General features: G+C 32.3%; 63 protein-coding genes (2 of these 63 cut by a window edge). 52 read left to right on the top strand and 11 right to left on the bottom strand.

Annotation, left to right across the window (positions count from 1 at the left end; genetic code table 11):
• From AB1J10_RS04670 to AB1J10_RS04650, 5 genes are all read left to right on the top strand, one after another.
• Nucleotides 1-212: the final stretch of an ABC transporter permease gene (locus AB1J10_RS04670; protein ID WP_046207409.1), read on the top strand. Its footprint begins 757 nt before the window's first position; the window shows 212 of its 969 coding nt (coding positions 758-969); its start codon lies beyond the left edge, outside the window; the stop codon is at nucleotides 210-212.
• Nucleotides 202-1,161, top strand: coding sequence for an iron chelate uptake ABC transporter family permease subunit (locus AB1J10_RS04665; protein ID WP_046207410.1), 960 nt, complete (start codon nucleotides 202-204; stop codon nucleotides 1,159-1,161). Before AB1J10_RS04670 ends, AB1J10_RS04665 begins: the two co-directional genes overlap by 11 nt.
• Nucleotides 1,158-1,958, top strand: a complete 801-nt coding sequence (locus AB1J10_RS04660) for an iron ABC transporter ATP-binding protein (protein ID WP_070039076.1) — start codon at nucleotides 1,158-1,160, stop codon at nucleotides 1,956-1,958. Before AB1J10_RS04665 ends, AB1J10_RS04660 begins: the two co-directional genes overlap by 4 nt.
• Nucleotides 1,959-2,064: 106 nt before the next feature.
• On the top strand, nucleotides 2,065-3,114 hold the full coding sequence (locus AB1J10_RS04655; RefSeq protein ID WP_070039079.1) for a ferrated catecholamine ABC transporter substrate-binding lipoprotein SstD: 1,050 nt from the start codon (nucleotides 2,065-2,067) through the stop codon (nucleotides 3,112-3,114).
• Between the two features lie 256 nt (nucleotides 3,115-3,370).
• Nucleotides 3,371-3,700 carry a PH domain-containing protein gene (locus tag AB1J10_RS04650; RefSeq protein ID WP_070039082.1) on the top strand — a complete coding sequence of 110 codons (330 nt, stop codon included), beginning with the start codon at nucleotides 3,371-3,373 and terminating at the stop codon, nucleotides 3,698-3,700.
• 128 nt (nucleotides 3,701-3,828) lie between these two features.
• Here AB1J10_RS04650 and AB1J10_RS04645 read toward each other — a convergent pair whose 3' ends face one another.
• From AB1J10_RS04645 to AB1J10_RS04635, 3 genes are all read right to left on the bottom strand, one after another.
• Nucleotides 3,829-4,143: a CHY zinc finger protein gene (locus AB1J10_RS04645; RefSeq protein WP_070039090.1), complete on the bottom strand. Its 315-nt coding sequence runs from the start codon at nucleotides 4,141-4,143 to the stop codon at nucleotides 3,829-3,831.
• A 12-nt stretch (nucleotides 4,144-4,155) separates the two neighbouring features.
• Nucleotides 4,156-5,079 (bottom strand): UDP-N-acetylmuramate dehydrogenase, encoded by a 924-nt coding sequence (murB, locus tag AB1J10_RS04640; protein ID WP_064209514.1) that lies wholly within the window; start codon nucleotides 5,077-5,079, stop codon nucleotides 4,156-4,158.
• A gap of 124 nt (nucleotides 5,080-5,203) precedes the next feature.
• Entirely contained in the window at nucleotides 5,204-5,746 is a 543-nt protein-coding gene (locus AB1J10_RS04635) for a GrpB family protein (RefSeq protein ID WP_070039093.1), read from the bottom strand.
• 127 nt (nucleotides 5,747-5,873) lie between these two features.
• Between AB1J10_RS04635 and AB1J10_RS04630 the strand changes: the two genes are divergently transcribed.
• From AB1J10_RS04630 to AB1J10_RS04615, 4 genes are all read left to right on the top strand, one after another.
• Complete coding sequence (locus AB1J10_RS04630) at nucleotides 5,874-6,761, top strand: EMYY motif lipoprotein (RefSeq protein ID WP_046207417.1); 888 nt, start codon at nucleotides 5,874-5,876, stop codon at nucleotides 6,759-6,761.
• Nucleotides 6,762-6,914: 153 nt separating this feature from the next.
• Nucleotides 6,915-7,235 carry a bacillithiol system redox-active protein YtxJ gene (gene ytxJ, locus AB1J10_RS04625; protein ID WP_019469507.1) on the top strand — a complete coding sequence of 107 codons (321 nt, stop codon included), beginning with the start codon at nucleotides 6,915-6,917 and terminating at the stop codon, nucleotides 7,233-7,235.
• A 234-nt stretch (nucleotides 7,236-7,469) separates the two neighbouring features.
• Nucleotides 7,470-8,594 carry a glycerate kinase gene (locus tag AB1J10_RS04620; protein WP_070039095.1) on the top strand — a complete coding sequence of 375 codons (1,125 nt, stop codon included), beginning with the start codon at nucleotides 7,470-7,472 and terminating at the stop codon, nucleotides 8,592-8,594.
• Nucleotides 8,595-8,751: 157 nt separating this feature from the next.
• Complete coding sequence (locus AB1J10_RS04615; RefSeq protein WP_157948050.1) at nucleotides 8,752-8,907, top strand: hypothetical protein; 156 nt, start codon at nucleotides 8,752-8,754, stop codon at nucleotides 8,905-8,907.
• Between the two features lie 143 nt (nucleotides 8,908-9,050).
• Here the strand turns inward: AB1J10_RS04615 and pepT are convergent, their stop codons facing one another.
• From pepT to gdpS, 4 genes are all read right to left on the bottom strand, one after another.
• Nucleotides 9,051-10,289: a peptidase T gene (gene pepT / locus AB1J10_RS04610; protein WP_070039102.1), complete on the bottom strand. Its 1,239-nt coding sequence runs from the start codon at nucleotides 10,287-10,289 to the stop codon at nucleotides 9,051-9,053.
• Nucleotides 10,290-10,300: 11 nt separating this feature from the next.
• Nucleotides 10,301-10,801, bottom strand: coding sequence for a threonine/serine exporter family protein (locus AB1J10_RS04605; RefSeq protein ID WP_046207420.1), 501 nt, complete (start codon nucleotides 10,799-10,801; stop codon nucleotides 10,301-10,303).
• Between the two features lie 14 nt (nucleotides 10,802-10,815).
• The gene (locus tag AB1J10_RS04600; protein WP_046207421.1) at nucleotides 10,816-11,577 is read right to left on the bottom strand and encodes a threonine/serine exporter family protein; all 762 of its coding nucleotides are present in this window, start codon (nucleotides 11,575-11,577) and stop codon (nucleotides 10,816-10,818) included.
• Between the two features lie 367 nt (nucleotides 11,578-11,944).
• Nucleotides 11,945-13,015, bottom strand: a complete 1,071-nt coding sequence (gdpS, locus tag AB1J10_RS04595) for a GGDEF domain-containing protein GdpS (RefSeq protein ID WP_046207422.1) — start codon at nucleotides 13,013-13,015, stop codon at nucleotides 11,945-11,947.
• Nucleotides 13,016-13,423: 408 nt separating this feature from the next.
• On the opposite strand from gdpS, the gene AB1J10_RS04590 reads away from it, so the two are divergent.
• Nucleotides 13,424-14,482: a glycosyltransferase family 4 protein gene (locus AB1J10_RS04590; protein ID WP_070039105.1), complete on the top strand. Its 1,059-nt coding sequence runs from the start codon at nucleotides 13,424-13,426 to the stop codon at nucleotides 14,480-14,482.
• Nucleotides 14,483-14,695: 213 nt separating this feature from the next.
• On the opposite strand, the gene AB1J10_RS04585 is transcribed toward AB1J10_RS04590, so the two are convergent.
• Nucleotides 14,696-15,337 carry a YigZ family protein gene (locus tag AB1J10_RS04585; RefSeq protein ID WP_070039107.1) on the bottom strand — a complete coding sequence of 214 codons (642 nt, stop codon included), beginning with the start codon at nucleotides 15,335-15,337 and terminating at the stop codon, nucleotides 14,696-14,698.
• A gap of 138 nt (nucleotides 15,338-15,475) precedes the next feature.
• On the opposite strand from AB1J10_RS04585, the gene fakB1 reads away from it, so the two are divergent.
• The 20 genes from fakB1 to AB1J10_RS04485 all read left to right on the top strand — a co-directional run bounded on the left by fakB1 (nucleotide 15,476) and on the right by AB1J10_RS04485 (nucleotide 40,679).
• Entirely contained in the window at nucleotides 15,476-16,339 is an 864-nt protein-coding gene (gene fakB1 / locus AB1J10_RS04580; RefSeq protein WP_046207425.1) for a fatty acid kinase binding subunit FakB1, read from the top strand.
• A 255-nt stretch (nucleotides 16,340-16,594) separates the two neighbouring features.
• Nucleotides 16,595-17,863 (top strand): DEAD/DEAH box helicase family protein, encoded by a 1,269-nt coding sequence (locus AB1J10_RS04575; RefSeq protein ID WP_070039110.1) that lies wholly within the window; start codon nucleotides 16,595-16,597, stop codon nucleotides 17,861-17,863.
• A gap of 110 nt (nucleotides 17,864-17,973) precedes the next feature.
• Entirely contained in the window at nucleotides 17,974-18,534 is a 561-nt protein-coding gene (locus tag AB1J10_RS04570; RefSeq protein ID WP_225309934.1) for a ComF family protein, read from the top strand.
• Between the two features lie 66 nt (nucleotides 18,535-18,600).
• Nucleotides 18,601-19,167, top strand: a complete 567-nt coding sequence (gene hpf / locus AB1J10_RS04565; protein ID WP_070039115.1) for a ribosome hibernation-promoting factor, HPF/YfiA family — start codon at nucleotides 18,601-18,603, stop codon at nucleotides 19,165-19,167.
• Between the two features lie 274 nt (nucleotides 19,168-19,441).
• Nucleotides 19,442-21,973 carry a preprotein translocase subunit SecA gene (gene secA / locus AB1J10_RS04560; RefSeq protein ID WP_046207429.1) on the top strand — a complete coding sequence of 844 codons (2,532 nt, stop codon included), beginning with the start codon at nucleotides 19,442-19,444 and terminating at the stop codon, nucleotides 21,971-21,973.
• Nucleotides 21,974-22,216: 243 nt separating this feature from the next.
• A protein-coding gene (prfB, locus tag AB1J10_RS04555) for a peptide chain release factor 2 (protein WP_107360125.1) occupies nucleotides 22,217-23,342 on the top strand; the annotation gives its coding sequence in 2 pieces (ribosomal slippage) (nucleotides 22,217-22,288 and nucleotides 22,290-23,342; 1,125 coding nt in all).
• Nucleotides 23,343-23,754: 412 nt separating this feature from the next.
• Nucleotides 23,755-24,675: a COG3942 and LysM peptidoglycan-binding domain-containing protein gene (locus AB1J10_RS04550; RefSeq protein ID WP_064209502.1), complete on the top strand. Its 921-nt coding sequence runs from the start codon at nucleotides 23,755-23,757 to the stop codon at nucleotides 24,673-24,675.
• A 353-nt stretch (nucleotides 24,676-25,028) separates the two neighbouring features.
• Nucleotides 25,029-25,670 (top strand): YfbR-like 5'-deoxynucleotidase, encoded by a 642-nt coding sequence (locus AB1J10_RS04545; RefSeq protein ID WP_019469491.1) that lies wholly within the window; start codon nucleotides 25,029-25,031, stop codon nucleotides 25,668-25,670.
• 5 nt (nucleotides 25,671-25,675) lie between these two features.
• Nucleotides 25,676-25,906, top strand: coding sequence for a CsbA family protein (locus AB1J10_RS04540; protein WP_019469490.1), 231 nt, complete (start codon nucleotides 25,676-25,678; stop codon nucleotides 25,904-25,906).
• 308 nt (nucleotides 25,907-26,214) lie between these two features.
• The gene (gene uvrB / locus AB1J10_RS04535) at nucleotides 26,215-28,200 is read left to right on the top strand and encodes an excinuclease ABC subunit UvrB (RefSeq protein ID WP_176745312.1); all 1,986 of its coding nucleotides are present in this window, start codon (nucleotides 26,215-26,217) and stop codon (nucleotides 28,198-28,200) included.
• Nucleotides 28,201-28,205: 5 nt separating this feature from the next.
• On the top strand, nucleotides 28,206-31,043 hold the full coding sequence (gene uvrA / locus AB1J10_RS04530) for an excinuclease ABC subunit UvrA (RefSeq protein WP_070039117.1): 2,838 nt from the start codon (nucleotides 28,206-28,208) through the stop codon (nucleotides 31,041-31,043).
• Nucleotides 31,044-31,379: 336 nt separating this feature from the next.
• Complete coding sequence (gene hprK, locus AB1J10_RS04525; RefSeq protein WP_046207434.1) at nucleotides 31,380-32,318, top strand: HPr(Ser) kinase/phosphatase; 939 nt, start codon at nucleotides 31,380-31,382, stop codon at nucleotides 32,316-32,318.
• Entirely contained in the window at nucleotides 32,315-33,151 is an 837-nt protein-coding gene (lgt, locus tag AB1J10_RS04520; RefSeq protein WP_070039120.1) for a prolipoprotein diacylglyceryl transferase, read from the top strand. Before hprK ends, lgt begins: the two co-directional genes overlap by 4 nt.
• Nucleotides 33,152-33,160: 9 nt before the next feature.
• Nucleotides 33,161-33,637: an acyltransferase gene (locus tag AB1J10_RS04515; protein ID WP_046207436.1), complete on the top strand. Its 477-nt coding sequence runs from the start codon at nucleotides 33,161-33,163 to the stop codon at nucleotides 33,635-33,637.
• Between the two features lie 23 nt (nucleotides 33,638-33,660).
• Entirely contained in the window at nucleotides 33,661-35,109 is a 1,449-nt protein-coding gene (locus AB1J10_RS04510) for a tetratricopeptide repeat protein (RefSeq protein WP_046207437.1), read from the top strand.
• 65 nt (nucleotides 35,110-35,174) lie between these two features.
• A complete protein-coding gene (gene trxB / locus AB1J10_RS04505; protein WP_046207438.1) occupies nucleotides 35,175-36,119 on the top strand; it encodes a thioredoxin-disulfide reductase in 945 nt (314 codons plus the stop codon).
• A 476-nt stretch (nucleotides 36,120-36,595) separates the two neighbouring features.
• A complete protein-coding gene (rapZ, locus tag AB1J10_RS04500) occupies nucleotides 36,596-37,522 on the top strand; it encodes an RNase adapter RapZ (RefSeq protein ID WP_046207439.1) in 927 nt (308 codons plus the stop codon).
• On the top strand, nucleotides 37,509-38,495 hold the full coding sequence (locus tag AB1J10_RS04495) for a gluconeogenesis factor YvcK family protein (protein ID WP_070039122.1): 987 nt from the start codon (nucleotides 37,509-37,511) through the stop codon (nucleotides 38,493-38,495). Before rapZ ends, AB1J10_RS04495 begins: the two co-directional genes overlap by 14 nt.
• Before the next feature lie 51 nt (nucleotides 38,496-38,546).
• Nucleotides 38,547-39,491 carry a DNA-binding protein WhiA gene (gene whiA / locus AB1J10_RS04490; RefSeq protein WP_046207441.1) on the top strand — a complete coding sequence of 315 codons (945 nt, stop codon included), beginning with the start codon at nucleotides 38,547-38,549 and terminating at the stop codon, nucleotides 39,489-39,491.
• Nucleotides 39,492-39,833: 342 nt separating this feature from the next.
• Nucleotides 39,834-40,679, top strand: a complete 846-nt coding sequence (locus AB1J10_RS04485) for a YitT family protein (protein ID WP_046207442.1) — start codon at nucleotides 39,834-39,836, stop codon at nucleotides 40,677-40,679.
• 374 nt (nucleotides 40,680-41,053) lie between these two features.
• Here the strand turns inward: AB1J10_RS04485 and AB1J10_RS04480 are convergent, their stop codons facing one another.
• Both AB1J10_RS04480 and AB1J10_RS04475 read right to left on the bottom strand, forming a co-directional pair.
• The gene (locus AB1J10_RS04480; RefSeq protein WP_151362593.1) at nucleotides 41,054-42,103 is read right to left on the bottom strand and encodes a tyrosine-type recombinase/integrase; all 1,050 of its coding nucleotides are present in this window, start codon (nucleotides 42,101-42,103) and stop codon (nucleotides 41,054-41,056) included.
• A gap of 9 nt (nucleotides 42,104-42,112) precedes the next feature.
• The gene (locus AB1J10_RS04475) at nucleotides 42,113-42,937 is read right to left on the bottom strand and encodes a helix-turn-helix domain-containing protein (protein WP_011303616.1); all 825 of its coding nucleotides are present in this window, start codon (nucleotides 42,935-42,937) and stop codon (nucleotides 42,113-42,115) included.
• Nucleotides 42,938-43,098: 161 nt separating this feature from the next.
• Here AB1J10_RS04475 and AB1J10_RS04470 point away from each other — a divergent pair, with 161 nt between their 5' ends.
• The 18 genes from AB1J10_RS04470 (at nucleotide 43,099) to AB1J10_RS04385 (ending at nucleotide 54,360) form a co-directional block, all read left to right on the top strand.
• Nucleotides 43,099-43,320 carry a helix-turn-helix domain-containing protein gene (locus AB1J10_RS04470; RefSeq protein WP_011303615.1) on the top strand — a complete coding sequence of 74 codons (222 nt, stop codon included), beginning with the start codon at nucleotides 43,099-43,101 and terminating at the stop codon, nucleotides 43,318-43,320.
• A complete protein-coding gene (locus tag AB1J10_RS04465) occupies nucleotides 43,317-43,940 on the top strand; it encodes a BRO-N domain-containing protein (protein WP_369003024.1) in 624 nt (207 codons plus the stop codon). The genes AB1J10_RS04470 and AB1J10_RS04465 overlap by 4 nt, the downstream gene beginning before the upstream one ends.
• Before the next feature lie 16 nt (nucleotides 43,941-43,956).
• Nucleotides 43,957-44,217 carry a DUF771 domain-containing protein gene (locus AB1J10_RS04460; protein WP_064263808.1) on the top strand — a complete coding sequence of 87 codons (261 nt, stop codon included), beginning with the start codon at nucleotides 43,957-43,959 and terminating at the stop codon, nucleotides 44,215-44,217.
• Nucleotides 44,218-44,228: 11 nt separating this feature from the next.
• Nucleotides 44,229-44,375, top strand: coding sequence for a hypothetical protein (locus AB1J10_RS04455; protein ID WP_155730243.1), 147 nt, complete (start codon nucleotides 44,229-44,231; stop codon nucleotides 44,373-44,375).
• Nucleotides 44,372-44,731: a hypothetical protein gene (locus AB1J10_RS04450; RefSeq protein ID WP_064263811.1), complete on the top strand. Its 360-nt coding sequence runs from the start codon at nucleotides 44,372-44,374 to the stop codon at nucleotides 44,729-44,731. Before AB1J10_RS04455 ends, AB1J10_RS04450 begins: the two co-directional genes overlap by 4 nt.
• Nucleotides 44,732-44,788: 57 nt before the next feature.
• The gene (locus AB1J10_RS04445; RefSeq protein ID WP_145372914.1) at nucleotides 44,789-45,139 is read left to right on the top strand and encodes a hypothetical protein; all 351 of its coding nucleotides are present in this window, start codon (nucleotides 44,789-44,791) and stop codon (nucleotides 45,137-45,139) included.
• Between the two features lies 1 nt (nucleotide 45,140).
• A complete protein-coding gene (gene tscT, locus AB1J10_RS04440) occupies nucleotides 45,141-45,443 on the top strand; it encodes a type II toxin-antitoxin system toxin TscT (protein WP_369003022.1) in 303 nt (100 codons plus the stop codon).
• A 100-nt stretch (nucleotides 45,444-45,543) separates the two neighbouring features.
• Nucleotides 45,544-46,428 carry a primase alpha helix C-terminal domain-containing protein gene (locus AB1J10_RS04435; protein ID WP_369003020.1) on the top strand — a complete coding sequence of 295 codons (885 nt, stop codon included), beginning with the start codon at nucleotides 45,544-45,546 and terminating at the stop codon, nucleotides 46,426-46,428.
• Between the two features lie 12 nt (nucleotides 46,429-46,440).
• Nucleotides 46,441-47,961 carry a phage/plasmid primase, P4 family gene (locus tag AB1J10_RS04430; RefSeq protein ID WP_439959281.1) on the top strand — a complete coding sequence of 507 codons (1,521 nt, stop codon included), beginning with the start codon at nucleotides 46,441-46,443 and terminating at the stop codon, nucleotides 47,959-47,961.
• Nucleotides 47,962-48,480: 519 nt separating this feature from the next.
• Complete coding sequence (locus tag AB1J10_RS04425) at nucleotides 48,481-48,939, top strand: hypothetical protein (RefSeq protein WP_369003040.1); 459 nt, start codon at nucleotides 48,481-48,483, stop codon at nucleotides 48,937-48,939.
• Nucleotides 48,940-48,951: 12 nt separating this feature from the next.
• Nucleotides 48,952-49,161 carry a hypothetical protein gene (locus tag AB1J10_RS04420; RefSeq protein WP_019469467.1) on the top strand — a complete coding sequence of 70 codons (210 nt, stop codon included), beginning with the start codon at nucleotides 48,952-48,954 and terminating at the stop codon, nucleotides 49,159-49,161.
• Nucleotides 49,121-49,759: a hypothetical protein gene (locus tag AB1J10_RS04415; protein WP_369003019.1), complete on the top strand. Its 639-nt coding sequence runs from the start codon at nucleotides 49,121-49,123 to the stop codon at nucleotides 49,757-49,759. The genes AB1J10_RS04420 and AB1J10_RS04415 overlap by 41 nt, the downstream gene beginning before the upstream one ends.
• A 12-nt stretch (nucleotides 49,760-49,771) precedes the next feature.
• Nucleotides 49,772-50,227, top strand: coding sequence for a hypothetical protein (locus AB1J10_RS04410; protein ID WP_040030199.1), 456 nt, complete (start codon nucleotides 49,772-49,774; stop codon nucleotides 50,225-50,227).
• Between the two features lie 1,507 nt (nucleotides 50,228-51,734).
• On the top strand, nucleotides 51,735-52,241 hold the full coding sequence (locus AB1J10_RS04405; RefSeq protein WP_071560459.1) for a phage terminase small subunit P27 family: 507 nt from the start codon (nucleotides 51,735-51,737) through the stop codon (nucleotides 52,239-52,241).
• 130 nt (nucleotides 52,242-52,371) lie between these two features.
• On the top strand, nucleotides 52,372-52,908 hold the full coding sequence (locus AB1J10_RS04400) for a spore coat protein (RefSeq protein WP_071560460.1): 537 nt from the start codon (nucleotides 52,372-52,374) through the stop codon (nucleotides 52,906-52,908).
• Nucleotides 52,905-53,231 carry a hypothetical protein gene (locus AB1J10_RS04395; RefSeq protein ID WP_192947515.1) on the top strand — a complete coding sequence of 109 codons (327 nt, stop codon included), beginning with the start codon at nucleotides 52,905-52,907 and terminating at the stop codon, nucleotides 53,229-53,231. Before AB1J10_RS04400 ends, AB1J10_RS04395 begins: the two co-directional genes overlap by 4 nt.
• Nucleotides 53,224-53,571 (top strand): hypothetical protein, encoded by a 348-nt coding sequence (locus AB1J10_RS04390; RefSeq protein ID WP_150822751.1) that lies wholly within the window; start codon nucleotides 53,224-53,226, stop codon nucleotides 53,569-53,571. The genes AB1J10_RS04395 and AB1J10_RS04390 overlap by 8 nt, the downstream gene beginning before the upstream one ends.
• 396 nt (nucleotides 53,572-53,967) lie before the next feature.
• Complete coding sequence (locus tag AB1J10_RS04385) at nucleotides 53,968-54,360, top strand: YolD-like family protein (RefSeq protein ID WP_150822750.1); 393 nt, start codon at nucleotides 53,968-53,970, stop codon at nucleotides 54,358-54,360.
• 188 nt (nucleotides 54,361-54,548) lie between these two features.
• Here the strand turns inward: AB1J10_RS04385 and AB1J10_RS04380 are convergent, their stop codons facing one another.
• Nucleotides 54,549-55,019, bottom strand: a complete 471-nt coding sequence (locus AB1J10_RS04380) for a hypothetical protein (protein WP_150822749.1) — start codon at nucleotides 55,017-55,019, stop codon at nucleotides 54,549-54,551.
• Between the two features lie 237 nt (nucleotides 55,020-55,256).
• On the opposite strand from AB1J10_RS04380, the gene fosB reads away from it, so the two are divergent.
• The 4 genes from fosB to AB1J10_RS04360 form a co-directional block, all read left to right on the top strand.
• Nucleotides 55,257-55,676, top strand: a complete 420-nt coding sequence (gene fosB / locus AB1J10_RS04375) for a FosB/FosD family fosfomycin resistance bacillithiol transferase (protein WP_369003017.1) — start codon at nucleotides 55,257-55,259, stop codon at nucleotides 55,674-55,676.
• Nucleotides 55,677-55,688: 12 nt separating this feature from the next.
• Nucleotides 55,689-56,135, top strand: a complete 447-nt coding sequence (locus AB1J10_RS04370) for a GNAT family N-acetyltransferase (RefSeq protein WP_369003016.1) — start codon at nucleotides 55,689-55,691, stop codon at nucleotides 56,133-56,135.
• Between the two features lie 49 nt (nucleotides 56,136-56,184).
• The gene (locus tag AB1J10_RS04365) at nucleotides 56,185-56,694 is read left to right on the top strand and encodes a DNA topology modulation protein (RefSeq protein WP_369003015.1); all 510 of its coding nucleotides are present in this window, start codon (nucleotides 56,185-56,187) and stop codon (nucleotides 56,692-56,694) included.
• 278 nt (nucleotides 56,695-56,972) lie between these two features.
• Nucleotides 56,973-57,671, top strand: partial view of an aminoglycoside 6-adenylyltransferase gene (locus tag AB1J10_RS04360; RefSeq protein WP_069803760.1) — the 5' portion only. The gene runs 141 nt beyond the window's last position; only the first 699 of its 840 coding nucleotides appear in the window; the start codon lies at nucleotides 56,973-56,975; its stop codon lies off the right edge, out of view.

Here is a 57,671-nt window from a genome sequence, read left to right as displayed (position 1 = left end):
CGAATATTGTGTCAATTTTTAGAGGTGATCATTTAAAACAAGCATTGCCTCATACAGCAATGTTAGGGGCAGTATTTGTTATGTTTTCTGACATAATTGGTAGGATTATTGTCTATCCATATGAAATAAATATTGGTTTAACAATTGGTGTCTTTGGCACGATTATTTTCTTAATCTTATTGATGAAAGGAAGACATAATTATGCAGATTAGTGCTAAATCAAAGTTAATGATATTAATCGCTATCACTTTATGTGTTGCTTTAATTTATCTTTTCATCGGTATTGATTTCGAAATTTTTAGATACCAGTTTATCAGCCGTTTTAGAAAATTAGTGCTTATGCTATTGGTAGGTGGAGCAATTGCAGCTTCAGTAGTCATTTTTCAGGCAATTACAACGAATCGTTTGTTAACACCGTCGATTATGGGGCTTGATGCTGTATATATGTTTGTGAAAGTATTGCTAGTATTTGTATTTGGTGTACAGTCTGCATTTGTTACTAATATATATTTAAGTTTTGCTACTTCACTGTTAGTAATGGTTATATTTTCACTATTACTATTTCAAGGTATCTTTAGAATTGGTGATGTGTCAATATACTTTATTTTACTCATAGGAGTTATTTTAGGCACTTTCTTCAGAAGTATCACTGGATTTTTAGAACTGATTATTAACCCTGAAGACTTTTTGGCAGTTCAGAGTTCAATGTTTGCCAATTTTGATGCTTCCAATAGTAAATTGGTGATGCTGTGCGGAGTTATATTAATGATATTAATCCTTATTACAGTGATTGCGATACCGTATTTAGATGTACTTTTATTAGGCAAAGACCAAGCAATTAATTTAGGTTTGTCTTATAAAATGGTTACAAGATTATTACTTATACTTGTTGCGATATTAGTATCCATCTCTACTTCATTGGTAGGTCCAATTACATTTTTAGGATTGTTAACAGTTAACCTAGCACACGAATTGATGAAAACCTATGAACATAAATATATATTACCGGCAACGATTTGTTTAAGTTGGTTGAGTTTATTTATTGCACAGAGTGTAGTGGAAAATTTATTTGAAGCGACGACGCAAGTGAGTATCATTATAGACTTAGTAGGTGGAACGTACTTTATCTATCTATTAATTAAAAGGAGACATGCGAATTGATACGTGTTCAAGGATTGACTAAAACGATTCAGGATAAAACGATTTTAAATAACATTAATGTAGAAATCAGTAAAGGGCGTTTAACTTCAATGATAGGTCCAAACGGCGCTGGTAAGAGTACCTTATTATCAGCAATCACACGCTTGATTGATTTCGATAAAGGAACTATTGAGATTGAGGGGAAAGCTATATCTGAATATAAAAGTAATGACTTATCTAAAAAATTATCTATTTTGAAACAGGCCAATCATACTGAGTTAAATATTACTGTGGAGCAACTTGTTAATTTTGGAAGATTTCCATATTCAAAAGGACGCTTAAATGAGGCGGATCGAGCGCAAGTTGAGTATGCACTTGAGTTATTGAATCTTAAAGAAATTAGACACCGTTACTTAAAAACATTGTCAGGTGGTCAACGACAACGTGCATACGTAGCTATGACGATAGCACAGGACACAGAGTATATTTTGCTTGATGAACCATTAAATAATTTAGACATGAAACATTCAGTTCAAATTATGAAAACATTACGTCAACTCGCTAAATCCCTCAATAAAACTATTGTTGTTGTCATTCATGATATTAATTTTGCTTCGTGCTATTCAGATGACATCATTGCATTGAAAGATGGAGAAATGGTCAAAGCAAGTACTAAAGATGAAGTTATACAAGAAGATACGCTTAAGACACTATATGATATGGACGTTAAAATTGAAGACATTCGCGGACAACGTATTTGTGTATATTTTGATGAAGAAACAGCAGAGTATGAACTATCGATATTACAATCAGTCTAAAATGAAATGGTTGTTAATGAAGGGAGTGATGCAACTGCAACGTTGTTCATTTTAAAAGGCATATTGAAATGGTGATTAACTTTATTATTCCAGGAGGATTAAACATATGAAGAAATTTGCTTTATTTATGGTTATAGGTTTAATGTTTTTATTAGTAGCATGTAATAATGGAGGTTCAGACGACAAAAAGTCATCTGACACAAAATCAGATAATAATGAATCAAATAAAACAGTTAAGATAGAAAATAATTATAAAGCTAATGGCGAAAAGCGTGATGGCAGTGACGCAAAATCTGTAAAAGAATCAGTTGATGTTCCAGTAAATCCTAAAAATGCAGTTGTCTTTGATTATGGTGCATTAGATACATTAAAAGAGTTAGGACTTGAAGATAAAGTTAAAGCACTTCCTAAAGGTGAAGATGCTAAATCATTACCAGATTTCTTAAGTGAATTTAAAAGTGATAAATATTTAAATACTGGTAGTTTGAAAGAAGTGAATTTTGACAAAGTTGCAGAAGCAAAACCTGAGGTAATATTCATATCTGGACGTACAGCTAACCAAAAAAACTTGGATGAATTTAAAAAAGCAGCACCAGATGCTAAAGTTGTTTACATAGGCGTAGATAATAAAGATGAAGTTAAGTCGCTTAAAGCAAACGCTGAAAAAATAGGTAAAATTTATCAAAAAGAAGATGAAGTTAAGTCTCTTAATAAAAAATTAGACGATAAAATCGCAGGTATAAAAGAAAAAACAAAAGATTTAAAAGATCAAAAAGCGTTATATTTATTAGTAAATGAAGGTGAATTATCAACATTTGGTCCAGGTGAACGTTTTGGTTCTATGATATTTAATACAATGGGCTTTACACCAGCAGATAAAGAAATTAAAGAAAGTAATCATGGACAAAATATTACAAATGAATATGTTGCAGAAAAAAATCCTGGTATTATTTTTGCGATGGACCGCGGACAAGCTGTAGCAGGTAAATCTACTGCTAAAAAAGCATTGAGCAATGATGTCATCAAAGATGTTGATGCGATTAAACATAATAAAGTATATGAATTGGATCCAAAACTTTGGTACTTCTCAAGTGGTTCAACAACAACTGCAATTAAACAAATTGAAGAAGTTGAGAAAGCAATAGATAAAAAATAGTAATAGGCATAAGTGGGGATTGTCTTAATAACGTATACTAAAAGCAGTGAAAATCACTTTAAACGTGAATTCACTGCTTTTTTAATATGGTATAGTCTTGCTTACCGGTTGTTAATAAATGTGACAGGGATGCGCTTGATTAGTCTCAATTGTTTTTTGTTTGGCTCAGTACTAAAATGACATTGAGCACTTAAGTAATAAATTGAGTTGAAAACTTGTATAATGAATAAAAATAGTAAAAGAAGGTGACATAAAAATGATTTTAGATAATGTGAACCCAAATGATTTATTTCCAACAGAAAAGAAAGGTCCCAGTGTATTGGGTACGATAGAGTATTCTGTACAAGGTTCTACAGAATTTGAAGGTGCGTTTATTGCTACAAACGAACGCATTATTTTAAATGTAGATATGAATGGGGAATTCTATTATAGAAGTATAGGTTATGATGAAATAGAGAAAATTACATACGAAGACGGTCGCATTCATTTCACATTTAATATTGGACCAATGCCGATGAAAGATATACAAAAAGGTGATGCAGAAGCGTTTGTACAATTTGTAAAGGGCAAAATAAACATTCAATAAAAAGATAGTGTTTGAGAGAACGTGCCTTTACCATGTTTAGGATGGATTTACGATATTTGAATATATCAAAGAGCGAGACAGAAATTAGAAAAATAAATTTCTGTCTCGCTCTTATTGTTAAACGCCAATTATATAGAAAAGTACGTGCTGTAATGATATTTACAGCGATTATTAAAATGGGCATCACAGTTTGGACAAGCTTCAATCAACATATATGCATTGATTGTCATTTCATGTTTACATACACCACATAAAATTGCTTTTGTATTAAACGCTTCAGTTTCCCATCTCTGTATTGGATGAGAGGAGTCTTCATTATGACATTTATAACATGGATAATATTTATTACAGCATTTGAATTTAATTGCTATTACATCTAATGGTGTATGGTAGTGTGTACAACGTGTCTCGCTATCTACAGTTGCACCATATATTTTTGGCATCTTATAACACTCCTAACGTTCAATAGGATGCTCACCGATGATTCTAACTTCTGGATGAAGTTCAACATCAAATTTAGCTTTAACTGTTTTTTGTACGTGATGTATTAAATCTTCGTAATCAGTTGCAGTACCTTTATCTACGTTTACCATAAAACCTGCATGTTTCTTTGATACTTCTACGCCACCTATACGATAGCCTTGTAGATTTGAATCTTGTATTAATTTACCAGCAAAATGGCCTGGTGGTCGTTGAAAGACGCTGCCACAAGATGGATATTCTAGTGGCTGTTTTGTTTCCCTTCTTTCAGTCAAATCATCCATTTTCTCTTGGATATCTTGTAGATTGCCAGGCGTTAATGTAAATGCAGCTTCTAATACAACTAAGTGTTCTTTTTGAACGATACTATTACGATAATCTAACTCAAGCTCTTTGTTTGTCAGTGTGATTAAGTCTCCTTTTTCATTAACGCAAAGGGCATAATCGATACAATCTTTGACTTCACCACCATAAGCCCCCGCATTCATAAATACAGCACCGCCAATTGACCCTGGGATACCACAGGCAAACTCTAATCCAGTTAGTGCATTGTCTCGTGCAGTACGTGATACATCAATAATTGCAGCACCACTTCCTGAGATGATTGCATCATCTGAAACATCAATATAATCTAACTGAAGTAAACTGATGACAATGCCTCTAATTCCACCTTCTCGGATAATAATGTTTGAACCATTCCCTAAATACGTGACGGGGATATCGTTTGTGTAAGCAAAATGGACGATAGCTTGTACATGCTCATTTTGCGTTGGAGATAAGTAATAATCTGCTTGACCACCCGTTTCAGTGTATGTATAGCGTTTTAGTGGTTCGTCAACTTTTATAATATCTTTTGGAACTATTGCTTCTAATTCTTTTAAGATGTCATCTTTATGCAATTATAGAACATCCTTTCCTGTTGAATTCATTTATATATTATACCAATGATTTAACTTGTTTGCTAAACAGTATATCGCTTTATTGAAAACGATTCAGTTTATTTATTCTTTTAATGATTAAACGTTAGTGATGTGTGTTCGATAAATCTTTATTAATTTCACGGAGTAGTTGTTTAAAAAGTAATTGTTTCTGATTTTCGTATTCACGAATTGGCGCTGTATCAGTTGCTAAATTGTACTTTTGTTTTCCGAAGTGAGTTGCTGAAGATGCATTGATTGTTAAATAATAATTTGTCTTCAGATAATCATTATAAAGTTGTGAGTCTATTTGAACAATATGTAATCGAGCAATTTGTTTTAAATCAATGAGATTATTAAATTGAGCCATAACTACTTTTTTGTGATATGGATGATGAAGTCTATAAAAACCTTGATAATTTAGTCTTTTTTCATCTAAAGCAGTGATATCATGTAAATCATCGACCTCTACTAATACATCTAAAATAGGTTCAGTAGGGTAGTTGAAGTGGCTAGTCCCTCCAATATGATGTGTTGTTTTTACTGGTGTATCTAAAAGGGTCAATAATTTATGACGTAGCATCTTATATTGTTTAATAAAAGTTTGCTGAACATCTTCTTTGATAAAAGGTTGAACATCCGAATACATTGAAATAAATCACTCCTTTAAATGATCAAAATAAATTGTTAAACTATAAATTCTGGAATAATATATCATATATTATTTTCAAGTTAAATAAGTTTCTGTATAATACGTTATGATAAGGAGTGCAGAAATGAAAAAATTAATGTGCTTTGTTTTATTAGTTTGTTTTGCTGTCGTAATTGTTGCTTGCGGACATGAAGGTGCCAACGAATTTAAAGATTTCGATAGCACTTTAAATGATGTAAAGCAAAAAGAAAAGGCGTTCAATAAAGAAATGGATTCTATTGATTTAGAAAACATTAATGATTTAAGTAAAACAGATATGACTGATAAAAACAAAAAAGAATTTAATCAATTGCAAAACAATTTGAATAGCAGGTTAACACCTAAATTTGAAGCATATGAGAAAGCTACAAAAAATCTGCCAGCACAGTCCGAAGAAACCAAGGAATTAAAATCTAAATATTTGACATCAATCAAAAAGAAAAAAGCTGCGATTGATGAACTTAAAACATTTGTTGATTTATACAATCAGTCAGTTAAAGCAAATGAAGATATTTTAGATTATACAAAACTTTTTGAAAAAAATAGATCACAAGTAGAAGAAAATATGAAAAAAGCTAATAATGCAGGTGAAAGTGTTAAAGGCTTTAAAGAGAAATTAGAACAAAATAATAAAGATTTAAAAAATACAGCGGAAAAAGAATCAAATGCTAGAAGTGCTAAATCAGAGCAACAAGCCATTGAAAATCAAATTATGCCATTAATAAAAAAACAAATTAAAGACTTAAACAAGGCAGAAATTACAGATGGTTATGTGAATGATGCGCGTAAAAATACGATTGAGATGTACTACAGCTTACAAAATTACTATGAAACAAGAGAAGAGACAATTGAAATTGGTGAAGCAATAGCTAAAATAGACATCAATCAATTACCGAAAGAAAGTAAAGATTTAAAACAATATGATAAGGATTTTAATAAAAAGTATGCCGAAATAAAAGGTAAATATCAATAATAAATTATTCAATTAAGTTATGAGATTTGTAATAAACTGTTAACAATAAAAAGGTAATTGTGTATAATTGGAAACAATGATATGTGAATATCATTGGAATTTCACACTTTTAGATACAATGTGGTGTGTTAAATATTTTTAGAGGTGAATAGAATGGCTATAAAGCTGAGTTCGATTGACCAGTTTGAGCAAGTTTTAGAAGAAAATAAATATGTATTTGTGCTGAAGCATAGTGAAACATGTCCTATTTCAGCCAATGCTATTGATCAATTTAACAAATTTTTATATGAAAGAGATATGGATGGTTATTATTTAATCGTACAACAAGAAAGAGCTTTATCAGATTATATAGAAGAAAAAACGAATGTAAAACATGAATCGCCACAAGCATTTTATTTTGTGAAGGGACAAGCGATTTGGAATGCAAGTCACGATCATATTAATGTGAAATCTTTGGCAGGCGCTGAAGAGTAAAAAAATAAATATTTAAAAAAGAAACGCTTGTTAAGCTTTAAGTTATATTAAAAGGTTTAGCAAGCGTTTCTTATAATGTGAAAAATTGTGTTTTGGCATGTATAATATAAAGTTGAATTAGTCATAAATCCACGGTAATTGAATATTGATAATTTTATCAGGCGTGGTATTCGCGTCAATTTAAAAATAAAGCTATGAAAAATGTAAGGTAATATGAATATTAGAGGTGACATAATGAAAGTATTAGTAGCGATGGATGAATTTAATGGTATTATATCTAGCTATCAAGCCAATAGGTATGTAGAAGAAGCGGTTGCTAGCCAAATAGAGAAAGCGGATATCGTACAAGTACCGTTGTTTAATGGTCGGCATGAATTGATGGATTCTGTCTTTTTATGGCAATCAGGTACCAAATACAGAGTGGTTGCCCATGATGCAGATATGAATGAAGTAGAAGCAGTTTATGGTATTACAGATAATGGCATGACAATTATTGAAGGCAATCTATTTTTAAAAGGACAACGACCAATTATAGAAAGAACAAGTTATGGTTTAGGTGAAATTATACTTGATGCAATAGAAAATGGTGCTGAACATTTAATTATTTCGTTAGGTGCTATTGGTAGTTTTGACGGTGGTGCTGGTATGCTTCAAGCACTCGGAGCTAAATTTTATGATGACGAAGCGCAAGAAATCGATGTTACGCAAGGCAGTCGTGTACTAAAATATATTAGACGTATAGATGTTTCTCAAGTTAATCCAAAATTGAAAGATATGAGAATTCAACTTATGTCAGATTTTGATAGTAAATTATATGGTAAAAATAGTGAAATTATGCAAACATATGAAAATTACCAAATTTTGCATCAAGAAGCGGCTGAGATAGATAATTTAATTTGGTATTTAAGTGAGATGTTTAAAGCTGAATTGAAAATTGCACTAGGGCCTATTCAAAGAGGTGGCGCTGGTGGAGGTATAGCTGCAGTGTTAAACGGCTTATATGATGCTGAGATTATGACAAGTCATGAACTAGTGGATCAGATTACACATTTAGAATCATTAATTCAACAAGCAGATTTAATAATATTTGGTGAAGGTGTGAACGAACAAGATCAAATTTTAGAAACGACGACCGTTCGCTTAGCTGAGTTAGCTACAAAATATAATAAACCGTCGATTGCCATTTGTGCTACTGATGATAAATTTGATTTGTTTGAATCGATGGGTGTAACAGCAATGTTTAATACATTTATCGAAATGCCGCAATCCTTTACAGATTTTAAAATGGGCATTCAAATTAGACATTATACGGTTCAAGCGATTAAGTTATTGAAAACACAATTTGATGTTAATCAATAAAACAAGCATGCATCGTTGTCTATTGATGTGCTAGAACGATAAAATTACTAATTAAACATCGGCAAAAGTGCCCTGAACATCTTGTACCAAGTAAAACCGCCAATTTCTGTAGATTTACAATAGAAATTGACGGTTTTTTTAATAGCGTTTGGAGATGATGAAAAATAGCACCATTATAACGATGACACCTGAAGGCATTGTAGGTTTAAGCAAGCATAACATTGCAAAAGGTATGGGAACGTGGACTAGAAATGTATGCATAACCAAAATGATAAAACATAAATTTAAAAAAGAGGATGGAACAGAAATCTGATTATATTAAAAAGATTTCGTCGTTCCACCCTGGCAAGTAAAAAGTGATTACATAAGCTAGCCCAAGCATAAGCCTTAATAACGCAATAAATTGAGCGGCAATATTAAGGATTACCTGAGCTAGCGCTCTATATGGTACCGATATTACTTATTATTTTGATAAGTTACTACTACTTCTTGGGCGATACCAACTATAACCTCAATCGCTTTTTCCATGACATCAATAGATGCATATTCGAAAGGACCATGGAAATTATCACAGCCAGTAAAAATGTTAGGGGTTGGCATTCCCATAAATGAAAGTTGTGAACCATCTGTACCACCACGGATTGGTTCAGTATTAGCTGGGATATCTAATTTGTCAAAGACACGTTTAGGAATATCTATAACATGTGGCATAGGCTTGATTTTTTCTCCCATATTGTAATACTGATCGTTTATTTCAACTTCAATGGGTTCATCTTCAAAATGACTATTGATATCATTTTTAATTTCTACTAAACGTTTTTTACGTAAATCAAACTCATGTTTATCATGATCACGAATAATATAGTAAAGCTTTGCTTTCTCAACATCACCATCAAATTTCATTAAATGATAAAAACCTTCATGACCTTCTGTACGTTCAGGCACCTCATTTTGTGGTAAAAGTGCATTGAATTGCTGGCCTAAAAGTACAGCGTTGACCATCGCATCTTTTGCGGAACCTGGATGAACATTCACACCATGACAAGTTACAGTTGCTTCTGCAGCGTTAAAACTTTCGTATTGTAACTCACCAAATTGACTACCATCCATTGTATATGCAAAGTCAGCATTAAAACGTTCGACATCAAATGCATGTGGCCCTTTACCGATTTCTTCATCCGGTGTAAAAGCTACTCTGATACGACCATGTTTGATTTCTGGATGCGATGTCAAATGTTTTAAAGCTTCCATAATTTCAACGACGCCAGCTTTGTCATCTGCTCCTAATAGCGAAGTACCATCTGTGATCATTAAAGTATGTCCTTCTACTTGTTTCATTGCAGGAAAGACATCTTGGCTTAAAACTCGATTTGTATCACCAAGCTGAATTGGTTTCCCATCATAACGCTCAATGATTTGTGGATTGACATTTGTGGCATTGAAATCAGGTGAAGTATCAACATGTGCTAAAAAACCGACAGTCGGGATAACTTCGTCTACATTACTTTCTAATGTTGCAAATAAATAGCCATTTTCATCAACATCAGTTTCTAAACCCAAATCAGTTAATTCATCGTTCAATAAATCCAATAAATCCCACTGCTTTTTAGTGGAAGGTGTTGAATTTGAAAGTGGATCAGATTGTGTATCAATTTTGACATATCGCGTAAGTCGTTCAATAATATCATTTTTCATAAAAACACCCCTTATGCTCTGTTATTCATATTATATGATTTCTTATATATTTTACCATTCATTTTACCAATATGTTGTTTTATGCGTGTATAAATATAATAAATAATCTCTGCACACAGAATACCAAAAGCAATTGCACCCGAAATAAGTGTTACTTCGAGAAATGTATTGACGGCATGTGTATATTGGTTACTCACTAAGTAACGTGTTGCTTCATACGCAAGTCCTCCAGGGACAAGCGGAATAATGCCAGGCACAATAAAGATGATGACTGGTCTTTTATAACGTCTACTCATGGTATGACTCATAATTGCTAATATAAAACTCCCTAGAAATGAAGCCATAACTTTGCCTAATTCTAAATCAAGGGTTACTTTATAAATAATCCATCCCATAGCACCAACGAAACCACAAGCTAAAAGGAGACGTCGAGGTGCATTAAAAATAACAGAAAATAGCATCGTTGCTAAATAACTAATAATAAACTGTAAGACATAGTAGCCAATGACCATTTGAGCACTCCTTTTTAAAATATTAATAATACGATTGCAACACCAGCGCCTATAGCAAATGATGTTAGTGCCGCTTCGACACCGCGAGACATACCAGCGATGAGTTCTCCTGCCATAAGGTCACGAATAGCATTTGTAATTAAAATACCAGGAACTAATGGCATGACACCTGCAATGGTAATAATATCTTGGTTTGCTGCCATACCTAATTTTGAAAATGAAGCTGCTATCGTAATCACAACTGCAGCACTAATAAATTCTGAAAAGAACTTTATTTGTATATAACGTTGAACAAAGTCAAAAGTTAAAAATGCACCAGCTCCTGCAAGAATTGCAAAAAAGAAGTCATTCATAACTCCACCAAACATAAATAAGAAGAAGCCACAAGCTATGGCGGCAGCAAAAAATTTAGTGATAGATGAAAACTGTAGTGATGCATGATGTAAATGTATGAGTTCAGATTTTGCTTCATCTATACTTAATTGATTACTAGAAATCTTTCTAGATAAACTATTTGTTAATGCAATTTTTTCTAGATCAGTCGTACGCTCACGTATACGGATAAGTCTTGTATTTGTACGGTTATTGAGTGAAAATATAATCGCTGTAGATGTTACAAAACTATATGTATCATCTAAGCCAAAACTTGCTGAAATTCTATTCATCGTATCTTCAACGCGATAAGTTTCAGCGCCACTTTCAAGCAATATTCTGCCTGCGATGAGCACAACGTCAATCACTTTATCTTCATCAATGATAGTGATCGAATCAGACATAGCTGGGCACCTCCTAAATTTTTCGTAAATCAATCAATAGAAAGTTTACCGTGTACGAAGGTAACTTTCAATAGTATTTATTTCAGTACAGATTGTTATTATCATTAACCACCTATATTGTAACAAACTTAAATTTATAAATGATATGTTTAATTATAAAAAATATTGAAGTCATGCATATGAGTTGTTATAGCTTAAGCATATTTGCATGTGTACACTAACGATTTAAGCACGTTACTTTCAAAAGTGATTTGTTATGGATTATGTTGAATTCGCCATATTTGAATAGACCGTTCCATGATATAAATTAAAAAGCTTGATATATATAATTTAAATTATCCCAAGCTTTGAAAATACATTTATTTAGTTATAATTTAACTATAGGGTTAAACATCACTTGATTACGACCTTCATTTTTAGCCATATGCAACATATCATCTGCAACTTTAAAGACGGTACGTTGAGATTTATAATCATCTTTAGTTAGGTATCCGACACCAATAGAGACTGATAATTTAATCATTTCTTTGTTTGGTAAATGGAAAGTAGATTGTTCAACGCCTTTACGGATACTTTCACTTAACTTAACACATTGGTCTAGTGTGTAGTCATATAATACTACAGAAAACTCTTCACCACCATTACGGTAAATGCTAAATTGTTCAGGCACATAGTTTTTTAATAATTGTGCGATTTGTCGTAATACAGCATCGCCTGAATCATGTGAATACATGTCGTTAACATCTTTAAAACCATCAATATCAATGAGTAGTAAACCTAAGCTTTCATCATTTTCTTCTGCAATGCGTGTAGTTTCATTCAAATGTCTATCGAATTCTTTAACATTGCCTAAACCAGTCAAATAATCAAATCTATCTTCATTCTCATAGCGATTTACTAATGAGAAGAAATGCCAAATATCTACGAATGTAATCGAAGAAGTGATGGTTAAAACGAACGATAACGGTATCATATATAGTACTTCTTTAAATTCATAATACGGACTAATCAATGATAAGATGACAAATATGACTAGCGTAATTAAGTTGAGTATTTGTAATGAGATAATATCATTTTGTTTTAAAAATGGACCTATTGCTCCAACAATGATGGCTATTACAATTAAAATCATTGCAGTTATAATCGTATAATCACCAATTAATACATTAACTAAAGATACGATAAACGCTGCTAAAACTGTATAAACCATATTTGTATATCTACCTAAAAATAAAATCGGCACAAAAGATAAATAGAGGACATACTCATTAAAGATAGGGACAGGTTTAACAGATAATAATAATGCTACAATGGTCATTAAAATCGTGACGTATTCTTTTGAAAACACCATATTTTTATTTTCAGAGTACTGTAATCGGTGGAATAAATAAATTCCTGCGACAGTGACCGCAATATTATAAATAATAGCTTCAAACATTTTTCTTACGCTCCTTTAAATAAACACTTAGTCATTGTAAGTGAAAAGTTACATTTTGTCATCATTGATATTTAGAAATTAATAACATTCGTTTAAAATTCATGTTAAAATACTTATTTGAGTGATTGTAAAATATATAAATTGATTATTCTATAAAAAAGAAAGTGAATTTCAGCGTTGAACTCTGTTAATGATTACATTACTATTTGTATTACTAAAAGTACATCGTGTATTATAGACTTAATTGAATCGTTTATAGAATTTTCGATACATATATCAAGTAAACTATGTTTTGAAAATATACAAGTGTATATCCATAACCAAATATGATTTCATATTTAGAATATTTATAGAGACTTTAAACTCAAATTCAAAATTATAAAGACTTAAATTAATGAAGGTGAACTGATGTATACGTTATTATTAATCATTTTTTCAATGATTGTCAGTTTAATACTTACTCCCATTGTCATAAAGGTTTCCCATAAATTGGGCGTCGTTGACCAACCTAATTTTAGGAAAGTACATAAAAAACCAACTTCTGTCTTAGGAGGTACTGTGATACTACTTTCCTTTTTATTGGGGATTTGGTTAGGGCATCCAATTGAAACAGAGGTGAAGCCACTTGTCATTGGAGCAGTATTAATCTACTTAGTAGGGTTAATAGATGATATCTATGATTTAACGCCAATCTTAAAATTATTAGGACAAGTGATTGCAGCACTGGTTGTCGTTTACTACGGCGTAACCATAGATTTCATCTCATTACCGATTGGACCGACAATACATTTTGGTATTTTAGGTGTTCCGATTACTGTGATATGGATTGTAGCGATTACCAATGCGATTAACTTAATTGATGGATTGGATGGTTTGGCATCTGGTGTAGCAACTATCGCTCTGATGACTATTGGTTTCATCGCAATATTACAGGCAAATATATTTATCATAATGATCTGTAGTGTGCTTATCGGTGCGCTATTAGGTTTCTTATGTTTTAATTTTCATCCGGCTAAAATATTTTTAGGTGATAGCGGCGCATTGCTTGTTGGTTTTATTGTTGGTTTTCTTTCGCTTTTAGGTTTCAAAAATATTACGTTTGTGTCTTTATTTTTCCCGATTGTTATTTTAGCAGTACCGTTCATAGATACTTTATTTGCTATGATACGACGTGTGAAAAAAGGGCAACGTATTATGCAAGCGGATAAATCGCATTTACACCATAAATTACTAGAATTAGGTTATTCACATCGCCAAACAGTAATACTGATATATTCAATCGCGTTGTTATTTAGTCTTTCAAGTATTATTTTGTATTTATCACAACCATGGGGTGTACTCATGATGCTTGTGCTTATACTCATTACGATTGAACTCATTGTTGAATTTACAGGATTAATCGATGATGATTATAGACCGCTCTTAAAATTAATTGAAAATAAAGAGCGACATAAAGAAGATGAATAGATAAACTACCTAATTAGAACCTGAGATATGAATATCTCAGGTTCTAATTTTATATGATTAACAATGATTTACAAAGTCACGACTGATAATACTTAATTTTTCAAATTATACATTCATCACATGCATCAATGTATAGCGGTAAGTTTATGTTTACCTGATAATTGTATGACAGTTATGCATTTTTGAAAGGTCATAAACTGAAATGGAAATGGTTTAGTTTGTTGGTATGTCAAATGGTAGCTTAATGATAGCTTGCTCATCTAAATCATAGTTACCAGAAGTGATTTTATTTAGAAAAGCAATAAAATCGTCATACTCCGATTCTACCACGTCTATTTGATAACTCACTTTGTCTGTGTAGGTTGTGTTTCGTAAGAAGAATGATGTTTGTGCTAATTCATATTCAAATTTACCTGTAAGATCATAATCGATAGTGATTGTAGTTGGTATTGCTGAACGCAAAGCAACACGTCCTACTTCATAAATAACATCTCTCACAGCACCACTATATGCTCTTATTAAACCACCGCCGCCCAATTTTATACCACCGAAATAACGCGTAACTACGACACAAACATTGTGAACTTCTAGTTTTTTTAATATTTCAAGCATTGGTACGCCTGCAGTTCCACTTGGCTCTCCGTCATCATTTGCTTTTTGAATATTCATCTGTGCTCCAACTGTATAGGCTGAACAATTATGTGTCGCTTCCCGATGTTCTGATTTTACCAAGTTGATAAAGTCTTTAGCGTCTGCTTCAGATTCAACAGGTTTGATATGGGCAATAAAGCGTGATTTGCTAATTACATTTTCTATCATATGTTCTTGCTTTATTGTTATGATTGATTCATCCATATTTAAACACTCCAGTCATAGTTTCGATCAATATCTATTATTATACACGGTTCTGAATTCAAGTTTAATGTAAAAATAAATTTTCTTTTAATATAAAATAATGTATCATAGTTGTGAGTATAATTGAGGAGGATTATGATGAAAATTGCTGTATTAACAGATTCAACGAGTTATCTATCTCAAACATTAATTGATAAATATAATATAAATATTGCCCCACTAAGTGTAACTTTTGATAACGGTGAAAATTTTGAAGAAAATGCATCTATTTCAGCAAATGAATTCTACGAAAGAATGAAAGCATCTAAAACAATTCCTACGACAAGTCAGCCGGCAATCGGTGAATTTGTAACTAAATACGAACAATTACGTGATGAAGGCTATACGGATGTCATAGGCGTTTTCCTTTCTTCAGGTATCAGTGGTACTTATCAAACAGCTACACAAGCGGGTGAAATGGTTGAAGGTATTAATGTTCATACGTTTGATTCGAAAATTTCAGCTATGGCAATGGGGAGTTTCGTATTACGAGCAATTGAATTAATTGAACAAAATGAAACACCGCACGCTATCATTAAAGAGCTTGAAGCAATGCGAGAAGTCACTGGTGCGAGATTGATGGTAGACGATTTAAAAAACTTGCAAAAAAGTGGTCGTATTACTGGAGCCCAAGCGTGGATTGGTACGATGTTAAAAATGAAACCAGTCTTAAGGTTTGAAGACGGTTTAATTTTGCCAGATGAAAAAATACGCACTAAAAAACGTGCGCTTAAAGAAATTATCAATAAAGTGATTGATATCGTTAAAGATTATGAAGAGGTTACGTTATTAGTTATAGGTGGAGATGTTCAAGAGGATACAGACTGGCTGTACAATGAATTACAAAAAAACTATCCACAATATAAAGTACACCGTTCAAATTTAGGCCCTGTGGTCGCAGCTCATTTAGGACCAGGCGGTATGGGCTTAGGTTTCACTGGTAGATCTATTCGTATAGACTAAATTATAGATTCAAAAGTCTTATTATCATTTTTAAGAAAAGTAGTATTTTTGCAAGAGATGTATAGTGAAACCAACACTTCGTTCAGTCATTGATGCCAACAATAATATGACAAATGAGTTGTTTAGCATTTAAATTACTGTACGAATAACAAATAAATTATTTATTTTATGGCGGGTCTTTGAAATTAAAGTGAAATTTAATTTTTGACTCGCTTTTTGGTTTGGAGGAAACATACAATTAAATATTATGGAAGAATGATTAATGATAAATCCTTATTAACAGATGAACGTATAAAGCAAACAACAAAAGGTGTGGTATTATATAATGGCTATTGGACATGTGCTCAATGTCACTCACGCCGACAAACGCATTTTTACAAATATCTATCAACAGTGTTAGATAAGGAGATTGTCTACTGTAGAAATTGTATCAATATGGGTAGAATGGATAATATAACTGAAATCTATATCATAGAAAGTCAGAATGTAATGACACCTTGTCATTATCAATTACCATTCAAATTATCAGAACAACAACAATTTGCATCTGACAAAATTGTATCAGCGATTGCAGGCTTTCGTTCACTATTGCTACATGCAGTCACAGGTGCAGGTAAAACTGAGATGATATTTGAAGGAATTAAATTTGCGCGGAACCACGGTTATAATGTCGCAATTGTATCTCCTCGAGTTGATGTTGTTTTAGAAGTCAGCATGAGGATTAAGGCAGCTTTTCACGAAGAAAAAATAGATGTATTGCATCAATCATCACAGCAACAATATAATGGCCATTTTGTTATCGCCACAATTCATCAACTCTATCGTTTCAAACTACATTTTGATGTGATAATTGTAGATGAAGTAGATGCCTTTCCTTTACCTACAGAACCAACGTTAATACAAGCATTACAGCATGCCTCGAAGTTAAAGCACTGTCATATATTAATGACTGCCACACCAACAAAAGCTTTAATGAAACAAATTAGCAATTTAGAAATCATTCAATTACCTGCGCGTTTTCATAGACATCCTTTACCCGTGCCTCAATTTAAATTCCTTAGAATCAATCCCAATAAAAAGCAATATAAATTATTACGATTTTTACAACATCAAGTCAATCAACGACGATATACGCTAGTCTTTTTTAACAATATTACTTTAATGAAACAACTGTATCAGTTATATAAAGCTGAAATTCCATCTTTAACATATGTCTACAGCAATGATGTATTTCGTTTTGATAAGGTGAAACGTTTGAGAAACGGGGAACATACCGTTGTTTTCACCACTACCATTTTAGAAAGAGGCTTTACTATGGCAAAACTCGATGTTGTAATCATAAACAGTCATCAGTTTGAAACGAGTGCCATCATTCAAATATCAGGAAGAGTTGGAAGAAAAGCAGAAGCACCTACAGGAAGTGTATTTTGTTTGCATGAAGGGATCACACTATCTATGATTAAAGCTCAATATCAGATAAGGAAAATGAATCAACTTGCACAAAAAAGAGGGTGGATAGATTGACTGCGACATGTTTATATTGTCACATCTATTATTCAAAACCTTTAAATGCATTTACGTTTTACAAAAAGGCTTCAAAATTGTGCGATGATTGCAATCATCTCTGGGAGGTAATGAAATTAAAGACGACGAATCGATGTGCAACATGTTTGAAGTTACGCAATGAAACTGAAATATTATGTTCGGATTGTGCCGAGTTAGCTTCGAAGTTTAAATTAATGAATAAATTGTATTGTCATTACCGATATGACGGTATTGTAAAAGAAATGATTCAACAATATAAATTTCAAAGAGATGTTGCAATCGCAGAAATAATAGCAGAAAAAGTTAAATTGCCTCATTACAAATATGATTACATTATCCCCATACCGTCCCCTTTATTTAGAGATAAAGAAAGAACATTTAACCCCGTACAACTAGTATTAGACATACAAAAAGTTAAGTATTATTGTCTGCTTGCCACACACTCACATATTAAACAATCAGAATTAAGTAAAGAAAAACGTATGCAACGACCCAATCCTTTTGTAATGGAACAAAGTGTGGATTTAAAAGGAAAATGTATTTTATTGATCGATGACATTTATACTACGGGCTTAACGGTTCATAATGCGGCACAGCTATTACTTGATAGAAAAATCAGAAAATTCGATGTGTTTACGTTTGCACGCTAGGTTATTCGTGGTATTATAAAAATAAGCACTATTACCAATATAGAGGTTTTAAAGGAGTCGATTACTATGATCAGATTTGAAATTCACGGAGAGAACCTCACTATTACTGATGCGATTCGCAACTATATTGAGGAGAAAATTGGTAAATTAGAACGTTACTTTAACAATGTGCCAAATGCAACTGCACACGTTAAAGTTAAAACGTACCAAAACTCAGCAACTAAAATAGAAGTAACTATTCCATTGAAAAATGTTACGCTAAGAGCGGAAGAACGTCATGATGATTTATACGCTGGTATTGATTTAATTAATAACAAATTGGAAAGACAAGTTAGAAAATATAAAACGCGTGTAAATCGTAAAAATAGAAAAAATGACGAACAAGAAGCTTTTGCATCATTACCTGAAGAACAAGAAGCAGAAAATCTTCAAAATGATGACAATGATAGTGAAATTGAGATTATTCGTTCAAAAAATTTCAGTTTAAAACCTATGGATTCTGAAGAAGCAGTATTGCAAATGGATTTATTGGGCCATGATTTCTTCATTTTTACAGATCGTGAAACAGATGGTACGAGCATAGTTTATAAAAGAAAAGATGGCAAATATGGGCTAATTGAAACAACTGAATAATTTAATTAGGGTCATATTTATAAAAGTAGTAGCGTCCATGATTGAGTGAAATCATGGACGCTCATTTTTTGCTGTGTTATTATGTAATAATTTGAAAGTGAACATGTATGTTGTGTATATTTTAAATGAGTCAATATTATAATTTGTATTCAAAAGCATGTAAGTAAATATAGTATAGATGGCACGATAAACGTAATAAGTGTAAATTTAGGCTTATAAATGATATTATAAATTGTTGTAAACTAAGAGTTATATAGCTAAAGGAGCGAACAGAATGGGTTTTTTATCAAAAATTGCAGATGGCAATAAAAGAGAAATAAAACGCCTTGGTAAATTAGCCGACAAAGTCCTTGCACTAGAAGAGGATATGTCGATATTAACTGATGAAGAAATTAAAGAAAAGACAAAAAATTTTCAAGCGCAAGTTCAAGCAGAAGACGATATTAAAAAGCAAAATAAAATTTTAGATGATATTTTACCAGAAGCCTTTGCATTGGTAAGAGAAGGGTCAAAACGTGTGTTCAACATGATTCCTTATAAAGTACAAGTTATGGGTGGTATAGCCATTCATGGTGGCGACATTTCTGAAATGAGAACTGGTGAAGGTAAAACGTTAACGGCGACAATGCCAGTTTATTTAAATGCGTTAACAGGACGCGGTGTACATGTTATTACAGTCAATGAATATTTATCTAGTGTACAGAGTGAAGAAATGGCAGAATTATATGAATTTCTTGGATTAAGTGTTGGTTTGAACTTAAATAGTAAAACTACTGCAGAGAAAAGAGAAGCTTACGCATGTGATATTACTTATAGTACCAACAACGAATTAGGATTTGACTACTTACGTGATAACATGGTGAATTATGCAGAAGAACGCGTGATGAGACCACTTAATTTTGCGATTATTGATGAAGTAGATTCAATCTTAATTGATGAAGCACGTACGCCGCTTATTATTTCAGGAGAGGCGGAGAAGTCAACGTCACTTTATACGCAAGCAAATGTTTTTGCTAAAATGCTTAAAAACGAAGATGATTATAATTATGATGAAAAGACAAAAGCTGTGCAATTAACAGAACAAGGTATTGATAAAGCAGAGCGTATGTTTAAAATTGATAACCTTTACGACGTGAAAAATGTTGATATCATCAGTCATATTAATACAGCGTTACGTGCGCATGTTACGTTACAAAGAGACGTAGATTATATGGTGAACAACGGCGAAGTATTGATTGTTGACCAATTTACAGGACGTACAATGCCTGGACGTCGTTTTTCAGAAGGATTGCACCAAGCGATTGAAGCTAAAGAAGGTGTGAAAATTCAAAACGAATCCAAAACAATGGCTTCAATTACATTCCAAAACTACTTCAGAATGTATAATAAATTATCTGGGATGACAGGTACTGCAAAAACAGAAGAAGAAGAATTTAGAAATATTTACAATATGACAGTTACACAAATTCCTACGAACAGACCAGTACAACGTATTGATAAGCCAGATTTAATTTATATCAGTCAAAAAGGTAAATTTGATGCAGTTGTAGAAGATGTCATTCAAAAGCACAAACAAGGTCAACCAGTCTTATTAGGGACTGTTGCCGTTGAAACAAGTGAATATATTTCTAACTTATTGAAAAAACATGGCGTACGTCATGATGTCTTAAATGCGAAAAATCACGAACGTGAAGCGGACATTATCGCAAGTGCTGGCCAACGCGGTGCGGTGACAATAGCTACCAACATGGCTGGCCGTGGTACGGACATCAAATTAGGTGATGGTGTTGAAGAAATTGGCGGTTTAGCAGTAATTGGTACAGAGCGCCATGAATCACGTCGTATAGATGACCAATTACGTGGTCGTTCAGGTCGTCAAGGTGACAAAGGTGATAGCCGTTTCTATTTATCGTTACAAGATGAGTTAATGGTGCGCTTTGGTTCGGAACGTTTACAAAATATGATGAATCGATTGGGTATGGATGATTCAACACCAATTGAATCTAAAATGGTTTCTCGTGCTGTTGAATCAGCTCAAAAACGTGTTGAAGGTAATAACTTTGACGCTCGTAAACGTGTCCTTGAGTATGATGATGTACTGCGTAAACAACGTGAAATTATCTATAGTGAACGTAATGATATTATTGACAGCGATGAAAGTAGCGAATTAATTAACGCAATGCTACGCTCTACATTAGAAAGAAGTATTCAATATTATGTAAATGAAGAAGATGACGACCCAGACTATGAACCATTCATCAACTATGTAGAAGACGTCTTCTTGAATGAAGGCGAATTAAAAGTTGAAGATATTAATGGAAAAGATAATGATGATATTTTTGAGGTTGTATGGTCAAAAATAGAAATAGCATTAAAAGAGCAAAAAGAAAAAATTGGTAGTCAGTTTGATGAATTTGAACGTATGATTTTACTTCGCTCTATTGACACACATTGGACAGACCATATCGATACAATGGATCAATTGCGTCAAGGTATTCACTTACGTTCGTATGGACAACAAAATCCACTACGTGACTATCAAAATGAAGGTCACCAATTATTTGATACTATGATGCAAAACATTGAAGAAGACGTAAGTAAATATATTCTAAAATCAGTGATTTCCGTTGAAGATGACGTAGAACGTGATAAGACAACTGATTTTGGTAAAGCTGAGCATGTATCAGCAGAAGATGGAAAAGAAAAAGCGAAAGCAGAGCCTTATGTTAAAGATGAACATATAGGTAGAAATGACCCATGTCCTTGCGGTAGTGGTAAAAAGTATAAAAACTGTCATGGCGCTTAAGTTTATCTAATATGATACACATGTGAGACAGGATTTCACTATTTGAATTATTTTTATATGTCAGGCATCTTTTACAGTTAAATTGTAGCGTTTAACTGTGAAAGATGTTTTTTTTAACATAAGCTAGCAGCGATTTGGTGCTTAAGTTGAAATTAACAGTTTATATTTTGTATCATATTTATGATAGTCTAGTAATTAATTTAGTAATTATACTTCATTCGAAAAATTTAGGAGAGATGCATAATGGAATTATCTGAAATTAAGCGTAATTTAGATGCTTATAAAGAAAAGTTAGAACAACTTAGGGGGTCTCTTTGACTTAGAAGAAAAAGAGACAAACATACAAGAATACGAAGAAATGATGGCGGATCCTTCATTTTGGGATAATCAAGATAAAGCGCAAGACGTAATAGATAAAAATAATGCTTTAAAATCTGTTGTCAATGCGTACAGAGATTTAGAAGCAAATATAGAAGATATGGAAACGACACGAGAATTGTTGTTAGAAGAAGACGATACGTCGATGAAAGACGATTTAGAAGCGAGCGTCACTCATTTTCAAAACGAATTAAACCAATTTGAACTACAATTATTGTTAGATGGGCCTTATGACGCGAATGATGCAATTATTGAATTGCATCCTGGTGCAGGTGGTACTGAATCACAAGATTGGACAAATATGTTGTTGAGAATGTATCAACGCTACTGTGAGCAAAAAGGCTTTAAAGTTGAAATCGCAGACTATTTACCTGGAGATGAAGCGGGCGTAAAAAGTGTAACAATGATTGTGAAAGGTCATAATGCATATGGTTTTTTAAAAGCTGAGAAAGGTGTACATCGACTCGTACGCATATCACCGTTTGATTCATCTGGTCGTCGACATACATCTTTTGCTTCATGTGATGTCATACCACAATTTAATAACACTGAAATAGAAGTAGAAATCAATCCTGATGATATTACTGTTGATACATTTAGAGCTTCGGGCGCAGGTGGTCAACATATCAATAAAACTGAATCTGCTATTAGAATTACCCATCATCCAACAGGTATTGTGGTAAATAACCAGAATGAACGTTCACAGATCAAAAACAGAGAGGCTGCAATGAAAACATTGAAGTCTAAACTATATCAATTAAAAATTGAGGAACAAGAACAAGAAATGGCCGAAATCCGTGGAGAACAAAAAGAAATCGGTTGGGGAAGTCAAATTAGATCTTATGTATTCCATCCATATGCAATGGTTAAAGATCATAGAACAAACGAAGAAACCGGTAAAGTCGATGCAGTCATGGATGGTGATTTAGGACCGTTTATCGAAGCTTATCTACGCAAGCAAATGAATCTGAATCATTCAGAAAAAGATTAATACTTAAATAGAACAATTATTATTCATAACTTTATGAGTGAGCTAGAAACCAATGTATCACTTATTGTTTTCTAACTTACTCATATTTTTTATAGTAGTATAAAGTAGGCAAGACTGACACGTTCATACGAAACGACTGCTTAATTTATTTCAGTAATTTTTAGATAAACTACTACTTATATGTAAAATACAAACTTAAATATTACAGTTAAAGTTAACAGATATTCAAAGGTGATTAAAACTATTGTGATAAAGATAAGAAAGCTATGATTAAAGCGTTAAAAGGGGATTCATTCAAAAATATCTTTTGCATTACAAAACGATAACAAGGGTAAAAGTATTCAGAGAATATGCTATATTATGATTGATTAAATATTGAATAAAATTAGACAGCAAAGGATTGAAATACATCATGAAGAAAGGCTTAACTTTTTCTGTAACTTCTGCAGCACTGTTTTTTGGAATGAATGGTCTAGCGTCAGCTGATCAAGTACATACAGTGAAAGAAGATACGGATTTATCAAATATAGCGCATGCATTCGCAACAACGACTCATACGATACAATCATTGAATCATATGGAATTTGTGCAGTCGGTTAAGGTTGGGCAAACGCTTGTATTACCTGACGAAGATATTGTAGAAGTTAAAGAAGGCGATACACTTCAAAGTATTGCGAATAAACATCACCTCAGTTTAAATGAACTTTATCAATTAAATCCATTCATTACTGAAACAATTTATCCTGGGCAACTCATTGCAGTTTCTGAAAAAGGATCGTCACATTTAGACAACCAACTACAGAGTGCATACGTACAAAGTGACTCGAATAATGATCCATTCACAACAGGGGTAACAACTGAAAACAGTAATGCTTTCACAAGATTAGCGAACGATTATATACCAGTAAAGCAGCAATCTTGGTCAAATAACAGTGTTGATGCGCGCAATACCACTTCAAATGGTCACAACCTTCACAATAATAGCTATCAATCAAAACACTATGTAGCCGGTGGGCAGAATTATTATGCTTGGGGGCAGTGTACATACTATGCTTTTGATAGACGTCAACAACTTGGTAAATCTATAGGCAATTTATGGGGCAATGCTAATAACTGGGCATCGGCTGCGCGTCAAAATGGTTATGTGGTTAATGCTACACCTGAAGTAGGTGCTATTTTACAGAGTAGCGCTGGAAATTATGGTCATGTAGGGATTGTAGAACGTCAAAACAGTGATGGCTCCATTTTAGTTTCAGAGATGAACATGCAAGGCTTGGGACAAAAATCCTATAGAACGATTTACAATTCAGGACAATATAATTATATTCATTAAAAAATAAAAACTTATATCTAGCAGTTTCATCTGAAATTGTAACAATATTCTTAATGTATAGCCCGGGACATAAACATGTCTCGGGCTTATTATTTTAGAGGCCCTGCGTGCAGGCTAAACGTGTCAGAATCAGTATTTTTTACACTCAATATGATTTTCACTAAAATTTATTACAGTCTTATTATTTTTGAATCTTGTAAAATGAGTAAAACTTGAAAGACAAAAAAGTAAGTTATATTTTAAAATTAGAACGATTTGATGATATTTAACGGCATTAAAAAGACATTTTACATATGGAATGATATTATAAAATCAAGTATAATCAATCATTAAATAAATGAGGAGGCGCTATCATGGGAGTACATCAATATTTTAAACGTTTATCAGACTTAGAAAAATTAATACGATTGCCTGGGAAATTTAAATATTTTGAGCATAATGTTGCTGCACATTCTTTTAAAGTGACTAAAATTGCTCAGTATTTAGGTACAGTAGAAGAATATCACGGCAATAAAGTAGATTGGAAAAGCTTATACGAAAAAGCCTTAAACCATGATTTCGCCGAAATTTTTACAGGGGATATTAAAACGCCAGTCAAATATGCGAGTGGAGAATTAAAAAAATTATTCTCACAAGTAGAAGAAGAAATGGTAGATCATTTTATAAACGAAGAAATACCAGAGCAATATCAATCCATATACCGAGAGCGACTGCAAGAAGGAAAAGACGATTCGTTAGAAGGTCAAATCTTATCAGTTGCTGATAAAATTGATTTGTTATATGAAACATTTGGTGAAATTCAAAAACGTAATCCTGAACCACTATTTTTTGAAATATACGAAATGTCATTAGAAACAATCATGCAATTTGATCATTTGAATTCAGTACAAGATTTTATAGAAAATATTATTCCTGAAATGCTTACAGAGAGATTTATACCGAAATCGGAATTACGAGAAACAACGATGTCTATTTTAAATAATAGGAACGGGTGACATGAATGATCTGGTATATACTTGCATCTTTTTTTCCATGCATACTTGTCGTATTGTTTAGCGTACTGACTAGAAGTAAGTGGGTAGGTACGATTTTAACTTTGATTTTAATAGGTACTTCAATTGAAAAAGGATTTTTTCATGATGAATGGATTATTTTTATAGACGTTGCTTCGTTATTAGCAGGTTACTTAATTATTGACCAACTAGAACTCCATAAAAAAGAAGATGATTAAGTATTAAGCGTTAAGCAACTTAATTGTAATAGCATGATGAAAGATATATAATTATTTAACTTCATTTTATCTGAATAAAAATTTATGAACGCAAACAAACATGGTATTATACTGTGTTTGTTTTTATTTAGTGAAATATCATTTTTGCGAACAAATGTTTGTATTAAAGGTAATAAATCTGTTAAAATGTAAACTGTTAATAGTATACTTAAGTAAAATATAGTTACAGCCACTATAGTAAGTCGCGTATTAAATGAGATATTTAAACTATGTTCGAACGGATAGAAATATAATAGGAGGCATGTGTCATTATGGAACACTACCCATTTAAATTACAATCGAATTTTGATCCTAAAGGTGATCAACCAGAAGCGATTCGACAAATTGTAGATGGTGTGAATGCGGGTAAGAGACATCAGACTTTACTTGGAGCTACGGGTACAGGTAAGACATTTACAATGAGTAATGTGATTCAACAAGTTGGTAAACCGACTTTAATCATCGCCCATAACAAAACGTTAGCAGGACAATTATATAGTGAATTTAAAGAATTCTTTCCTGAAAATAGAGTCGAGTATTTTGTCAGTTACTACGATTATTATCAACCAGAGGCGTATGTACCATCAACTGACACATTTATTGAAAAAGATGCGTCAATTAATGATGAAATTGACCAATTGCGTCACTCTGCGACAAGTGCACTATTTGAAAGAGATGACGTTATTATCATAGCTAGTGTGAGCTGTATCTATGGTTTAGGTAATCCAGAAGAATATCGGGACTTAGTGGTTAGTGTTCGTGTAGGTATGGAAATGGACAGAAGCGAGTTACTTAAAAAATTAGTAGATGTGCAATACACAAGAAATGATATAGATTTCAGACGTGGTACGTTCCGAGTTAGAGGAGATGTTGTAGAAATATTTCCTGCCTCTCGTGAAGAAATGTGTATTCGCGTTGAATTTTTCGGAGATGAAATAGATAGAATACGTGAGGTTAATTACTTAACTGGAGAAGTGTTGAGAGAGCGCGATCATTTTGCTATTTTCCCAGCTTCTCACTTCGTTACACGAGAAGAAAAAATGAAATCTGCCATCCAACGTATTGAAAATGAACTTGAAGAACGATTATCAGAATTGCGTTCTGAGAATAAATTGCTTGAAGCTCAGCGCTTAGAACAAAGAACGAATTATGATTTGGAAATGATGAGAGAGATGGGATTTTGTTCAGGTATTGAAAATTATTCTGTACATTTGACACTTAGACCCATGGGTTCCACGCCTTATACATTGCTTGATTATTTTGGAGATGACTGGCTTGTGATGATTGATGAGTCACATGTGACATTACCACAAATTAGAGGTATGTATAATGGTGACCGTGCGCGTAAACAAGTACTTGTGGATCATGGATTTAGGCTACCAAGTGCTTTAGACAATAGACCGTTAAAATTTGAAGAATTTGAAGAAAAAACGAAACAACTCGTATATGTATCTGCTACACCAGGACCTTATGAATTAGAACATACAGATGAAATGGTGGAGCAAATCATTCGTCCAACAGGATTATTAGATCCTAAAATTGAAGTGAGACCTACAGAAAATCAAATTGATGATCTGCTTGGCGAAATACAAACGCGTATTGAACGAAATGAACGTGTTTTAGTAACGACATTGACTAAAAAGATGAGTGAAGACTTAACCACGTATATGAAAGAAGCAGGCATTAAAGTGAATTATTTACATTCAGAAATTAAAACTTTAGAGCGAATTGAAATTATTCGAGATTTACGTGTGGGTACCTACGATGTGATTGTTGGTATTAACTTATTAAGAGAGGGTATTGATATACCAGAAGTATCACTAGTTGTTATTTTAGATGCAGATAAAGAAGGCTTCTTACGCTCTCAGAGATCACTTGTCCAAACAGTAGGTCGTGCAGCCCGTAATAGTGGTGGTGAAGTGATTATGTATGGTGATAAAATTACGGATTCAATGCGCTATGCACTTGATGAAACAGAGCGTCGTAGATCGATTCAACAAGCATATAACGAAAAGTATAATATTACACCAACTACTATTAATAAAAAAATTCATGATGTAATCAGTGCTACTGTTGAAACAGATGAAACAAACGAAGCAAAACGTACGGAAGTACCTAAGAAAATGACGAAAAAAGAGCGTGAGAAAACGATTGATAATATAGAAAAAGAAATGAAGCAAGCAGCTAAAGACTTAGACTTTGAAAAAGCAACTGAACTCAGAGATATGTTGTTTGAATTAAAAGCAGAAGGGTGACGAAAATGAAACAACCATCCATTGTAGTTAAAGGGGCACGTGCCCATAATTTAAAAGATGTTGATATTGAAATACCTAAAAATAAACTTATAGTTATGACAGGTTTATCTGGATCAGGCAAATCTTCATTGGCTTTTGATACGATTTATGCAGAAGGTCAACGTAGATATGTAGAGTCATTAAGTGCTTATGCAAGACAGTTTTTAGGACAAATGGACAAGCCAGATGTCGATACGATTGAAGGTTTATCTCCTGCGATTTCAATAGACCAAAAAACAACGAGTAAAAACCCAAGATCTACAGTTGCAACAGTTACTGAAATTTATGATTATATTCGTCTGTTATATGCGCGTGTTGGGAAGCCATTTTGCCCAAATCATGGTATCGAAATTGAATCTCAAACTGTGCAACAAATGGTCGATCAAGTTTTACAACTTGAAGAGCGTAGTAAGATTCAATTACTGGCGCCTGTAGTAACTCATAGAAAAGGTGCGCACGAAAAATTAATTGATGATATTAGTAAAAAGGGATATGTACGTGTGCGTGTTGATGGCGAAATTACTGATGTTAATGAAGTGCCGAATTTAGATAAAAATAAGAATCATACGATAGAAGTTGTCATAGATCGCCTTGTAATCAAAGAAGGTATTGAAACACGTCTAGCAGATTCTATAGAAACGGCGTTGCAATTAGCTGAAGGTAACTTAATCGTAGATATTATTGGTGGCGATGAGTTAAAATTTTCCGAAAATCATGCTTGTCCCATTTGCGGATTCTCAATCGGAGAATTAGAACCACGAATGTTTAGCTTTAACAGCCCATTCGGTGCTTGTCCAACTTGTGATGGTTTAGGACAAAAACTGATGGTCGATTTAGACTTAGTCGTTCCTGATAAAGAAAAATCATTGAATGAAGGTGCAATCGTTGCCTGGGAATCATCAAGTTCAGACTTTTATCCAACATTATTAAATCGTGTTTGTGAAGTCTATAAAATAAATATGGACAAACCATTCAAAAAATTAACTGAACGTCAAAAGGATATTATTCTTTATGGTTCCAAAGATAAAGAAATTGAATTTACATTCAAGCAACGAAATGGCCAAACGAGAAAACGTACAATGGCGTTTGAAGGTGTGATTAATAATATCAATAGACGTTATCATGATTCTCCTTCAGAACTTGTAAGAGAAATGATGAGCAAATACATGACAGAACTCACTTGTGAAACTTGCCACGGTAAACGATTAAGCCGTGAAGCCTTATCAGTATATGTGGATGGGAAAAACATTGGTGAAGTGGTAGAACGTTCAATTAAAGATGCATTATATAACTATGAACATATCACATTGTCAGAACAAGACAGAAAAATTGCCAATCAAATTCTAAAAGAGATTAATTCGAGATTAGAATTTTTATATAACGTAGGTTTAGAGTACTTAACCTTAAATCGTGCATCTGGCTCTTTATCAGGTGGTGAGGCGCAACGCATACGTTTGGCAACTCAGATTGGTTCTAGGCTTTCTGGTGTATTATATGTTTTAGATGAACCTTCTATAGGCTTGCATCAACGTGATAATGATCGGTTAATTAGCACATTAAAAGAAATGCGCGATCTAGGTAACACTTTAATCGTTGTTGAACATGATGATGATACGATGCGTGCTGCAGATTACTTAGTAGACGTAGGACCAGGTGCTGGTGAACACGGTGGTGAAATTGTTGCTAGTGGTACGCCTAAACAAGTTATGGCAAATACAAATTCATTAACAGGTCAATATTTGAGTGGTAAGAAAAAAATTGAGGTGCCAGAATCACGTCGTGAAGTTACGGATAGAAAGATTAGTGTCAAAGGCGCACGTAGTAATAATTTGAAAGATGTTAGTGTAGATTTTCCGCTTTCAACGATGAATGTTGTTACAGGTGTGTCTGGTTCTGGTAAAAGTACATTAGTCAATGAAGTATTGTATAAGTCATTAGCTAAGAAGATTAATAAATCTAAAGTCAAACCAGGAGATTATGATGAAATTAACGGTATAGACCAACTTGATCGTATTATTGATATTGATCAATCACCGATTGGTAGAACCCCACGTTCTAATCCAGCAACCTATACTGGTGTTTTTGATAATATACGAGATATTTTTGCACAAACGAATGAAGCAAAAGTGAGAGGTTATTCTAAAGGTCGCTTTAGTTTTAATGTTAAAGGTGGTCGTTGTGAAGCATGTAAAGGTGACGGTATCATTAAAATAGAAATGCACTTTTTACCAGATGTTTATGTGCCTTGTGAAGTTTGTGGTGGTACTAGATACAATCGTGAAACGCTTGAAGTAACATACAAAGGTCAAAACATTGCAGATGTCTTGGCTATGACTGCCGAAGAAGCAACAAACTTTTTTGAAAATGTGCCTAAAATACATCGTAAATTGAAAACATTAGTTGATGTTGGTTTAGGTTATGTTACTTTAGGACAACCGGCTACGACATTATCTGGTGGTGAAGCACAACGTGTTAAACTTGCTTCAGAATTGCATAAACGCTCTACAGGTCGTTCTATCTATATTCTAGATGAACCAACCACTGGTTTACATGTTGATGATATTAGTCGATTATTAAAAGTACTAAATAAATTGGTTGATAATGGTGACACAGTTGTTATCATCGAGCACAATTTAGACGTTATAAAAATGGCTGATCACATTATTGATTTAGGTCCAGAAGGCGGTGATGGTGGTGGCACAATTGTTGCAACAGGCACACCAGAAGATATCGCAAAAGTGAAGGGCAGCTATACTGGTCAATATTTAAAACCAGTTTTAGAAAGAGATACTGTTCAAGCATAACGTTATATTGAATAAACTATGTAATAACATATAAAATATTAGTTACTCCATACAAGTAGACATCATCATATGTCAGAATGTATGGAGTATTTTTTGATACCTAATATTTTAATTTATTTAGACATGTTGGGTGGTCAACGCAATAATTTAAAATGATTTAAAATAAATTAAATGTTTAAATCAGTAACAGTAATTTCATTCATAAATAATATAAGGTATGATGTTTACGATAGGATTTATTTTGGACTTCTGTACTTTTTTATATAGATTATCAGTCCTTTTTGATATGATAATGACATATGTAATTTCAGGAGAAATATTAATAGAGGTGAACCTATGTTAACAACAAAGAGTTTAATTGAACGCTTTAACCTTGAGCTTATAGCTGGAGAGTCAGGCTTAAATAAACAAATAAAAAACACAGATATATCAAGACCAGGATTAGAAATGGCTGGATATTTTTCTCACTATGCATCCGACCGCATTCAATTGTTAGGCACAACAGAGTTGTCATTTTACAACCTACTACCTGATGAAGAGCGCAAAGGACGCATGAAAAAATTATGCCGGCCAGAAACACCAGCAATTATTGTGACAAGAGATTTAGAACCGCCAGAAGAGCTTGTAGCATCAGCTAAAGAGTTTGATACACCGCTTATCACATCAACAGTTGCAACAACGCAATTAATGAGTCGTTTAACGACTTTCTTAGAACATGAGCTGGCAAGAACAACTTCATTGCACGGTGTGTTGGTAGATGTGTATGGTGTCGGTGTGCTTATAACAGGAGACTCAGGTATTGGTAAAAGTGAAACAGCACTTGAATTAATCAAGCGTGGTCACAGACTTGTCGCGGATGACAACGTAGAAATTAGAGAAATAAGTAAAGATGAATTGATTGGTAGGCCACCTAAATTAATAGAGCATTTATTAGAAATTAGAGGGTTAGGTATTATTAATGTCATGACACTGTTTGGTGCAGGTTCCATTTTGACTGAAAAGCGTTTACGTTTAAATATTCATTTGGAAAATTGGCATAAAGATAAATTGTATGACCGTGTTGGCTTGAATGAGGAAACATTGCGCATCTTAGATACTGAGATTACTAAAAAGACAATACCGGTTAGACCAGGTCGTAACGTAGCAGTGATTATTGAAGTTGCAGCGATGAACTACAGACTTAATATTATGGGCATTAACACTGCAGAAGAATTCAATGAACGCTTAAATGCTGAAATTATGCGTAACGGTAGCAACAATAAGGAGAATCAATGATGTTATTGAATTATATTGATCCAATCGCATTTGAGCTTGGTCCTATTTCGGTTCATTGGTATGGCATTATCATCGCCGCAGGTATACTATTAGGATATTTTATCGCTCAAGAAAGTGTTAAACGCATAGGTTTTGATAAAGATATATTGATTGATATCATCTTTTGGAGTGCGATTTTTGGTTTTATCGCAGCCAGAATCTATTTTGTTATTTTTCAATGGCCATACTATGCACAACATCCAATAGAAATACCATTGATTTGGTATGGTGGTATCGCTATCCACGGTGGTCTAATTGGTGGTTTTATCACAGGTATTTTCGTGTGTAAACAAAAAAATATCAATCCATTTCAAATTGGTGATGTGATTGCGCCAAGTTTGATTTTAGGACAAGGTATTGGTCGATGGGGTAACTTTATGAATCATGAAGCTCATGGTGGACCTGTGTCTAAATCATTTTTAGAAAATATCCATATACCGGACTTTATTATTAATAATATGTATATTGATGGCCAATACTACCAACCGACGTTTTTATACGAATCTATATGGGATATTCTAGGATTTGTTATATTAATCTCATTAAGAAAACACTTACGTATAGGTGATACTTTCGCACTATATCTTATCTGGTATTCTATAGGTAGATTCTTTGTAGAAGGTTTGCGCACAGATAGTTTAATGCTCACTGGAGATATACGTGTTGCTCAACTGATGTCTGTCGTGCTTATAGTTGCTGGAATTGTCCTTATGATAGTTAGAAGAGTGAAATATAATGCACCACGATATAAAGATGTTGGCCCTTTAACATGGTCAAAGCAAAAGGTGAAGTGATAGAATATAATGCGTGACTTAAAAAAGTTAAAAGTTGACGGTGAAAATCCGTTGTGGCATATGTATCGTTATATAAGCCGCGTCAAAATGTTTAAACAAACAGTAGTTGTTGAAGTTTGTCGCTACTTACCTAATGTGAAATTAAAGCATTGGATGTATCGCAATTTATTAAATATGAATATAGGTAGACATAGTGCATTTGCATTTAAAGTCGTACCTGATTTATTGCATCCTGAATATATCACGATTGGTGAAAACTGTGTCATAGGTTATAATACAACTATTTTGACGCATGAATTTTTAGTAGATGAATTTCGTACAGGGCATGTTGATATTGGAAATCATACGTTAATCGGAGCTAATGTAACCATTTTGCCTGGTGTAAAAATTGGGGATTATGTGAAAGTTGGTGCTGGTACTGTAGTATCTAGAGATATCCCAAATCACACATTGGCGTACGGAAATCCAATGCAACTGAAACAATGACTAAATACAGGAGGTGAACATGGATGGCGCAAAACAACAATAAAATTATTTCAATGAAGCTTGACAGTCCTTTTTATAGGAAATTAGCGGACCAAAAATATCAACAACAAGATTATAAAAAGGCAGCAGAATACTATGAAAAAGTGCTTGAAATGTCACCCCAGGAATTTGATGTTTTTGAAATTAAAGTAAAATTATCAGAGTGTCTCGCACATCTTGGTTATAACAATAGAGCAGAACATATTTTTTATGAAATGATTGCAAAGCAAGAATCAGTCATGGATAGTTACTATCAACTCAGTCAACTGAATATTACGCTAAATGAAGCAAATAAAGCTTTTTTATTTGGAATGAATTACGTCATTTTAGCAGAAGATGATGATTACCAAGAAGAGTTAGAAGAAATGTTTGAAGTTACTTATAACTCAGAAGAAAAGATAGAGATTGAATGTCAATTATTTGCTGTTCAACTCATTTTTCAATATTTATTCTCACAAGGTAGACTACCTGAAGCAAGAAATTTTATTTTGAATCAAAATGAAGCGATTCAAGATCATCGAGTGGTTAGAAATTTATTAGCTATGTGTTACCTTTATCTCAATGAATATGATACTGCTAAAGTAATGTTTGAACGTTTGCTTAATGAGGACAATACTGATGTACATGCGCTTTGCCATTACACATTATTATTGTATAACACTAATGAACAAGAAAAGTATCAACGGTATTTAAATATTTTAAGTAAAGTTGTACCTATGAATGATGATGAATCATTCAAATTAGGTATTGTCCTATGTTATTTAAAACAATATGAAGCTTCCCAAAAATTATTACAACCTCTTTATAGAAAAGGGAAATTTCTTTCTATACAAATGTATAATGCGTTGAGCCATAATCATTATCATCTCAATCATATTGAAGATAGCAAATTTTTTTGGTCCAAGTTACAAGAAATATCTAAGGTAGATGTAGGTTATGCACCTTGGGTCATTGAACAAAGCAAGTCGTACTTTAACGAGCAAGTGTTACCACTATTATTAAGTGATGATAGTCATCATAGGTTATACGGGATTTTCTTGTTAAATCAATTAAAGGGTCGTGAAGTACTACTCACACAAGATATATGGGCTGTCTTAGAAGATATGAATGATTATGAAAAACTATATTTAACTTATCTTATACAAGGTTTACAGTTAAATAAGTTAGATTTCATTCATAGAGGCATGTTAATGTTGTATAATATTGAATATTTGAAAAATAACGCAGAATTATTTATTGTATGGATTGATAAAGCAGAGGCAATTATAGCAGAACAAGCAGATTTAACATATGTAGATGATTATGTGGCAGCTTTTGTTTATATGTATTATCGTAGTATGGATGCTAAGATTACGAAGCAACAAGTATTGGAATGGTTTGATATAACAGCTTATCGTTTGAATAAAACGATAGATTATTTGGTAAGCATATAATTTTATGAAATGCAAGAAATCGTATATAATGCGTATAATGAATTAATAAACAGGAGGCAATTTAAATGGCTGAACAAGTGGATTTTGATGTTGCAATTGTAGGCGCAGGACCAGCTGGTATGACTGCTGCCGTATATGCATCGCGTGCAAACTTAAGTACTGTAATGATTGAACGTGGTATGCCAGGTGGACAAATGGCAAATACAGAAGAAGTTGAAAATTTCCCAGGTTTTGAAATGATAACAGGACCAGATTTATCAACTAAAATGTTTGAACATGCTAAAAAATTTGGTGCAAAATATCAATATGGTGATATCAAATCAATAGAAGATAAAGGTCAATACAAAGTTATAAATCTTGGAAACAGTGAAATTACTGCACGAGCTGTGATTATATCTACTGGTGCTGAATATAAAAAAATTGGTGTGCCAGGTGAACAAGAATTAGGCGGTCGCGGTGTAAGTTATTGTGCAGTATGTGATGGTGCATTCTTCAAAAACAAAAAATTATTTGTCATCGGTGGTGGAGATTCAGCAGTTGAGGAAGGTACATTCCTTACAAAATTTGCTGATAGTGTAACAATCGTACACCGTAGAGATGAACTACGTGCGCAAAAAATCTTACAAGATCGTGCATTTAAAAACGATAAAATCGATTTTATTTGGAGCCATACTCTAAAAACAATCAATGAAAAAGACGGCAAAGTTGGTTCAGTTACTTTAGAATCTACTAAAGATGGTGCTGAACAAACATTAGATGCTGATGGTGTTTTCGTATACATTGGTATGAAACCACTAACAGCACCATTTGAAAATTTAGGCATTACAAATGAAGTAGGTTATATTGTTACTAATGAAGATATGAGTACGAAAATACCAGGCGTATATGCTGCTGGTGACGTACGTGCAAAAGGTCTACGTCAAATCGTAACTGCAACAGGCGATGGCAGTATTGCAGCACAAAGTGCAATTTCATATATTGAAGAATTAAAAGATGTTATAGAAGCATAGGCATAAACGCGTTATTTACTGTAATTAATTAAATAATAACGAGATTCAGACAGAGCTAGAATGTACCAACCTTACACGAATCATGTAGGTTGAGCATTCTAGCTTTTTTACATAATCGCATTTTAAGGTTGAAGTATTCGCTAGTTATGCGTTTTAGTTTTTTTATGCAGATGTATGCGTGATGATTTTTAAAACGTCGTAAAGAGATGCTGCTTTTCATAAATGATGTGAATCGAAAAAGAGATAAAGGTCCTTTAACATTTTTGGCAACAACTTTGTTACTTTTAAGTCAGTCTGCAATAGCAGTTAAGGTGAATTAAGTGATAAAACTACTACCAAAGTCGTTTTTCATGTAAAATATAATGTGATAGCATAGTGGTCATAAACTGACTAAGTTAAAACGATTGCGTATATGGATAAAAAATTCCAATATTATAAATGGAATATTAAAAATAATCTTTGGATGGTGTAAAGCAATGCAACGAGAAGAAAAAGAAGTGACTAAAAGTGAATTATTAGTTGTGACTGGTTTGTCTGGCGCAGGTAAGTCGGTTGTAATTCAAAGTTTAGAAGATATCGGTTATTTTTGTGTAGATAATTTACCTCCAATACTATTGCCGAAGTTTGTAGAATTAATGGGTCAAGGAAATCCTTCGTTGCAAAAGGTTGCCATTGCCATTGATTTAAGAGGGAAAGAACTTTTCAAATCATTAATTAAAGAAATCGATCAAATCAAAAGCAACTCAGACATTATCGTTGATATGATGTTCCTAGAAGCATCCAACGAAAAGTTGATTTCGCGTTATAAAGAGACGCGACGTGCACATCCATTAAACGAACAAGGCCAGCGCTCATTAATTGAAGCAATTGAAGAAGAACGCAGCTTACTCGCTGAAATTCAAAGTTTAGCAAATTATACGATTGATACATCATTTATGAAACCTAAAGAGCTTCGTAAGCGCATTGGAGATTACTTTAATCAAAGTAATTATCAAACATTTAATATCAATGTAACAAGTTTTGGGTTTAAACATGGTATTCAAATGGATGCAGATTTAGTGTTTGATGTGAGATTTTTGCCAAATCCGCATTATGTAGATGAACTCAGACCATTAACTGGTGAAGATGAAGCAGTATATAATTACGTTATGAAATGGAAAGCAACAAATATTTTTTATGAGAAATTAATGGATTTATTAAAATTTATGATTCCAGGTTATAAAAAAGAAGGTAAATCACAACTTGTGATAGCGATTGGTTGTACTGGAGGCCAGCATCGTTCTGTAGCTTTAGCAAAACGTATTGGTGCAGAGCTTAATGAAAATTTTGACTATAATGTATATGTGCATCATAGAGATGCTCAAATTGAAAGTGGCGTGAAACGAAAAAATGAAAAGAATTAAACTTGTACTTATTGGCGGTGGTACAGGTTTATCTGTTTTAGCACGTGGTTTAAAAGACTTCCCGATAGATATTACGACGATTGTCACAGTTGCTGATGACGGAGGTAGTACGGGGAAAATCAGAAATGAAATGGATATTCCTGCACCAGGTGACATACGAAATGTAATTTCAGCACTCAGTGATTCTGAATCAACAATTGAAAGATTGTTTCAATATCGTTTTAAAGAAAATCAAGTTGAAGGTCATTCTTTAGGCAACTTATTGATAGCTGCATTAACGAATATGAATGATGATTTTGGCCATGCAGTAAAAGAATTAAGTAAAATTTTAAATATAAGAGGTCGTGTGATACCATCTACAAATTCTAGTGTACGCTTAAATGCAGTGATGGAAGATGGCGAAATTGTTTATGGTGAATCAAAAATTCCTAAAAAAAATAAAAAAATCGAACGTGTATTTTTAGAACCAGAAAATGTAGAACCTATGGAAGAAGCGGTTGAAGCGATAGAGGATGCAGACTTAATCGTTTTAGGACCAGGTTCGTTATATACAAGTGTAATCTCAAATTTATGCGTTAAAGGTATTGCGGATTCGTTATTAAATTGTGATGCGCCTAAGCTATATGTATCAAATGTTATGACACAACCTGGTGAGACCAATCATTACACTGCCTTAGATCATGTCGAAGCAATACATAATCACATGGGTCGTCAATGTATAAACTATGCTATATGTAGTACCCAAACTTTTAACACTGATGTCTTACAACGTTATAAAGAAGATGGGGCAGTTCCAGTTAAATGCAATATGAGTGATATGGAAGCACAAAACATCAAAGTTTTTACGCACGAAAACTTGGTGGAAGTATCACAAGAAAATTATGTTCGACACAATACAGAGGTCTTGTCTAAAATGATTTACGAGATCGCTATGAGAGAGACAGAAACGATTGAATTTAAACGAGATAAATAAAATCGTAAAAAAACTAAGTATTAAACTTAGATAAGAAGGGGCTGAAGATGTATGAGCTTTGCATCAGAAATGAAAAATGAACTGACTAGAATAGAAGTAGATGAAACAAATGCAAAAGCAGAGCTCAGTGCGCTTATACGGATGAATGGTGCACTCAGTCTTTCCAATCAACAATTTGTGATTAATGTTCAAACTGAAAATGCTACGACAGCAAGACGGATATATTCCTTAATAAAAAAAGTGTTTAATGTTGAAGTAGAGCTACTTGTAAGAAAAAAAATGAAATTAAAAAAGAACAATATTTATATTTGTAGAATTAAAGCACGTGCTAAAGAAATTTTAGATGAATTAGGTATATTGAAAAATGGTGTCTTTACGCATGAAATAGATGAAGCGATGATTCGTGAAGATGAAATGAAAAGAAGTTATCTACGAGGTGCTTTTCTTGCGGGTGGATCAGTGAATAATCCAGAAACATCTTCTTATCATTTAGAAATATTTTCATTGTATGAAGACCATTCCGAAGGTATTACGAATTTAATGAATGAATATGAACTCAATGCTAAACATCTAGAACGAAAAAAAGGAAGCATTGCTTATTTAAAAGAAGCTGAAAAAATTTCTGATTTCTTGAGTTTAATCGGTGGCTATCAGGCATTACTTAAATTTGAAGATGTGCGTATTGTTAGAGATATGAGAAATTCCGTAAATCGATTGGTCAATTGTGAAACGGCGAATTTAAATAAAACCGTTAGTGCAGCGATGAAGCAGGTCGAAAGCATTCAACTAATCGACCAAGAAATTGGTTTAGATAATCTTCCTGATCGATTACGGGAAATAGCGAAGTTACGCATAGAGCATCAAGAAATTTCTCTGAAAGAATTAGGCGAAATGATGTCTACGGGTACAATTTCTAAATCCGGTGTCAATCATCGTTTAAGAAAATTAAACCAAATGGCTGATAAAATTCGGAGTGGTGAAACAATTGAACTTTAATCATTTGTCTGTAAAAGAAAATGGTGCTTATTACCAATGTTAAAACTAATTTTAAAAATATATTAAAATGTTATTGAAAAAAACTGCGTTTTGATATTATAATATGCTAATTAGATTTATATATGACGCCTCATATGAGGTGTCTTTTTTAATATGATTCAAACGGAGTTGTATTTTCTGAAGCATCAACTTACTTTGTTGATACCAAATAGATTATGACGATTAAGCGTATGCTATTGCAGTCTAAGGTTAGGTACAGCTAAGTATCATATTTAGTACAGGTTATGGCAGATAGTCTGTGACATGATTAAAATTTAAATGAAATAGAATGGGAGTGAATCAATGACAGCATTAATAAAAAATCATTATAAAAGTATCATCTTATGTTTAATTGGAACGTTTATCAACGCTATAGGTGTAAATTGCTTTTTACTTGGATCAAATTTGGGTGATGGCGGTACGGTAGGTATTGCGCTAGCCTTAAAATACACTTTGGGATTTTCTCCAGCTTGGTCTTCTTTGATTATTAATACCATAGTCGTTTTTATCGGCTGGAAGTATTTAAGTAAAACAATCGCTGTTTATACCGTTATTTCAAACACGGCACTCTCATTCTTTTTACGAGTAACTGAAAATATTAATTTAGGGATAGATGATTTTGTTATAAATTCTGTATTTGGTGGTGCAATTATAGGAATAGGTGCTGGACTTGTAATTTCTACAGGGAGTACCCTTGGAGGCACATCTGTAATTGCTAAAATTATAAGTAAATACTCAGAAATGAAGACATCACAAGGTATTTTTATTCTAGATGGCATTGTCGTCTTATCATTCTTGATGGTGTTACCATTAAAGAATGTCTTGTTTACGATTATTATGCTATTCATTACTGAAAGAGCGACTTCATTTATAATTGAAGGCTTTAATCCTAAAAAAGGCGTTACAATCATATCTAATAAGAATGAAATCATCAGTGACAAAATTAATTCCTTTACTGGTCGGGGCTCAACTTTATTAAATGGAAAAGGTGGTTATGCAAAAACGGAAACAACGATGTTATATGTTGTTGTGCCGCAATCTCAGGTGACAAGAGTGAAAAAATTAGTCAATGAAGTAGATGAAAATGCTTTTTTAGTTATTCATGATGTGCGAGATGTCTTAGGCAGCACGTTTATCAATGTAAAGTAATAGTGTTATGCTTAAGTTATTAAATATTGATAAATAAATACAAAATCATTTTCACAAAATCTTAAACGCTTAAATGTTGAAATTTAAGCGTTTTGAATAACAGCGAGTTTCAAATCTTCTGGTTTGGTATTTTTCATGGTGTGAAAATAAAAAAAGACTTTCATCAACGGATAGTAAATGTCAATGAAAGCCCGAAAACTTCAATGTTCAGTTTGATGGTTTTAAGGAAGATTATCCAAAATATCCCCTCGAAGGGCATATTATAAAGTGATTAAACGTTGTTATATAAGCTTTTGTTTTTCGTTGTAGGGACTATTTGGGGACTGGAAAATAAATTATAGTAAAAAACCACCTAATATTTATAATTAAGTGGCTTAAATAGTTTCTAGTAATTTCATTGCTTTTTCATCTTCACGCTCATAAGTTTCTTGAAGTAGGTGGGAGTAAATCGATTGTGTCGTGGCTGGATTGGAATGCCCTAAATGTTTTGATATATATAGTATTGAAAAGCCATGATGTATGAGTATAGAACAGAAACTGTGTCTTAGCGAGTGAATAGTTATCTCTTTTATATTTAGATTAGCACATGCTTTTCTCAGTACTTTGTTTACAGCAGCGTTAGTTATCGTTTTACCATCAACAGTAAAGATGTAACCACTGATATTAGTAGGTCGTGAATCAATAAATGATTGAATACGTTTCATAGTTACTGCATCAATACTTATTATTCTGTCTGATGTTTCGGTCTTGGTACCTCTTAAATGAATTTTATTATTTTTAATATCCAGATCTTCACGTTTCAATTTAGCGATTTCTGAAAATCTACCACCTGTTGCAAGTGCTACTAATAGCACAAGTGATGAGGTGGTATTTTTTTGTTCAAAATAATGTTTAAGTTTTTTGAATTCTGATTCATTAATAAACTTCATTTCTTCTGTTTTGGCTGGAACAGATGCGTGTAATTCTGCTTTGTATGTAGGGTTTTTAATAACATAACCTTCATGTATAGCATCATCGAATGCATTACGTATATAACTATTTAACTTTCTAATCGTTTCATAACTATGCGTTAAACCGTACTCATTGAGAAACTTTTGGTATTCAGTACGTTTAATATCTTTTAATAACTTGTGTCTAAAATGGTCTTTAATATGCTTATATGCAGATTCATAATGTCTTTTAGTTGATTCTGATACGTGTGGTAGTTTATTAACTTCATACCATTGATAAAAATAATCTGCAAATGTTATATCATTACTTACAGCATAACCATTTCTCATTTTATACTCTAAATCTTCTGCAATTCGTTTAGCTTCTTGTTTAGTACGATAACCACCTTTTTGAACCTTTTTACGGTTGCCTTCATCATCTACATATGAGATTGAATATCTCCATGTTTTACCTCGCTTTTCAATGTATGCCACTTAATCACCTCAATTTTGTTCTGACAAGTATTGTTTCAATTCATTTATTGTAGTCATTCTTACTAGACGTTGTAATTTTAAAGCGTCTTGTTGTTCTACTGCTTGGTTAATTGCTGAATAGTAATTATCTTCATAGAAAACGTCTCTATTTTGGTTAATCATACCTAATTGACTTATCAAACTATTTCTATCGTCAATATTCTTGTTTAACAAATCGAATATCAATGTATATTCATGTGAGTGCGAAATAAGGACGTTTTCATCTTTTTCTCTAGATATTTTAGTTCTTTCGTTTAATAAGCCTTCTTTAAATATATTTATTATATTTCTCAATCTATCACGCTCATGATCTTTTAAAATAAGAAGTTCTTTTTCTGTTTCGTTGTTATCTAAGAGTATATTAACGTCAGTTCTTCCTAAAAATAGTTCAAATCGTTCTTGATTTAATAGCCATTCCAAATCAAAGTATGGGTATTCAACAGAATTAATTTTAGAATTTTTTTTGTCAATTCTAACAAAATTATCTGTGAATTTTTTATTAGGTAAACCTTTATCTAAATTTGCCTGTTTCATATTAGCAAATTGATTAAATTCTTTTTCAGCATTCTCTAAATTATATGAGGCTAAAGTTAGAAATCTTGAATAAAGGTTTTCTTTATTTTCTGGATCTAATGAATATGCTAAAGATAACAGCCTTTCTTTTTTAGGTAAACTGACAGAATTATTTTCAATTTTTGAAATATATGATTCCGATATACCCGATTTATTTGCTAATTCTTTCATTGTAAACCCTTTTTCTTTCCTTTGTTCTTTTAACAAACTGTTCAATGACATGGTTTCACTCCTTTAATAATAATTAATACAGTTATCATTTTACATTTATTTTCAAGTTTTTCAAGATTAATACTTGCAATTTTAAAATAAGCGATTATAATAAGGGTATATTCAAGTTTTGACATTAGCAAAAATTGAATTAAAAAAGAGGGGGGTTACTTATGAAAGATATTAACACTTTTAAAATTAAACAGTTACTAGTTAATAACAATATGAGTATTAAAGAACTAGCAAAAGAAACACCAGTTAATTATTCGTATTTGTTAGAGATTTTAAATCATAAAAAAAAGCCATCAATAATGCTAGTAATGAAAATTGCTAAAGCACTTAATGTTGAAATAGATCAAATTTCCAATATCAGTATTAAGGAGGAAGTTAGATGATTAAGGAGTTTTTTAATGGTAAGCAAATTAGATTCATAGAAAAAGATAATGAGTATTGGGCAATAGCAGGTGATGTTGCAAAAGCATTAGGGTATTCACACACACCACATATGACTAGATTATTAGATGTGTCAGAAAAGGCCGTCCATAATGTGGACACCCTTAAAGGTAAGCAAAAAGCTGTAATTATTTCAGAAGTAGGCATTTACGAAGCTATTTGGAATAGTAGACGTGATGAAGCTGATGAGTTTAAGAAATGGGTTAAGCAAGTTATTAAAGAGTTAAGACAATCAATCGGATTAAAGCAACATGAAGTATTTCATTTAATGGATAAGCAACATCAACGAAAAGCTATGGACGTTTTGCAACAAGGTTTATCTAATCCCCAAAAGATTAGTTATATAAAATGTGCGACCGTAGTTAATAAATGTGTTTCAACATTATTTGGTTATGATAAATCTTTAAAAAAAGAACAAATGAGTGAGGATATGTTAATTATTCGTCAACAAATTTTAGATGACACAGTCGATTTAATGACTTCTATTAACAAATTTGGTTTAGATATTTCAGTCAGTAAAACTATCTACAATAAATACTTAAATACACAAGCTACTGCTTAATAAGGAGGTGAAAATAATGCAAGAACAACTACAAGAAAGTGAAGGTATTGTAATTATCAATGAACCTAAACTTGTGTGGTCATTTAAAGATTTACAGTCACACATGCAATTATCAAGGAATTCAATTATGAAAAAACTATTGCTAAATCCAAAATTTAAAAAGGATATTGAAAGGTATGTACATGAGCCTAAATCACAAGCAGATCATTACAAGTTTTTAGCAGAACCAATGAAAGAGTATATCAAGAAAAATTTTAATGAAATATATAACTCTTAGGGGGACATTAAATGAAAAGATACATGTTATACATGCTTATATTATCAATAGGCACAGTTTTTATAGGTGTACTAAGTGATATATACGTAGCCTTTGCACTATTTATTGTCACAGCAGCATACGGACTTAAATTAGAAAATTTGGAGGAATCAAAATGAATAAATTAACTGAACAAGATTATAAAAATATTGAAAAGGCAGTAAGTTACGACCGTATTTTTAAAGACGAGGAACATACTGAGAAAATGACAGAACTATTGCAAAAACGTCACGACAGAGATGCATCAGTTATAAGCAAGGAATATCCTAACTTGAATGATAATGAGATTTCAGAAATCCTTAATGATTATAAAAATTATAGCGAGCTTTTGCAGGCAACAGAAATTTTTACAGACTTTCCTATAAATTGTGAGGATTCTAACGTACGTCATTTTATTACTAAAGACGATATTGAAGAATTAAAAACAGCTATTGAAGAAATGGAAAATTTCATTAATAAACTGGAGGTTAATTAAGATGAAAAAGGCAGTACGGCAATTAAATAATAATTTTGAGTTAGGAGAGTTTTAATTATGTATAAGGATGTTTTAGACGCTTTTCAAGAGATGTCGAGTGCATCTAATAAAGTTTATCAAATAGGTGGCGAAATAGACAGGCTTTCAGAATTGTCAGGGACTTTGAGTGAAAAAGTTAAAGCGTATAGAGAAGTGAAAGATTATGACGGTGCCAATGCTATTAGTGTGATATTGATAGATGATATTAAATCAGAAATTGATGATTTGTTCAAACAATTTCATGAAGCTATGGAAATAGCCAAGCAAAAAGCTAAAAACTTAAAAAATGTATGTGCTTATCATGGAATTAACATCAAATTAAGCAAAAACGATAATGTTATTAATTTTCATAAACAAGGAGAGTTTTAAAATGAATTGGAATCAGAAAGATTTGATATGTGAATTTGAATTATTGAAAGAAAAAATTGATGATGTTGTAACAGCACACGTGTGGCATGGTGATGAAATGTTCACTAAAAGAGATTTAACAACTAAAGAGGAAATGATGACTTATGCAATTGGTTATAACGAATCTCGTATACAACATGAACATACAACTGAGTTGATGCTGGTTTATCTCAAACAATTCGATAAATTAATCGAAAATTTCAAAGCGTTAGACATAGAAAAAGCGTCATCTGAACAGCGACCAAACTCAACAGATAACGCCTAATGCAATTTGGAATATTAACAAAAACAAGCATGGAACGGCTTATTTATATATTAATTATACCATTTCATGCCTTGTTTTTACAGTAGGAGGGGCAAAATAAATGGGCTTTGAACAAATAAAATTGCAGCATGATTTTAAATTAAAAATTATCGAGTACAAAAATTTATATTCCGATTCATTTTCTCAAAATAACGAAGTAATGTGGTCGGAATGGCTTAATAGAATACAAACGCCAATGAATAACGATGATAAATATAAACGTGGTTTAGTCGTTTATGGAGATGTAAAAGACATGGAAAAAGACGGCAAACTCATTCAAAAGTACCGTAATGATGAAAACATTATAAACAGAAATACACTAGCACTTGATTATGATGATATTACTGATTTCAAAGGGTTATACAGTGCTATTTGTAAGCAATTAGAGGGCTATTCTTGGGCATTCCATACAACCTATAACCATACTTCAGAAAAACCACGTATTCGCCTTATGGCGCCTATAAGTGAGCCTGTGAGTGCAGATGATTATAGGAAGTATACGCAAGCATTAGCTCAGAAAATTGGCTACAAAATTGATGAAGGCAGTTTCCAACCTTCAAGAGCTATGGCGCTACCTGTAAAGCCAGATAAGAATATACCATATATATTTAAATATAATGATGCACCTGCAATCACTATAGGTGATTTAAATGAGTTGTCCAGAAATATCAATAGCCAAAAAAATAAACCAATTACTATTAATTACTCAAGTCAATATAAGAAACGTGATTCATCATATTGGCGTGATATAGCCTTCGGTGTAGGAGAAGGTGAACGTAATCAAACATTAGCATCATTAATTGGGTACTTATTGCGTAGGTATGTAGATGTAAATTTAGTTTACGGTTTAGCGATAGCTTGGGCGCAGCAGTGTACACCACCGATTGATGATAAAGAAGTAAACAACACATTTAGATCAATATTGAAAAAGGACTTAAATAGATAAAGGGGGCATTGCATGGTAGATATTTATAACTTCGCAGAAGAAGAAACCGACAAATTAATAGAAGAGTATCAACATCACTTACAAACTGTGCAAAAAGAAAAAGATAATATTAAAATTTTTCTTAAACAATTACGCAAAGAAGAATTGGATCATATGCGCCAACAATGGGAACAAGCTAAAGAAAAAGGTGAAGCATCAGGCGCACCGCCGAAAACAATTAGCCCAAATAGATGCGCTGTGCTATTAAACGAGCATCTTACCTTTATATTATTTGATATCGAAGAAGGTACCAGACTAGCGTTTTATAGGCAAGATGAAGGTATATACACACAAAATTATACGTATATCAAGCGTGTCATAAGTTGGTTAGAACCTAGTCATAATCAGAGAAGGGCTGAAGATGTGATATTTCATTTAACTAATATGGTAAATGTTGTACCTCGAACAAATGAACCACACTTAATACCAGTAAATAACGGTGTATTTAATAAAGAAACTAAAAAACTTGAACCATTTACACCAGATTATGTATTTACGACTAAAATAACAACCAATTATATTGAAGGCGCTGTACAGCCAACAATTAGTGGTTGGAGTTTTCATAACTGGTTAGATGAAGTCGCATGTGGTGATAGAGAAGTATTCACATTGTTGTGGCAAGTTATTAATGATTCGTTGAACGGAAACTATACACGTAAAAAAGCAATATTTCTTGTTGGTGATGGTAATAACGGCAAAGGTACATTTCAAACATTGTTATCTAATTTTATAGGTTTTGATAATATTGCAAGTCTAAAAGTAAACGAATTTGACCACGAATTTAAGCCAAGTGTATTAGAAGGAAAAACATTAGTCATTGGTGATGATGTGCCTGTAGGTGTGAACATTGAGGATAGTTCAAATTTTAATAGTGTTGTAACTGGAGATTCTATTTTAGTGAACGTAAAGAAAAAGCAGCCATATAGAGCAGTTTTTAGATGTACAGTAATTCAATCAACAAATGGTATGCCTAGGTTTAAAAATAAAACAGGTGGTACAAATAGACGACTATTAATAGTACCATTCAATGCTGATTTCAATGGTACAAAAGAGAATCCAGACATTAAAGAAAAGTATTTAAATAATAAAGAGGTGCTTGAATATGTTTTGTACAAAGCTATTAACCTAGACTTCGGGAAATTTATAGTGCCTAAAGTATCAGCAGACATGTTAGAAGAATATAAACAGGATAACGACCCTGCATATGATTTTAAAGTTACTGAATTCGATACATGGAAAATTGATAAAGTACCTAAATCGGTCGTTTATTATAGATATAAAGTTTTCTGTGAGAATAGTGGTTATCATGCACTATCGGAAAGAAAATTCTACAAAACGTTTAACCAATATCTAAGCAAGAACTGGGAAGAGGAAAGAGCTAGATTTTATTCAGTAGCAGACATGCAAAAGAAAGTTGGTTATTTTGAGCCAACACTTGTACCTAATGGAGAATTAAAACGATCATATATAAATAACAAATTAAAAGTAGTGTGACAGAAACTGTGACTGAACTGGTAAAAATATTTTTATTTCGGTCACACCTATAAACACTGATATGACAAGCTTAAAACAAAATTCTCCATATTTACTGTGACTGAACCAAATTATGTCGGTCACACCTATAAACACTGATATATCAACGTTTATAGCTAAAAGTGTGACTGAAATCATAATAATTACTAACTTCAAACATAATTAAATAAAATATAGCCTACTAATTAATGTGTAAGTAACTTGGGATATTTCGGTCACTCCGTCACACTTTTACGGTCTATCCCTTGTGGCAGTAAGAAAAATAGGTGTGACTGAACTGTGACTAGTGTGACTGAACTGGGGTTTTTAGAAAATTTCGGTCACACCTAACATAAAAAAAGGAGAATAAGAAAATGAGATACCTATACAACAGTGGCAATAGATATGGAACAGTAGTAACTAAAAATAATGTAAATCGTGTGATTATAGAATTAACTTATTAAACATATTTCAAAATAGGAGGACTCATAAACTGTGTTAATGCATTCAATACCAACTGATCCATTCAAATTAAATAATAAGAAACTCAATATTAACGATATTAAGAATTTAGAAATTGCTAACAAACCCATTTGTCACATCTATAAAACACAGGGCAAGTATCAGTATTTAGAAATAGACTTTATAACATGTGATTGGTGCTTATCCAGTTTAGGACAGGTAACGCTGCAATCAAGGTTAAATACTGAATCAATCTTCTTGTGGTTAAGAGGGTACAATTTGAAACTCAACTATAACAGAGTAGGGCATATGACAATATATTTACGTGGTGATCATTTAGCGATTAATTATTTACTAGATGAAATTAATAAACTCACTGCAGATGCTAAATATTGGCAGAAATACAGAGATGGTAAACGTATGTTAGAAATTGATAGAAGTAGTCACTATGTTATGCCGACACACCATATAAAAGGTAATACACAGAAAATAAGTTAAGGGAGTGTTTCCATGAATCACAAACGGATAGCACATCAGATTCTAGCTCGTTTACCTACCCATGTGAACAATGTATCTGTTAGGTATATTGATTCACTGGTAAGGCAATATGCTAGAAATAAGAAAGACTTTAGTGCAATAAAGCGAATAATAAATCAAAAACGAAAGAAGGCATTTAATTATGGTAAAAACAGTACAAGACAATACAATCAATATCTTTGATAATCAAATCTATGATAAGGGTGTTAAGGCAAAAGAGATTAAACAGAAATACCATCAGCTAACAAATCGTATTAAACAGCTTAATAGTAAAATTACACATTATCAAAATAGTGATGAATTTGCAGAAGCAACAAAATTAAAAAGTCTACAATCAGATTTAGAACAAGAATTAATCGAAGTCGACGAACAACTTAACTCATCAGATTATAAAGTAACTGAAGAAGAATTTGACCAGTTCTACAAGGCATACAACAAAGAAATGACAGGATTTAAGGATGAACATCAAAAACTAGCGAAAGAGATGCAGGATAAACTGCAAGATGTTGTGAAAGTGTATCGTAAAATGATTGAGAATAAAAATGAGGCTGGTCGTCGTATATCTCGTGAACGTTATGTTAAGCAAGAGAAGAACAATCCTGGTAACATTCACAACCAGTATAAAGGCCAAATGTTAGCCCACGAAATTAAATTAGGTGATGGTGATAAATATGATGAACAAACGACTCCTAGAGGCTATGCATGGCAACTGGAGAAAGCATTAGATACCGTTTCTCGTGATGAGTTCCAAAAATATCATTATGGCAAAAAACAATGGTAAGGATGTGAGTATATGCTAACAACAATCAAACAATCAGATAATAACGTTAAATATAATAAGCAAAAGAATCGAATTACAGTACAAGCACTTACGACAGATAAACCTGTAGAAATGGGAACGACCAAAACAGTAGATCCTAACTATCAGACATTTAAACCATATGAGTTAGATAACAATGTATTTCAAGCATTAAAAGACAATGACAAGCTATGTGTGATGTTAGACAACAATAAGGATAGTAATATCCTAGCATCGATACATCGCGGCAATTTAACAGTGGTAGTTAATAAAGGACTGTATGGACTGTCTATAGAAGTGGATGACAAACCAATTATGCAAGAATTTATAAAGTTAGTGCAGCATAACAAAGTTAAGAGTGTACAAATCTATACAGATGAAGTGACATCGATGAATAAGCTCATTGAAAAGATTGGTAAAATAAAAGCAATTTCTATTAATACTAGATAATATAAAGTAGCATTATGACGGCGTTCATGGTATAATATAGATATTAAAGATATACTAAATCTTTAATGTTGAGCGCTCAGTATTAAAGTCTAAATTAGCCATTGGGCATTTAACTCCTTGTTATTTTCATTAGATCCTAGTTCTTCTGTACGTTGGTTTAGGCCATCACTATTAATTGGTGGTGGTCTTTTCTTAAAGTATATATGTGAAAGTAATCACAATGATATATGTGGAACGCATTCAATGTGTAGCAGATACTTCAACATAGTATATAAAAGCACATGCAGTTATAAGACCCAAGTATTAAAGGTGCAGGCAAATAATGAGCATAGATAATAAAGCGCCATCTGTTATAAAGTGCCCAAGCATTAAAGACACTGTGTATTAAAGCACACTGCTTATTAAGGTGGATAGTTTAGAGGACTGCACAATAAAGTACGCAGTGATTAAGCTACCTACATTAAAGGTCGGGTTATTAAGCACACAGTTTATAAGGTCACTACTTTTAGTATGAGGATTAGATCCAACTAATGAGATAGTTCACACAGAAGTTTCATTGTGATTGTTCATCAACATTCAAAGAGAAGAAATGAATTGTAATTGATATTTGATTTCTAATTAAGAATGATTAATCCAATTAAGATAAATTGTTTAAGTTAATTCATTTGTTGAAGTTCAATTGTTGATTGAGTTCAGAAGATAAATGATTTCATTTGTTGAATCAATTCAGTTAAGAAGTTCATTAAGAGAAGAAAGTAAATGTAAAAAGTAATTTCAGATTTGAATTACAAAAAAGTTTTAAAGAATTATTTTCAAAATAATATTTCTAATTTCAAAATAAAAATTAAATTCAAAAATCAAAATGAGATTTAAAAATATAAATAATAATTGTTGTTCGTAAAGTGATAAGCAAGAACAATGTTAGAAGCAATTAGGAGATACAAAACGTTATAACTAAGCATGAATACTTTGCATTATACAATGCCATTTGTAGCCATTTAGAGAGCTATACAGAGCATACATTTATTATTTAGTTTTTAGGTACTCAACAATCTTACATGTGGCTTAAATGGGCTTAGAATACGTTGTATGAAAAGAGTAAAAAGTAACTAAATTTAGATTGAAAGTAAATTAATTTTGCCCAGTAGATAATTAAAGTAGTGGTGGAAATTTTAACGGATAGATTAATTTTATCGGGAGTGTAAAAATTTTCGGATTGAGATTCAAAAAAATAAATTTCAAAAATATTTTTTGGTGTGGCGAAGAAAAACCCCCGTGGCTCTAGTGTTCGAGCGAAAACGAGCCCGTCTTATCCGTAACCGAATCTTGAAATGAAAAGCTAAAATTGTGTAAAAATTCACAATATCAATAGATAAAATAGACTAATTTAAGCCGTTTATGGCCTAATATCCGACTATTAAGCCTTTCAATGCACTATAAGACGTTTGTCAGAGCTTAATATGAATTATTGTTTCAATACATATAATACTAATAGGAGATGATATGGATGTCACAAAGAAAATTATTATCACAACAGAAAGCATACCGTACAAAAGATGTACAAGACCAAAGAAATGCGACCGAGAAAGCTATGAATGAGCTTACACCTTTATCAAAAGAGCCACCCGATTTTTTAGACGATGATGCTATTCAAGAATGGTATAGAGTGCTTCCACTTATTAATGAATTACCTATAAAAGATTTAGACAAAGGTCTGCTTGCTACTTATTGCCAAACATATAGTAACTACAAAAATGCCACACTCAAATTACAAGAAGAAGGTATGGTGGTTGTGACTGAACGTGGAAGTAAACTCTCACCTCATTACACAATACAAAGGGATAGCGTGAATACAATGAACGCCATTTGTCCCAAATTAGGCTTAACTGTTGAGGCACGTCTCAAGATTATGGAACCTAAGACAAAAAATGAGTATGATCCCGTAGGTGATTTTGTGACAGGTAAGAAGCCTAAATCAGTATATGAAGAGTTTGGCATAGGCAAAAATGACTAATTGTCCAACTGTTGGACAAACTTAAATATATAATAATGCCTTCCAAATTTTGGTAAGAAATGGATTTCTGCAACAGTTGCAGAAAACTTATAAGCGTTTATATAACTATATAAAGAAATGAGGTTATAACATGCATCTAAAACCCTGTAAGCAAGTATTAAGATATTATCCTGCAGAAAAGATAACCGAATACGAGCTATTAACTGCTTATAATCCTATGTTTATTAATCGTAAAATAAAAGCAATAGAGGAACAAATCGATGCAATGTATCATTTAAATGTCAGTCATACAGTGTGTGATGATGTGATGGGTGTAGTCACAACTTCATATCCTTTAGAAAAGTTAGTATGTTGGATTGTTGAGAAAAAAGACGAGCTGGATAGATATAAAAAACAATCAAATAAACGACTAAATTTGGTTAAAAAGCTAATCAAACACTATCCTTCGCATGAACAAAAGGATATCATTCAATACATGCAGTCAAATGGCTCATATAAGCCACACGAAACGATTAAGAAACTGCAGAAAGATTTATATCAAGTCCATCATAAAAACCGTTCACAACGCCGTGAGAAGCACATACAAGCCAATAAAGTGATTTATAATGACTATATCGAAACAAAACGTGAAAGCCTGCAAAATGAACGTGAGGTGCTTGCCATATGATTATTGAGTATCAAGATGTGAACTATAAAATGTTATCCAAGTATATGTTGAACTATCACAGACTTTGTGACTGGTACATCAACAGACCTCATAACGTCAATGACCTTCAGTACCGAAATATATGTGATGTGGTTAAAGGTATAACTGCTGTATATAATGATTCTTCTTTATTAAAGCAACAAGTTATCAAGTTGACGTGGTGGGACAAGGAAACCTTATCAGATGACGTTATTTGCGACGTTATCGGTATTAAACAAAGGGCATTGTTGCGTGCTAGAACGTCTATATTAGATCGATTGGCGAGTGAAATCAGCTATGTATGATAAAAAGACGATTAAACAGTTTATATTGAGTTGTCACGAGCATATTAACGATGATTATGAAGATAAACCCATTGAAACAGATGATTTCTTTGAGTTAGGTGCTGAAGTTGGCCATAAGCGTATAGATCAAATGAATACAGAAGATGCGATATTTTTAAACGAGCTAGAATTGGCCGCCGAAACGGTAGGAACATTCAAAGAGTTTAATTTGTTTTTACTGATGGTAGAGGGGAAAACTTACAAAGATATGGCTCGTATATTCGAAGTAGGCGAGCAGAGAGTTAAGCAGATGTTAGACAAGTTAATAGTTAAAATGATTAAATATTTGCAATATAACTAAAATTGTATATAATAGGTAATGGAATCACTTATCACTTTCTTACGAATACACACTAGACGACTTTTAAAGTCGTCTTTTTATTTGGTTATTAATACAACTAAATTTTTTAATCACATTAGAGTGAGTATAGAATAGGCTTATTCTGATATTTAATGCTATAGTAAACTTACATACAGCTATATATATTATTTTATAATTATTAATTTTTGCTCATACCAATTGCCCAAGTATGTTACGGGTGGTAATTTGCTTGATATTTCAATGTCATGTTAAAATATATTTATCAGTTTTTTAGTAGCATCATAACTCTTAATTTACAAGGCAGACAGTCTAGTCTGTCTTTTTTTTATTTACAATAGCGAACGTATGTTCTATTATATTTAGTGAGGTGATACTATGATGCCAGATAAATATAAAAATGAAACAGACTATCGTAAAATACCACGTGAATATCTTAATCCACGCATACCACAAGGACGTGGAATGGTTAAATGGCAACCATTCAAGACTATGCCTGAACAGTATGAGAGGTTAGAGCAATACATACTAGATCAAAATAAAATTGAGAGACCTATATTAAGTGAAGATCAATTAAATGAGTTAAATGATACATTAGTATATAAGATGTTTCATGATCCATCACTTACAGTGAGCTATTATAAAGATGGTTACATTGAAAATATAGAAGGTAGCATTCACAAGATGGATGACTTAGAGGAATGCTTATACATCCATGTAGAAGATGAGTTAAGAAAAATTAGCTTGATGGATATTGTAGACATAAAATAACCTGCACTAAATAAAGTGCAGGTCTCAGAGATATACTCATAAATCAATATAAAGGTAGTTAAGTAGTGGCTATTTGTTATATAACCATAGTGTGTCATCTTAAACATTACTTTAACAAATTTTATAAGTTGTTTAGTTCCTTAAAGATAAAATATATAGGGCAAGGATAACTGCCCATAGAATAAAATTTAAGACGGAGAGTTTTGTAGTCCATGTGGTGAATCTTTGCTTAACTCTCTCATACGTTCAATTTCTTCATCTGTAGGATTATCCATATCAATACCTTCGTTAATTACTTGATCTCTTGCTGGATTATCTATAACTTCTTCTTGCGTTTGTGGTTCTTGATATTGTTGTCGTTCTTGAGATTGAACAGGTTCTTGCTGTTGCTGCTCTTCTTGATATTGGTCGTTTTGTGCTTGTTGATTTTGTTTTTCTTCGTTATTTGCTACTTGTTCAGAACTTTTATCATCTGTTATAGATTTTTCTTCATCTGATTTCTTATTGTCTTTATTACTATTATCAGATTTTTTCTCACCTTTTTTACTTTCTTTATCTGATGATTTTATTTCTTTCTTATCTTCAGACTTGCTTTCTTCTTGACCACATGCTGCTAATACTAAGAAGCTAGCTAATAATAAAAATAAAATTCTTTTCATTTAATAGTCTCCCTTAAAAATAAATTATTAACTTAATTGTACTATACATAAAAATTTATGGTGATAACAAAAAGTTATGATTAAAAATAATATTTATGAATATACTTATATTACATTTTGATAAAAAATTATGTAGCACTATCAGTTAAAAACGTTGTGACTATTTTAAATAGTGGGTCTTTTTACGTGGATTTATGTTAGAATATTCTGTAAACTAATTTATTTAGGAGCGTATATATGATTCAATCTATAAATCACGTTACTTATTCAGTATCAGATATTAGTAAGTCGATTAATTTTTATAAAGACATTTTAAAGGCAAAAATTTTATTAGAGAGTGATAAAACAGCGTATTTCCTATTAGGTGGACTATGGTTAGCACTAAATGAAGAAAAAGATATACCAAGAAAAGAAATTCAATACTCGTATACGCATATGGCTTTTACGATAGTTGAAAGTGAATTTGAAGAATGGTATCAATGGTTAAAAGTTAACGATGTGAACATATTAGAGGGGCGTACAAGAGATGTAAGAGATAAGAAATCAATGTATTTCACTGATCCAGATGGGCATAAGTTAGAATTACATACAGGTACATTACAAGATAGGTTAGATTATTATAAAGAAGAGAAACCACATATGAAATTTTATATATAAGTAGGTTATATTATGACAATAGAAACAAGATTATTTGAAGAACAAGATTTAAATAAGTTAAATGAATTATTAGTTTTATATGAACAGTTAGGCTATCCAACAATAACAGAGGATTTATTCAATCGTTTAAAAAGAATATATAATCATGAAGATTATTATTTGTTACTTTTAATTAAAGATGATGTGATAATTGGTTTGAGCGGGATGTGCAAAATGATGTTCTATGAAAAGAACGGTGAATATATGCGTTTACTAGCATTTGTTATTAACTCTAATTACAGAGAAAAAGGCTATGGGACAATTTTATTAAAAGAATCAGAAATGTTAGCAATTCAATTAGGATGTAATATAATCACTTTAAATAGTGGTAAAAGAGAAGAAAGAGATAATGCTCATAGTTTTTATAAAAGTAATGGGTTTGAAAATAAATCATTAGGGTTTTCAAAAGATATTATATAAATAATGTTTTATAAATTCACGCTGTATTTAAGGGGGAGGTTGTTAAAATATGAATAAAATAATAGTTATTGGGTCGTCTGGATCTGGTAAATCTACATTATCAAGGCAGCTATCGACTATTTTAGACATTCCAGTTTATCATTTAGACGCACTATTTTGGAAACCTAATTGGGTTATGAGTACAGAATATGAAAAAATAACTATTCAAAATTCAATATTAGAGAAAAACGAATGGATTATTGATGGGAATTATACTGGTATTTTAGAAGATAGATTACAGTTTGCTGATACTATAGTATTTTTGAATTTACCAAGAAGAATTTGTTATTACAGAGTTTTCAAAAGGTTATTTAAAAACAGAGGTAAGACTAGGCCTGATATGAGAAATGACTGTAAAGAAAGAATAACTTTCACGTTTTTGAAATATATTTGGAATTACCCTAAATATCGAAAACCATTTTTATTGGATAGATTTAAAGAGGTAGAAAAGCATAAAGATATATTTATTTTAAATAGCATTAAAGAAATTGAGGAGTTTAAAATAAAAATAAGACAGTAGAGAACATCAAGCGAACAACTATACGTTTATTCATTCCCGATGCAGCGCAGGGGGAATGTCAGAACTATATTATGGCCATATAATGTATGTTTAGTTATGTAATAAGAGCTATTACTCAAAAATAAGTATGTGGTTTAGTTAAACAAAAGTGTTTAACCAATATGTAACAATACACGGTCAAAAATGACCACTTACTGTTATCTAAAAAAAGACTAGCAGGTATTGTTCGAAATTTAAAAAGTTGCTTATAAAAGTATTGTCATTTAGTGAGGTGTCTAATGAGAACAGAAAAAGAAATGTTGAACTTAATTCTTAATATTGCTAAACAAGATAAAAATATAAAAGCAGTATGTATGAATGGGTCTAGGGTTAATGTAAAAATTCAACCCGATATACATCAGGATTTTGATATTGTCTACATTGTTGAAAATTTAGAAGATATAATTGCTGATTTGGAATGGATAAATCAGTTTGGAAATAGAATAATAACACAGTTTCCAGAAGCGCAAGATTTATATCCATCTGAATTAGAAGAACGTTATCCAATATTAATGCTATTTGATGATTACAATCGAATAGACTTAACATTATTATCGAAAAATAAATTATCTGAATATTTGGCAGAAGATAAATTAATAAAAGTACTTCTTGATAAAGATAATTTGTTACCAAAAAACAATAGTGTTAGTGAAGCAAGTTATTGGATAAGTAAGCCATATCAGAAATTGTTTGATGAATGTATAAATGAGTACTATTGGGTTTCTACCTATGTAATGAAAGGTATATGGAGAAATGAGTTGCTTTATTCAATAGATCATTTGAATATATGTAGAAGAATGCTACTTTTAATGCTTGCATGGGATAAAGGTTATAAATTTGATTTTCAAGTTAATTTTGGTAAGAGCTTTAAATACTTGCCTAATTATTTAGGATCTAATAAAAATAGTGAATTGACTTCCACTTATCCTCATTTAAAT

It is taken from the genome of Staphylococcus cohnii species complex 1663 (assembly GCF_041008415.1).
Taxonomy (GTDB): Bacteria; Bacillota; Bacilli; order Staphylococcales; family Staphylococcaceae; genus Staphylococcus; species Staphylococcus ureilyticus.
Note: the sequence above shows the minus strand (reverse complement) of the source record. Positions and strands in the feature narration are given on the sequence as shown.

Bases quoted from the DNA above. Each gene is read 5' to 3' on its own strand.
- AB1J10_RS04665 (WP_046207410.1), top strand. From the start codon at position 202: ATGCAGATTAGTGCTAAATCAAAGTTAATGATATTAATCGCTATCACT.
- AB1J10_RS04655 (WP_070039079.1), top strand. From the start codon at position 2,065: ATGAAGAAATTTGCTTTATTTATGGTTATAGGTTTAATGTTTTTATTA.
- AB1J10_RS04650 (WP_070039082.1), top strand. From the start codon at position 3,371: ATGATTTTAGATAATGTGAACCCAAATGATTTATTTCCAACAGAAAAG.
- AB1J10_RS04645 (WP_070039090.1), bottom strand. From the start codon at position 4,143: ATGCCAAAAATATATGGTGCAACTGTAGATAGCGAGACACGTTGTACA.
- AB1J10_RS04635 (WP_070039093.1), bottom strand. From the start codon at position 5,746: ATGTATTCGGATGTTCAACCTTTTATCAAAGAAGATGTTCAGCAAACT.
- AB1J10_RS04630 (WP_046207417.1), top strand. From the start codon at position 5,874: ATGAAAAAATTAATGTGCTTTGTTTTATTAGTTTGTTTTGCTGTCGTA.
- ytxJ (WP_019469507.1), top strand. From the start codon at position 6,915: ATGGCTATAAAGCTGAGTTCGATTGACCAGTTTGAGCAAGTTTTAGAA.
- AB1J10_RS04620 (WP_070039095.1), top strand. From the start codon at position 7,470: ATGAAAGTATTAGTAGCGATGGATGAATTTAATGGTATTATATCTAGC.
- AB1J10_RS04615 (WP_157948050.1), top strand. From the start codon at position 8,752: ATGAAAAATAGCACCATTATAACGATGACACCTGAAGGCATTGTAGGT.
- pepT (WP_070039102.1), bottom strand. From the start codon at position 10,289: ATGAAAAATGATATTATTGAACGACTTACGCGATATGTCAAAATTGAT.
- AB1J10_RS04605 (WP_046207420.1), bottom strand. From the start codon at position 10,801: ATGGTCATTGGCTACTATGTCTTACAGTTTATTATTAGTTATTTAGCA.
- AB1J10_RS04600 (WP_046207421.1), bottom strand. From the start codon at position 11,577: ATGTCTGATTCGATCACTATCATTGATGAAGATAAAGTGATTGACGTT.
- gdpS (WP_046207422.1), bottom strand. From the start codon at position 13,015: ATGTTTGAAGCTATTATTTATAATATTGCGGTCACTGTCGCAGGAATT.
- AB1J10_RS04590 (WP_070039105.1), top strand. From the start codon at position 13,424: ATGTATACGTTATTATTAATCATTTTTTCAATGATTGTCAGTTTAATA.
- AB1J10_RS04585 (WP_070039107.1), bottom strand. From the start codon at position 15,337: ATGGATGAATCAATCATAACAATAAAGCAAGAACATATGATAGAAAAT.
- fakB1 (WP_046207425.1), top strand. From the start codon at position 15,476: ATGAAAATTGCTGTATTAACAGATTCAACGAGTTATCTATCTCAAACA.
- AB1J10_RS04575 (WP_070039110.1), top strand. From the start codon at position 16,595: ATGATTAATGATAAATCCTTATTAACAGATGAACGTATAAAGCAAACA.
- AB1J10_RS04570 (WP_225309934.1), top strand. From the start codon at position 17,974: ATGAAATTAAAGACGACGAATCGATGTGCAACATGTTTGAAGTTACGC.
- hpf (WP_070039115.1), top strand. From the start codon at position 18,601: ATGATCAGATTTGAAATTCACGGAGAGAACCTCACTATTACTGATGCG.
- secA (WP_046207429.1), top strand. From the start codon at position 19,442: ATGGGTTTTTTATCAAAAATTGCAGATGGCAATAAAAGAGAAATAAAA.
- AB1J10_RS04550 (WP_064209502.1), top strand. From the start codon at position 23,755: ATGAAGAAAGGCTTAACTTTTTCTGTAACTTCTGCAGCACTGTTTTTT.
- AB1J10_RS04545 (WP_019469491.1), top strand. From the start codon at position 25,029: ATGGGAGTACATCAATATTTTAAACGTTTATCAGACTTAGAAAAATTA.
- AB1J10_RS04540 (WP_019469490.1), top strand. From the start codon at position 25,676: ATGATCTGGTATATACTTGCATCTTTTTTTCCATGCATACTTGTCGTA.
- uvrA (WP_070039117.1), top strand. From the start codon at position 28,206: ATGAAACAACCATCCATTGTAGTTAAAGGGGCACGTGCCCATAATTTA.
- hprK (WP_046207434.1), top strand. From the start codon at position 31,380: ATGTTAACAACAAAGAGTTTAATTGAACGCTTTAACCTTGAGCTTATA.
- lgt (WP_070039120.1), top strand. From the start codon at position 32,315: ATGATGTTATTGAATTATATTGATCCAATCGCATTTGAGCTTGGTCCT.
- AB1J10_RS04515 (WP_046207436.1), top strand. From the start codon at position 33,161: ATGCGTGACTTAAAAAAGTTAAAAGTTGACGGTGAAAATCCGTTGTGG.
- AB1J10_RS04510 (WP_046207437.1), top strand. From the start codon at position 33,661: ATGGCGCAAAACAACAATAAAATTATTTCAATGAAGCTTGACAGTCCT.
- trxB (WP_046207438.1), top strand. From the start codon at position 35,175: ATGGCTGAACAAGTGGATTTTGATGTTGCAATTGTAGGCGCAGGACCA.
- rapZ (WP_046207439.1), top strand. From the start codon at position 36,596: ATGCAACGAGAAGAAAAAGAAGTGACTAAAAGTGAATTATTAGTTGTG.
- AB1J10_RS04495 (WP_070039122.1), top strand. From the start codon at position 37,509: ATGAAAAGAATTAAACTTGTACTTATTGGCGGTGGTACAGGTTTATCT.
- whiA (WP_046207441.1), top strand. From the start codon at position 38,547: ATGAGCTTTGCATCAGAAATGAAAAATGAACTGACTAGAATAGAAGTA.
- AB1J10_RS04485 (WP_046207442.1), top strand. From the start codon at position 39,834: ATGACAGCATTAATAAAAAATCATTATAAAAGTATCATCTTATGTTTA.
- AB1J10_RS04475 (WP_011303616.1), bottom strand. From the start codon at position 42,937: ATGTCATTGAACAGTTTGTTAAAAGAACAAAGGAAAGAAAAAGGGTTT.
- AB1J10_RS04470 (WP_011303615.1), top strand. From the start codon at position 43,099: ATGAAAGATATTAACACTTTTAAAATTAAACAGTTACTAGTTAATAAC.
- AB1J10_RS04465 (WP_369003024.1), top strand. From the start codon at position 43,317: ATGATTAAGGAGTTTTTTAATGGTAAGCAAATTAGATTCATAGAAAAA.
- AB1J10_RS04460 (WP_064263808.1), top strand. From the start codon at position 43,957: ATGCAAGAACAACTACAAGAAAGTGAAGGTATTGTAATTATCAATGAA.
- AB1J10_RS04455 (WP_155730243.1), top strand. From the start codon at position 44,229: ATGAAAAGATACATGTTATACATGCTTATATTATCAATAGGCACAGTT.
- AB1J10_RS04450 (WP_064263811.1), top strand. From the start codon at position 44,372: ATGAATAAATTAACTGAACAAGATTATAAAAATATTGAAAAGGCAGTA.
- AB1J10_RS04445 (WP_145372914.1), top strand. From the start codon at position 44,789: ATGTATAAGGATGTTTTAGACGCTTTTCAAGAGATGTCGAGTGCATCT.
- tscT (WP_369003022.1), top strand. From the start codon at position 45,141: ATGAATTGGAATCAGAAAGATTTGATATGTGAATTTGAATTATTGAAA.
- AB1J10_RS04435 (WP_369003020.1), top strand. From the start codon at position 45,544: ATGGGCTTTGAACAAATAAAATTGCAGCATGATTTTAAATTAAAAATT.
- AB1J10_RS04430 (WP_439959281.1), top strand. From the start codon at position 46,441: ATGGTAGATATTTATAACTTCGCAGAAGAAGAAACCGACAAATTAATA.
- AB1J10_RS04425 (WP_369003040.1), top strand. From the start codon at position 48,481: ATGCATTCAATACCAACTGATCCATTCAAATTAAATAATAAGAAACTC.
- AB1J10_RS04420 (WP_019469467.1), top strand. From the start codon at position 48,952: ATGAATCACAAACGGATAGCACATCAGATTCTAGCTCGTTTACCTACC.
- AB1J10_RS04415 (WP_369003019.1), top strand. From the start codon at position 49,121: ATGGTAAAAACAGTACAAGACAATACAATCAATATCTTTGATAATCAA.
- AB1J10_RS04410 (WP_040030199.1), top strand. From the start codon at position 49,772: ATGCTAACAACAATCAAACAATCAGATAATAACGTTAAATATAATAAG.
- AB1J10_RS04405 (WP_071560459.1), top strand. From the start codon at position 51,735: ATGTCACAAAGAAAATTATTATCACAACAGAAAGCATACCGTACAAAA.
- AB1J10_RS04400 (WP_071560460.1), top strand. From the start codon at position 52,372: ATGCATCTAAAACCCTGTAAGCAAGTATTAAGATATTATCCTGCAGAA.
- AB1J10_RS04395 (WP_192947515.1), top strand. From the start codon at position 52,905: ATGATTATTGAGTATCAAGATGTGAACTATAAAATGTTATCCAAGTAT.
- AB1J10_RS04390 (WP_150822751.1), top strand. From the start codon at position 53,224: ATGTATGATAAAAAGACGATTAAACAGTTTATATTGAGTTGTCACGAG.
- AB1J10_RS04385 (WP_150822750.1), top strand. From the start codon at position 53,968: ATGATGCCAGATAAATATAAAAATGAAACAGACTATCGTAAAATACCA.
- AB1J10_RS04380 (WP_150822749.1), bottom strand. From the start codon at position 55,019: ATGAAAAGAATTTTATTTTTATTATTAGCTAGCTTCTTAGTATTAGCA.
- fosB (WP_369003017.1), top strand. From the start codon at position 55,257: ATGATTCAATCTATAAATCACGTTACTTATTCAGTATCAGATATTAGT.
- AB1J10_RS04370 (WP_369003016.1), top strand. From the start codon at position 55,689: ATGACAATAGAAACAAGATTATTTGAAGAACAAGATTTAAATAAGTTA.
- AB1J10_RS04365 (WP_369003015.1), top strand. From the start codon at position 56,185: ATGAATAAAATAATAGTTATTGGGTCGTCTGGATCTGGTAAATCTACA.